Origin of the sequence: Actinomadura sp. 21ATH (assembly GCF_041951345.1) — a bacterium.
Taxonomy (GTDB): Bacteria; Actinomycetota; Actinomycetes; order Streptosporangiales; family Streptosporangiaceae; genus Spirillospora.
In genome coordinates, this window is record NZ_JBGNUR010000030.1 from 1 (window position 1) to 51,734 (window position 51,734).

The window sequence follows — 51,734 nt, forward strand, 5'->3', positions numbered from 1 at the left end:
CGCCAGCACCTCACGATCACCGTGCCGACGCCGGCCGCCACCTTGCGGCCGCGTCGGTGCAGGTGGCACCACCCGCTGGAACAACTCCCACAACTCCTCGGGCACCAACCGCTCGACCATCTCCACGGCCGCAGGCTACAGCTCATCCGCCAAATGAGATGGCGTCTAAGTCCTCACTGATATCGGCCACCTCCCGGCGGACGGGCGCACCGCCATACAGCGGTCCGGTACGGACGTAGCCTCATATTGCCGGAGCCGACGGCCGTCGCAACAGGCTGATCCCGCCACAGACTAGAAGAAGCGGCTTGGAAGACAACTGGAGCCCCTGGGTGTCGCTGAATCTCATCAGCACGGCACTTCGACGGTCACGGTGCTTCTCGAACTAATCGACAAACGTTGCCGCTACACGTGGACACAACCACGGATTGCTATTCCAGGTCGGGGTGACCACCTGCCCGGCTTCGTCGATGCACCACGCGTGCTCGAATGCCTGCGGATCGTCCGCCGGGTCGGCGAAGCCCTCGACATACCGCAGGCCAGGAAACTTCGCCGCGACCTTGGCCGCGGTGGCGTAACACGCCTTGTCGGGGCCGCGCAGCCGCCGAAGCTCCCGAGGCAGCGGCGCGGGCCGGCATCAGATGCCCCGGTCCAACACCAACTCAGCGACCGAGCCGTACCCGCGAACCGTGCTTCTGCCGCGCCAACTCCGCCCATGACAGCAGCCGGCACCCGAGACGTTCCTCGGCCGCGGCCGGCTCCTTCCCGATGATCACAACCACGTCTCACCCGAGATCACCAGTTCGAGAACAGGTGCTCAGTGAAGCGGCGACCGCACTGCGTCGCTTGAAAACGGCCGAGGTGGACCGCGGCATCGGCACCTCGACAGTCCCCGCCCATATGTAAAAGGACTCGCGGGCCAGCCGGGAGCTGGCCCCGTAACAGGGCCAGCGCGCGGATCTCGTCAGGGGGAGCCGTTGGACGCCGCCAGCGGGCGCCCATGGCCCGGGAGCCTCTCAGGATGTCGGCATCGTGACGCGAACCGATGCCCAGATCTCGACTCAGCGGCACATGGAGTCAATGAGATCGGAGAAATGCGGAAACTCCGCTTGCGCCGCCGCCACGATCTGCGCCGCGGGACGGCGCCTCCCCGGCGCGTACCGCTCCGCGATGGCCTGGAAGGCGGCGTTCGGCTCGGTCCTGCGCTCGGGGTTCGCGAACGCCTCTCCGGGGCCGAAGCCGTCGGCGAACAACCAGAGCAGGTCACCCAGATCGCGGGAGATCAGTCCGCGTTCGCCCTCGGAGCCGAGGTAGACGACCGGCTGGTCGGTGATCGGAGCGCCGGGTCGGACCAGCCAGAACCCGGCGTAGTCCCCGGAGCCTGTGGAACCGAAAAAGCGAAATTCACCGCCATCCGCTTCGTCGTTTCCTGTCCAGAGGCGGAACCACCACGCGGTCCTCTCCGGTGCCTCGAAGCTTACGTACGGCTCGAAATCACAGCCGCGAGCCTCGTCGGTCTCTTCGTCCCATTCCCATTCGAAGCCGATCTCGACCACTTCGGCCAGGGCGGGCGGCAGGGCAAGACCTTCAGGTGCCTCCATCATGCCGAGGAGACTAGACCATTCCGCAAAAGGCATCGCGATACGGCCGCCGTTCATCATCTCCACTGCGGCGGGGTGGGCGCCGACCTGAGGATCGCCAGCGCCCACGATCCGCCGTTTCTTCTCGCTGCCTCGTGCCCTCGTGGAACGGACGGCTCAGGCTCGGCCGGGTTTCGTGCAGGGCGAGGAAGCGAACGCTCATTGCGCCGCCGCCCATGCCGCGTGAGAGTGGCGGCGCCGACCGGCTCGACAGGCACTCCAGGTAAGTGGGGGACCTGTCGGCGGGAAAGGGCCGCTCGCCGGTGCCGAGGATCGTGGGGAGGCCAGGAGCCGTGCCGAGCCCTGCGATCGTCCGGCCGCTCGCGGCAGGGGCGGCGACCGCGCCGTTCACGCTCGGGCAACAGCGGCCTGGTCGGTTCCCATGGCTCATCGCTCACCGACCAGGCCGCTCATGTGCTCGACTCACACCACCAGCAGACACACCACAGGACACCCGGCGTCCAACGTCCCTCTCGTGAGAAAGGTCGCCCTATCGTGCGGGGGCGGCGGTGCGGCTCAGTCCGTGGGAGGTGACCAGTTGGGCGCTGCCGTCGGTCAGGCGGTAGGACAGGCCGGCCACCGCCAGGCGGCCGTCGGCGACCCGCTCGGCCATGACCCGGGAGCGCTCCAGCAGCAGGTCGGTGGTGTGAGCGATGTGCTGGTGGAGGATCTCCTGTTCGGTTCGCCGGCCGGCGGCCCGGGCGGTCAGCACGCTGGGCGTCACCCGCTCGACGACGTCCCGGACGAAGCCGGCCGGGACCTGACCCCCGTCGGCGGCGGCCTGGGCGGCCGCGATGGCCCCGCAGGAGTCGTGGCCCAGGACCACGACCAGCGGGCAGTCCAGCACGCTCACCCCGTACTCGATGCTGCCGAGCACCTCGGAGCCGGCCACGTGCCCGGCGGTGCGCACCACGAACAGGTCGCCCAGCCCCTGGTCGAAGATGATCTCGGCGGCCAGCCGGGAGTCCGAGCACCCGAACAGCACCGCGAAGGGCCGCTGTGCCGGAACGGTCTCGGTACGGCGGGCGGCGTCCTGGTTGGGATGCCGGGGCGATCCGGTAACGAACCGCTGGTTACCGGACAGCAGCATCTCCAGAGCGTCATCGGGCGTGTGCGTAGCGATCTCCGTCATGGCCGCAGGGTACGGCCTGGCCGAACAGCAACATGCGGCCGGGGCCACAGGAAGCGGCCTTACGCCGAGCACATCTTGGGGGGCGCTTGCCCTGCCGGCTCCAGCTTCCGGAAATGCCCGGCTAACTCTGGCCGGACCTGCTCGGCTCCGATCCCCGCGCCGCAAGTTCCCCGCTTGGTCATGCGCGCGGTGAGCGCTCCATGGCGGACTGGCCACGCCCGCGTTCACGAGCCGCAGGCACGCTCCGCCGATTCACCGGGGCGATTATGTCCAGTGGCGGGACCCGCGCGCTCGGGCCGTCATCACGGCTTCCATGACCTGGGACGAGTCGATCTGGGAAGGGTCTGCGAGGATCCTTGAACGAGACGGATGAGGCCCGCGCGGAAGGACCGTCCCAGGTCGGCTCTACGGAGTGAAGATCGTCCGCGCCAGGTCGTCGGGAGCCGCGCTCGCCTCGGCGAGAAGCTCGCCTTCGGCCGACCAGATCGCCGAACGGCCGGACGTGCGGTCGAAGCCGCCACCAGTGGGACCTGCGAAGGCCGCCGTGGCGACCCACACGCCGTGTTCGGCGGCGACCCGGCGGGCACGCTCGCTGAGGACTCCGCTCTCGTCGTCGGAATGGACGACTCCGGCGACATATCCGTCGATGCCGAGGGCGGCGGTCTTGGCGGCGTGTTCCGGGACACCGGTATCGCGGCAGACGGCGAGCCCCAGCCGCCAGCCGTCCACCTCGAGCACGGCGGGCTCGCCGGGCACGAAGCGCCCGATCTCGCTGCCGTGCAGATGCACCTTCGCGTAGGCCACGCGCGCGCCGTCACCATCGACTGCCAGGACGCCGATGTGGGGACCCGGTACGGGCGCGCCGACCAGCGCGAGCGCTCCGGTCTCGGCGCACGCCGCGACGATCGGGGCCAGCCGCTCGTCGTCGGGGGCGACCGGCGCAGCGTCCAGTTCGTAGCCCGTCAGCGACATCTCGGGGAACACCACCACTCGCGCGGCCGCCGCTCGCACGGCCTGCGCGTGGGCCACTGCGTTGGCTGCCACATCGTGCGGCGCGCATCTCGGCTGCACCACCGCAACGCTCAATGCCTGCCGCACCCCGGCCTCCCATGGTTCGCCGCCGCCCAAGATCACCTTACTGCGAAACGGCCGGCGAGGCGTCTCACCGCCCACCAGCCCTGAACTTCCGGAGGAGCCGGTTCGAGTGCGGGATGTGGGAGCGCCTCTCCGAGCAGTTCAGCCGCTGACCTCGGCCGACGCGTGACCGGGTCGCCGCGCATCGGGACCGGCAGGCCATGCGGGCCGACGAGATGCAGGGCCCGAGGACGAGATCAGCGAATCCGTCGGCGTCCTCGCCGCCGCGATCGTGCCGTTCGTGGCGCTCGGCTTGCTGTTCGTGACCTCTTGGCTGGACGTCTCTGCGGACGCGCACGGCAGGACCCTGTGGGGGCCGGTCACGCGGGGGCAGGAGCAGGACGCCCGCTCACAAGGAGCGGACTGAGCGTGCCGGCACCTTTGCACTCTGGCATCTACCTGAGCCACAGGATCTACCGCCGAATCCCGTATCGATCCTCCTCGAAGGCCGACCTGCTCGTCCCGGGGAGTGGCAAGATCGTGTGGCCAGAATCGCCGCGACCTTCTGGAACGCGCCGGACGCGAATTTCCCGGCACCGCCTGCCACCCATCGGAGGTGCCCGTGGCGTTCGATTCGCGTGAGTGAACCGACGCAGGAATCCGCGTACGTCGCGTTCGCGGCGGCCGCGTGGAAACGCCACTACGGCCTTGCCATGCTGCTGACCGGCGACCCGCACCGCGCTGAGGAGCTGCTCCAGGACTGCCTGGTGAAGCTCTACGTCCGGTGGCGCCGAGTCTCGGGCGGTGACCCGGACGCCTACCTGAAACGGATGCTGGCCAACGGCAACGTGAGCTGGTGGCGGAGGAGGCGGCGCGAGCTGCTGACCGCCGTCCCCGAACGCCACGACGGCCGCAGCAGCCTTCCGCCCGAAGCCGACGACGAGCTGCGCCGCGCGCTGCTCGCCCTGCCCGGCCGGCAGCGCGCCGTCGTCGTGCTGCGCCACTACGCCGACCTGACGGACACGGCGGTGGCCGACCTCCTCGGCTGTTCCGTCGGCACCGTCAAGAAGGCGCATCACAGGGCGATGCAGCGCCTCCGAACCCAGCTCGCCCCGCCCGACCCCGGCCCGGCCCCGGCCGTCCCCCGCCCGCACTCCCAGGAGATCGCACGATGACCATGAACCGGCTGCCCGAGGCACTGCACGACCTGAGCGAGCGGCACCCCGTCCCGGACGCGCCGACCGACACGCTGGTGCGCCGCGGGCGCCGGGCCCGCCTCCGGCGCCGCGCGACCATCAGCGGGATCGGGACGGGCACGGCCGCCGTGGCCCTGGCCGCCGCCCTCGCCATGGGGAACACGGTCGCGCCCGACGACCCGTCCGTCCCTGCCGGACCGGGCACGGCCGTGACCCTGGCCTCCGCGACCGAGGCGACGGCCCGAACCACCTTCCAGGTGAAGATGACATGGACGCTCGCCCAGAGGGGGCACAAGAGCCATGGGGAGGTGTACGTCGGCGCCTTCGACGCCGCGAACCGGCGCGGCCACCTGCGCGGCCCGCACCCCCGGATGCAGTGGCGCTTCGTCGGCGGCGAGACGTACCTCTCCCGTGGCGAGGACCACTGGCAGAGGCGCGACAGCGGCCTGGCGAGTTTCACCCGGGGGACCACCGGTCCGCAGGAGTTCGCCGCCGACCCCGGACGGGTGCTGCGCATGTTCGGCTCCCTCGGGACGGTCACGTCCGAGGGACGCTCGGGCACCGGCGCGGCGGCGGTCGAGACCTACGCCTTCACCCACGCCGCCCGCCCGGCCGAGGGGTCGCCGGCGGGCACCCGGGTCACCGGGACGATCACCATCGGGCTCGCGTCGAGGAAGGTCGAGAAGATCGTCCAGAGCACGGTGATCCGCAGCCAGGACCCGTCCGTGGAACGCGGGGGCCCGGTGCGCTTCACCTCCGTCATGGAGTTCTCCCGCTTCGGAACGCCCGTCCAGGTCACCCGCCCCGCCGTGGGGAGGTGAGGACGCCCCGAAGCCGCCAGGGGCCGCGGCCACGCGATGCGCGACGTCTCGCGTGGCCGCACGGCCGCCGGACCGGCAGTCCGTCCGGCCCCAGCTGTAGCCGCCGCGGCCGCCAAGGTCTCATCGGCCTGCTGGCGTACGGGCTGAACGCCTGGTTGCCAGAGATCTGCGGCGAGCGGGGCGCGGCCTGCTGCTGCTCTTGCTGTACGCCCGACGCGGTGACCGGCCTGGTCGGCGGAGGGTTCGCCCTGGCGGCGGGCGCAAGGCGTCCGCCCCGCCCGGGCGTTCGTCCCTTCCTCCCACCTAGCGGGGGAGGCCGCCGGTGCGAGTCCTTCCATGCACACCGCCCTGCACAGTGCCGCATCGGTCGCCGACCGCGTGCTGGACGCGTTCAGCCTGCCTCGACCTGTCCCGGCGGCCGACGACCCTTCCCGGTGAGGTAGGCGACGACGGCTTCGCCGGTCATCTGGCGGTGGCGGGTGCGGTGCTGGGGGGCGGTGAGGTCGCGGCCGAACAGGGCGCCGAAGGTGTGCTGGTTGGAGATGCGGAAGACGCACAGGGCGCTGATCATCATGTGCACGTCGACGGCGTCGGCGTCGGTGACGAAGTCGCCGCGGGCGCGGCCGGTGTCCAGGATCTGGGAGATGAGCCCGGTGATCGGCCCGCCGAGGTTGGTCAGGATCTCGGATTTGCGCAGGTGTTCGGCGTGGTGGATGTTCTCGATGCTGACCAGCTTGATGAAGTCGGGGTGGGCGTCGTGGTGGTCGAAGGTCAGCTCGGCCAGCGTGCGGATCGCCTCCACCGGGGCCAGGTGCTCCACGTCGATGGCCGACTCGGCCGCCCTGACCTCGGAGTAGACCTTCTCCAGGACGGCGATGTAGAGCTTCTCCTTGGCACCGAAGTAGTAGTAGATCATCCGCTTGGTGGTGCGCATCAGCGCGGCCATCTCGTCCACCCGCGCACCGGCGTAGCCGTGCCGGGCGAACTCCCGCTGCGCCACCTCCAGGATCTCGGCCCGGGTACGGCCGGCATCGCGGCGGCGCCCGTTGGAGGCGGGAGACGGCGACATGTGACTCCTGGAGGAGGCGGCGGGACGACGTCCCATCCTAGGAGGACCGCGACCTGCCGCCCTCCGCACGACCGCCCCGGTGGTTGTGCTGGACGCCGAGGCGAACGGGGGCGCCACATGGCTTCAGCAGCTCAATCGTCCGCCGCGTGACGGCCGGCGTCTGACCGGGCATGTCCATCTCCTCAGCGACCTGCCGGACCGGCCGTCCGGCCTCGACCAGATCCAGCGATCACCCGGCTGCCCGCGGACTCGGCCGCCGATCCCGCAGTCATCGCGCGGATCGCCAGGTCGCTTCCACGGGGACGGCGTGACGCCTCCGCTGCGGCGGTCAGCCGAAGACGGGCTCGACGATGCCGGCTACTTCGACTGCCGCTTCTGACCTGGGGTGAAGCCGGACTGAAGCCCGGGTGAAGACACCGTTGTGTTCGCTTAGGGCTCCAGCACGTGGCAGAAAGGAACCGACATGCGTACCTGGCAGAAGGCGTCGAAGCTCGCGGCCGTGGTCACGGTGGCCGGAGGGCTCGCGTTGACCGGAACCTCGGCGGCGGTCGCCGGCGAGACCCTGGCCCAGAAGAGGATCGGCCAGTGTGGCACCGGGGTGTTCCTCGACGGCATCCGGGCCATCTCGGTCAGCGAGAGCGGCCGGGACGAGGTGTACATCACGAGCAACGGCACCAAGATCTGGCCGGTGACGGGCGCCTACGTGTCGATGGCCGCGGGCCAGCGGGTCGAGGTCGACAAGTGCGTCCCCAGCAACGCCCAGATTCGCATCTGGGACGAGGACACGGCCGACTGGGACGACGACCTCGGCGGCTTCAAGGTCCAGGGCGAGGTGACCCGCAACTACGAGCCCGTGGGCGCCGGCCACTACCGGATCGGGGCCATCGCCTGATCAGCCCTCCTACACGGCACCGCTTCCGGCCATTCCTCACATCGGCCGGAGGCGGTGCCGTGCACTTCGGAGACGCCCGAGACAGGTCTACGCGCGCGCGTGACGGAACGCGCGCCATGGCTCCCGCGCGAAACCCTGTGCCCTTGGCCATGGCCTGTTCGATCAGGTCCATCGCACGGATATCCGGTCTTCACCGGCGCCGTCAGGTAGCGCGCTGCCCAGCGGCCGCAGTCCGACCGCGGCCAGGACGTGGCCTTCGACAGGCCGTCGTGGGAGCGGTTCAGCTCCTCCAACGTCTGTTCGACGATGCCGTTCCAGGTCGGCAGTTCGTGCTCTTGAACGGCGTCCTCCGTGCTGTGCGCCTGTCTCGGTTTTCGTCCGCCCGGAGAGCGACGATCAATGCGCGCTTGTGCAAGGATCGTGAAGCCACACTTAACGACGGGGGCGTTCATGCTGGAGCGACACGAGCTGGAGGCGTTCCTCACGCTGGCCGAGGAGCTGCACTTCGGGCGTACGGCCGAGCGGCTGCACGTGTCCACCGCCCGCATCAGCCAGACCATCGCCAAGCTGGAACGCCGGGCGAACGTGCCGCTGTTCGACCGCACCAGCAGGCGGGTGGAGCTGACGGCGGTGGGGCAGCGGCTGTACGAGGAGGTCCGCCCGGCGTGGAACCAGATCACCGCCGCGTTCGAGCAGGCGATCGACACCGGCCGCGGCATGACCGGGACGCTCCGCATCGCCTTCGTCGCCGCGGCCAGCGGGCAGCTGCTCGTCCGGGCCGCCGACCTGTTCCGCGAGCGCCACCCTCACTGCGACGTCCAGCTCCGCGAGGCACAGATCATCGACCTCATGCCGTGGCTGCGCGGCGGCGAGATCGACATCGTCCTCGGCGCGCTTCCGGTCGATGAGCCCGGCATCGCCACCGGCCCGGTGCTGCTGTCCGAGCCGCGCCTGCTCGCCGTCTCCACCACCCACCCCTTCGCCCGCCGCGAGTCGGTGAGCATGGAGGACCTGGCGAGGGTCAGGCTCATCCAGCTGCCGGACAACCTTCCCGTCACCATGCTCGAGGACCGCACCCCGCGCACCACCCCCGCCGGACGCCCGATCGAACCCGGCCCGATGGCCGCCACGATCAACGAGGTGCTCACGCTCGTCGGTGCCGGGCGCGGCGCCTTCACCATCGGCGCGCAGGCCACGCGCTACTACACGCGCCCGGACGTCGTCTACGTGCCGTTCAGCGACGCGCCGCCGCTGCGCTGGAGCCTGCACTGGCGGACGGACAACGCCACGGCCAGCGTGCGCGCCTTCGTCCAGGCCGCCCACACCGTCACCGGCCAGCGGCCGGATCCCCGGCCACCAGGTTCGAGAACGGGCATACCCCCGGTCCGTGAGGCCCCGGAACCAGTCCGGGACGAGTGGTCGCGGCGGCCCGCTTCGGACTCAACGTAAAGCCGTTTCCGTCGGCTCGGCGGGTGGGTGTGGGAAACGGCTGGGCGTTAGAGGCTGCGTTCGATCCCCCTGCGGGATTGAAGACGGCCTGTGAGCTTGAAATTCAACCCCCGCCGCCGGCACCGCCCGGCCCGGGGCGGCGGGCTCGGGCGGTGCCGGCTGTCGCGGCCGGGCGAGTGCCGGCAACGGCGTATCAGTTGTTTCCCCTCGGGCAGAAGCCGTTCCGGGTGGCGCTGGCGCGCCGGCCGGCGGCGTCGGTGACGGTGGCCGTGACCGAGGTGATCTGGTACGGGAAGCACGAACCGGTGACGCGGGCGTAGTTCTGGCCAGGGTAGGTGGTCACCGGGCCCTGCCCGCCGTTGGTGCTGACCGTGACCTGTTCGGGGTCGGTGCCTCCGCTCCAGTGGAAGTCGCAGCGGAAGGGGGCGGTGACGGTGCCGTACGCGGAACAGTTGAACGCGGTGACCGTCGGCGGTGGGCTGGGGCACGTGATTCGCGTGTCTCCCACGCTGGGATTGAGGTCGTCGGCGAGGCGGAGCGTCAACCCGATCACCAACGTCTGGCCGGGTTCGCAGCTCACCAGGATCTGCCGGATGTCGTCGAACCGAGGAAGGGGGTCGTCATCCTTCGTCCATTCGATGGACTCGACCGGCCGATTGTCGAATTCCGCGGGGACGGCGCACACGACATCGGGCGTGCCGGTCGATGCCGGTCTACACACGGGGGCGGACGCGTGGGCGGCGCCTGCTCCGGCCAGCAGAACTCCGAGCACCGCGGTCAGCAGCACGAAGACGGCGCCCAATCGTGGTCGCATCTGATCTCCTTCTCAGGTAGACGCTGATCGGTGAGTGGCCCGCGCGGACTACTCAGGTAATTCGCGCACGGAGGTCCTGCAGATGACCGGTTCCGTGACGAAGGCCCGATCCAAGGGAGGCGACCCGCTGCCCGCGGTTGAGGCGGCTCAGCGCGTCCGCCGGATCCCGCCGGATCCCCTGGGCGGCCACCCGGCCCGCCACTGCCTCATCGGACGAACCCGCCGCGGAGTGGTGGCTTCGGCGGATTTGCGGGTCTCTGAGGCGACCGCCTCGACCGCGGGTGAAGGAAACCTTTCGGACCGGCTTTGGGTGCGGTGGGCTAGTCCCAGGCGAGCCGCTGGTGTAGCAGGTTCTGCTGGGCGGGGTTGGTGGTGAGGGCCAGGGCGCGCTGGTCGGCGGCGCGGGCGGTGCCGGGCCGGCCGAGGGCGCGCAGGAGTTCGGCGCGGGTGGCGTGGAACAGCGGGTAGTGCTCCAGGGCCTTGCGGTCGGTGCCGGGGAGGTTGTCCAGGTCGTTCAGGGCGTTGCGGGGGCCGCCGCGTTCGCCGGGGTGGTGGTGCAGGGCGATGGCGCGGTGCAGCCGGTGTACCGGGGACGGGGCCAGAGCCAGCAGCATGTCGTACAGGACGACGATCTGGGGCCAGTCGGTGTCGGCCCAGGTGGGGGCCTCTGCGTGGCAGGCGACGATGGCGGCCTGGAGCTGGTACGGGCCGGGCCGGCGCGACTTCGCGGCGCGTTCGATCAGGCGGGTCGCCTCGGTGATGGCCGCATGATCCCAGCGGCCGCGGTCCTGGTCACGGAGGAGGATCAGGCCGCCGGCGGGGTCGAAGCGGGCGGTGGTGCGGGCCTGGTGCAGGCGGATGAGGGCGAGGAGGCCGAGGACCTCGGGTTGCTTGGGCATCAGCCAGGCCAGCTGGGCGGCCAGCCATTCGGCGTCGTCGGCCAGGTGGGCGGCGTGGGGGCGGTCGCCGGTGGTGGTGAGGTAGCCCTCGTTGAACAGCAGGTAGATGACCGCGAGGGCCTGGGCGAGCCGGTCGGGCAGTTCGGTGTCGGAGGGGATGCGGTACGGGATCCCGGCTTGGGTGATCTTTCGTTTGGCGCGGGTGATGCGCCGGCTCACGGTGGCCTCGGGGACCAGGAACGCCGCGGCGATCTGGGCGGTGGTCAGCCCGCACACGGTCCGCAGCGTCAGCGCGATCTGCGCGGTGCGGGGCAGGGCGGGGTGGCAGCAGGTGAAGACGAGTTTCAGCCGGTCGTCGGGCTCGGCCGGTACGGGGCCGGTGAGCTGGGCGAGTTTGTCGCGGTAGACGGCCTGGCGGCGGAGCAGGTCGATGCCGCGGCGGCGGGCGGTGGTCAGCAGCCAGGCGTCGGGATGGTCCGGGACGCCCTCGTCCGGCCAGCGCCGCAGCGCGGTCTCGATGGCGTCCTGGACGAGGTCCTCGGCGGCGGCGAAGTCGCCCAGCACCCGTACCAGGCATGCGGTGAGCCGGCCCGCGTGCTCGCGCACCACGCGGGCCAGCTCGGCGTCCACCTGTTCGCGCAGGGGGTCGTGCGGCGGGGGCATCGGTCCGGTCAGGTGATCGGGCGGATCTCGACGATCGGGCAGGCCGGCCAGGTGCGGGCGATGGCCATCGCCTCGTCCAGGTCGGCGACCTCGATCTCGGCGTAGCCGGAGACCACCTCCTTGCCTTCCACGAACGGCCCGTCGGTGACGATGGCGTCCCCGCCGGTCAGCCGCAACGTGGTGGCGGTCTCGGCCGGCCGCAGGTGGGCGTGGTGGGTGATCTGGGCGGCGTGTTCGGTGAACCAGCGGCCGACCGCCTCGAACGCCTCCTGCCGCTGCGTCTCGTTCATCGCCTCCAGCTCGCGCGCGAACTCCTCGGTCTCGACGAACATCAGCACGTACTTCATGCTTCCTTCCCTTCCCAGGTGATCGGTGTGTTTCTCGCGGGCGGTCACTGGTCGGTGGACGGTTCGGGCAGCGGGCAGTACAGGTCGATGCCGTTGCCGTCGGGGTCGGTCACGGTGGCGTACCGCATCCCCCAGAAGGCGTCCCAGGGCTGCTGGACGCCGGTGTGCCCGGCGGCGGTGAGCTCGGCGTACTTGGCGTCGACGTCGGCGGGGGCGGCGAACTGGAAGGCCAGGAAGTTGCGCGGGTCCCCGGTGGGGCGGGTCCAGCCGGCGGTGTGGGCGGAGGCGCGGAACTTCTCGGTGTCCAGCATCAGGTGCAGCCCGTTCGGCAGGTCGCAGCCGGCGTGGTCGGGGTAGGCGGGGTCGACGGTGAAGTCCAGGCCGAGCCGGGCGTAGAAGTCGATGGCGGCCCGCAGGTCGGCGACCACGATGTCGATGCTGTTCAGGTTCGGGTTCACGGAGATCGGCTCCTTCTGGTTCGTCGGGGTGGGCCTTCACTCCCCAGACGAACGGGACGGCCCCCGATCCGACATCGCCCCGCACCTATCGTGTGAGCGTTGCGGAGACCGGGCGCTCAGTGGTCCAGCGGGCGGCCGGCAGGCCGGCATCCTCGTCCAGGCCGCCCGATCCTCCTCGCCCTCGCGCTTTGGAGTGGCCGCTGCTGGCGGGCGTCCTGCCCGCGATCGCGCTGGGATCGGCACCGGTGTTCTCCTCCATCATCGCCTTCGGCCTCACCAAGGCGCTGACGAACGTCGTTGTACGGGCCGTCCGGAGCCCGGTCGGCGCGGGGGCCTGGCCGCGGTCCAGGTGGGCATGCCGTCACCACCGATCTGGCTTCCGAGGGCTTCGCTCCGGTGATGGACGGGTGGAACGGCGCGGCGACGGCGGACTCGTCACCCTGACGGCGCGGTCGCCATCTCCGGTGACCACCGTGGGGCGGGATCTGCTGAGTTTCGAGCTCGCCGGCCCGCCCAAAAGCCGAGGGACAACTGGGCTCATGGCCCAAATCGGTGGCTCTCCTCCAGTCCTTTACTGATGAGGCGATCTCGGGAGCCTGCTCTCGATCCGGGACGGAGGGGATCAGGATCATGCTGAGCGATGATGCGGGGACCGACGCCGACGTCGTGGTCGTCGGGTGCGGTCCGGTCGGGCAACTGACCGCCGTCCTGCTCGGGTCGCGGGGGTGGCGTGTCGTCGTCGTGGAGCGGTGGCCCGAGCCGTACCCGCTCCCGCGTGCCGTGACGTTCGATCACGAGGCCGCCCGGCTGCTGGCCGCCGCGGGCCTGGGACATCGGCTCGCAGAGATCAGCGAGGCGGCCCGCGAGTACGAGTGGCGCAACGCCGCGGGGCAGGTGCTGCTGCGGTTCGAGTGGGAACGGCCGGGAATCTCCGGATGGCCCCGGTCGAGCATGTTCTCCCAGCCGCGGTTGGAGGCGCTGCTGTCGGAGCGGATGGCCCAGGTCGACGGGACGTCATCAGCGCCTCGTACGTGGTCGGCTGCGACGGAGCCAACAGCACGGTACGGCGGCACATGGCGACGGCGGTCACCGACCTGGGCTTCCGCTACGACTGGCTGATCGTCGATGTCGTCCCGGACCCTGGAAGGACGTGGACGCCGTCGAATCTCCAGATCTGCGACCCGCTGCGCCCGACCACGGTGGTCTCCGGGGGACCGGGGCGGCGCCGGTTCGAGTTCATGCGGCTGCCGCACGAGACCACGGAGTGGCTCGATCGGGCCGAGACGGCCTGGTCCCTGATCGAGCCGTGGGGGCTGACGCCGTCCAACGCGGTCCTGGAACGGCACGCGGTCTACACCTTCCAGGCCCGGTGGGCCCAACCTGGCCTGGAAACTCGACCTCGTCCTCGCCCGCAGGGCCGTGCCCGAACTCCTGGACTCCTACACGGTCGAACGCTCCGCGCACGTCCAGCAGGCGATCCGCACCTCCGTCGAACTGGGCAAGGTGATCTGCGTCCTGGACCGTGCGGCGGCGGCCGAGCGCGATCAGGCGATGGGAGCCGCGGCGGGCGGGACCGTCGTGGACACCGTTCCCGACGCCGCGCTGACCGCGGGTGTCCTGCGGCGCGGCCCCGGCGGGACGCCCGTCCCTGCGGCAGGGGAGCTCAGCCCGCAGGGGCATGTCACATGGAACGGGGCCGCCGGACCGTTCGACCAGGTGGTCGGGACCGGCTTCGTGATCGCCGCGCTGTTCGACCCGGCGGAGGCGCTCACGGAGGATCACCTCGCGTTCGGTGCGGCGATCGGTGCCCGGCTGGTCCGGCTGGCCGCCCCCGGAGAGCCGGTTCCGGGCGCGGTGACCGACTCCGACGGGGTCTACCACGCGCTGCTGAACGGAACCGGCCGGACCGCCGTCATCATCCGGCCCGACTTCGACACCGATCGCGCGTTCACCGAGGACACCGAGCACATCCGCGTCCTGCTGTGCGGCACCGGCTCGCCGGAGACCAGCGCCGCCCGCGCCCAGGCGTGCACCCTCGTCGCCGCGGGCGGCAGGATGTTCCTGTTCGACGCCGGCGAGGGCACCACCAGGTCGCTCGCCGAGTCCAAGGTCCCCGTCGCCCGGCTGGAGCGGGTGTTCCTCACCCACTTCCATTCCGACCACTTCAACGGGCTCGCCACCCTCGTCAACGCGACCTGGATCTGGGGCCGCACGACTCCGCTGCCCGTCTGGGGCCCGGCCGGCCTCGACAAGGTCGTCGGCGGCCTCAACTCCGCCTACGCGCTCGATCACGAATACCGCAAGGCGAACATGCGCGGCCTGGAGGCCACCGGCGCGGCGGCCGACGCCGTTCCCACCGAGATCGAGTTCCCCGGCGGCGCGCGGTCCGCCCGCGTCTACGACGAGGGGGGCGTCACCATCGACGCCCGTCTCGTCGCCCACGACCCTGTCGCCCCCGCCGTCGGCTACGTGCTCACCTACCAGGGCAAGAAGGTCTTCATCAGCGGCGATACCGAGGTCAGCTCAGTCGACCTCCCCGCCATGCAGGACGCCGATCTCGTCGTCCACGAGGCTTACGCCACCCACCTCGTCCGCCGCGCCATCCCGCACATGCGGGACCTCGGCCGAACGCACGACGCCGAGGTCGCCGAACGCACCATCCGCTACCACGCCGACACCGTGGGGTGCAGAGCCTGCTTGAGCGGGCAGGCATCCGCCATGAGAGCAACGCTGCTGCGCACCGGCCTGGCGGTCACCGCCACCGCCGTCGTCGGGGCTCTGGCCGTCGACACCGATTCGGACTGGTACCGGGGACTCCGCAAGCCGTCCTGGCAACCGCCGCCGGCGTCGTTCGGCCTGGTGTGGACGCCGCTGTACGCGCTGGTGGCCTACGCCGGCGCGCGAGCGCTCACCCGCTGCGATGACGATCAGCGCGCGGCGATGCGCCGAGCCCTGGCGGGCGACCTCGTCCTCAACGCCGCCTGGCCGGTGCTGTTCTTCCGTGGCCACTCTCCCCGCCTGGCCCTGGCCGACATCCTCGCTCTCAACACCGCCAACGCGCTGGTCATCCGCCGGGCTCTGGCGGCGGACCGCAGGGCGGCCCTGCTGCTGGCGCCGTACGCGGGCTGGACGGTCTTCGCCACCGCGCTCACGGCCTCCATCGCCCGGCACGACCGTGACGCCTGAGCGCCCGATCCGGTGACCTCGCTCTCCAGCGGTGGACGGCGACTTGGTCACCGCACCGCCCGCCATTCGACCTCGTTGATCGCGACGGCCGCGCTCTCAGCGACCCGGCCACGGTGCCCGCATCGTTGATTTCGACGGCGCTGCTGCTGTCGTCGAACGAGGCGGCGAGATCGGTGAGTTCGCGGTTGCGGTACCCGATCGCGCCGGCTTATCCCATGAGCAATAGTCATTCTCGGGTGGGAAGGGAAGTGAAGAAATATCGCATCAGACTCGAAGTTCGCTCACGATTTTTTATCGAAATCGCAGAATATCGAGTAGGATGGAACCATCCGGCAACGACGACATCCCCGTCCCGAGGTTGACCCGCCACACCGGCTCACCCCGACAAGGGGGATGTTCATGCCGATCCTCGTTCATGTTCTTCGGTCCGACCGGCCCGGAGTCGCTCAGAGCGACTCGGATTCCTGGACGGACCAGATCTGGCCCGCTGTGATCGCGGTGACCACGCTGGCGGTGTTCGCCGTCTTCCTGATCCAGACCGGCCCGATGCTGGCGCTGCTCATGGCGCTGGCCACGCTGGTGGCCGCTACGGTTTTGGTCACGCTGGTGACCGGCACCGTCTGGCTCACCCGGCTCCGCCGTCTCGTCCGGCGTCTTCTGGGACACCGCTGATCCGGCCTCCCTGTCCTTATCGCGTTCGTCCCCGCGCCGCCGAACGGCGACCCTGGGGAAGGGGACCTGCCCCATGCGCGCCATCACCGAACGCGGAACGACGATCAGCCTCACGCCGCCCTCGGTTCCCCAGCTGCGCTGCGGAGGCCCGCGCCGGCCCGTCATGCCCCGCCCCCCGAGTCCGCGACCGCCGGGACCGCCCACAGCGATCGGAGATCGCCATGACCCCCATCACCGCTCCCTCGCTCCGGTATGCCGGACACGACGGGTTCACCGCCGTTCGCCGTGCCGGGGCCCACTCCAAGAACGGCAGGGCCGCGCGGCAGCGCTCCGGCCATACCGTCGTGGCTCTGCGCGGCGACCTCGACATCGCCTCGGCTCCCGCGCTACGCCGCCGACTGCTCGGCACGCTGCGGCACAGTGGCGGGTTGCTGATCCTCGACCTGAGCGGGGTCACCTTCTGCGACGTCGCCGGCCTGGCCGTCCTGGTCGGCACCCAACGCCGTGCCACCGGACTCGGCATCTCCCTGCACCTGTCCGATCCGCCGCCGCAGCTGGAGAAGCTCCTGCGTATCAGCGGCCTGGAGGGCTTTCTCACCGTTCGCCACTCCGCCCCCGAACCTCGGCCCGCCGGCCTGGCCACATGAGCGCCTGAACGCCGGGCACACCACCGGTAAGGCGAATACCCGTGTCCGGTCGGGCCCGCCGAGCGAGCCGTCCGGGCCTGACTCGTACTGGAGAAGCCGTGACAGCCGTGTCCTCCCACGACCACGCTGACGGCGCCGCGCCCGCTGCGCTGCGCACCGGCCGGTGGCGGCTGCCGCCGCCGGCGGGGGCTCGGCGGGCCGCCCATGCCCGCCGAACCGTTCATGCCGCGCTGCGACGATGGGGACTGGGGCCGGCGGCGGACACCCTCGCCCAGCGGGTGGTCGCACTGGTCCAGGAGATGACCGCCCGGCCCGCCGCCCGCAGGTACGGCCCGATCGACCTGCACCTGGAACTGCGCCCGACGGACCGCCTGCTGCTCGCGGAGATCCGTGGCGCCGCCCCCGCCCTGCCTGAATCCGCCGACCGCCCGCCCGCCATCGGAGACGGCCGGAGCATCATCGCCCTCACCTACGGGCACCGTCCCGCACGGAACGGCATCGCCACCTGGTACACCCACGCCTTCACCTGGCAACGGCCGGGCGCCGACACCGCCGACCACTGACCCCGTTCCAGGCGCCCCCGGGCCCGCCGGACTGCATCACCGCGGCTGAGCGCTTGCCCGCCGCCGGCCGGGTCGCCCCTGGTGGACGCGGCACCGGCCGGACGGCTACTGGCACGTGCTGGTGGCCGCTCCACACCTGGCGCTGAGCCGGGTCTGCCGGTCGTCCCCGGCGGCTTCCCGTCCCTGTCCCGGATGCTGCGGGGAGACCTTCAGCGGTACGTCGGCGAGCACGCCTTGGGCGACGCTCTCACCGCCAAATAGTGGAAAATCAGCGGGTTCCGTTAATGAATTCGCCTATTTTATAAAAAACAGGTAGGCTTACGGTATTCCGGCAATGGCGATTCGCTCATTTGAGGCTGTCTCGTCGCACCGGCTCACCCCCGGAAAGGGGGACGCCATGCCGACCTCGCATCGCGCGCGACAGCCCGTCCGCCCCGGCACGGACCACACCGTTCAGGTGTCCGGCATGTCTCGACTGTTTCCGGCCTCGATCGCTGCGGCGGCGTTCATCGTGTTCGCCCTGTCCGCGGCGGTGGCCTCACCGATCCTCGCGTTGATCATGGCTCTGGCCACGGCCGCGGTCGGCGGGCTCGGAGGTGCCTGGTTCTTCCGAACCGGCCGGAGCCCCCGCTCGCCCGAAGATCGGACGTCTTCATGACCACCATGCACACCCGTCGACCGAGCGGTCACGCCGCGACGCCCACCGCCGTGGTCCTCCGCCACACCGACCACACGCTGGTCGAGGTACGAGGGGAACTCGACACGGCCACCGCGCCGGCGCTGCGGGAGGCGTTGTTCCGCGCGCTCCGTCCCGGTACGGGGCCGCTGATCCTGGACCTGTCCGGACTGTCGTTCTGTGACGCCGCCGGGCTGTCGGTGCTGGTCGATGCCCGGCTCCGTGCCGACGCCCGCGGCATCGTCATGCTGCTGGCCGCTCCGGGCCCCCGGCTCCGTGCCCTGCTCCGCGTCACCGGCCTGGACCGCGGCCTGCCGCTCCACCGGACGGTGGCCGACGCGCGCGCCCAGTCCCCGGCTCCCGGCGCGACCCGCGGACGGCCCCGTGCGGCGTTCTCCGCGCTCGTCACCTGTTGAGCCCGCCATCGGCGCACAACCGCCGCGGGCACGCGGTACGTAAGCGCCCGGACTCCGCCCCTCCGCCCGGCGGGACGCCCAGCCGGGCGGGCGCGGGATCCCCTGCGGATCGGCGGCCTGCATGTCCTCGCTGAAGCTCGGCGTCCTGGGACGATCGGGCAAGGAGAACGAACGCCGACTCCCGATCCACCCGCGGCATCTGGAGCGGATCGCCCCCGCCCTGCGCTCGCGCATCCATCTCGAACGCGGGTACGGCGAGGGCTTCGGCGTCCCGGACGAGCGGCTGGCGCCCCAGGTCGCCGGGATGCTCTCCCGCGACGAGATCATCGCTCACTGCGACGTCGTCCTGCTGCTCAAACCACAGCCGGAAGATCTCAAGGGACTGCGCCCGGGCCAGACCCTGTGGGGCTGGCCGCACTGCGTGCAGGACCGGGAGATCACTCAGCACGCCGTCGATCAGCGGCTGACGCTGATCGCGTTCGAGGCGATGCACCACTGGTCGTCCAAGGGCGGATTCGTCCTGCACGTCTTCCACAAGAACAACGAGCTCGCCGGCTACTGCTCGGTGCTGCACGCGCTGTCCCTGACAGGCGCGACCGGCGTCTACGGCCGCCGCCGCCGCGCCGCCGTCATCAGTTTCGGGGCGACCGCGCGCGGCGCGGTCACGGCCCTCAACGCGCACGGTGTCCACGACGTGCACGTCCTGACCCATCGGAGGGTCGGTGCGGTCGCCGCGCCGATCCACTCGGCCCGCATCGTCCATTTCGACCATGACACCGAAGACCCGACCCGCACCCGGACGCTCACCGAGGGCGGTCCGGTGCCGACGGCCGCCTTCCTCGCCGAGCACGACATCATCGTCAACTGCGTACTGCAGGACACCGGCGCCCCGTTGACGTTCGCCGGCACCGCGGACCTGCCGGCGTTCGCGCCCGGCACGCTGATCGTCGACGTCTCCTGCGACGCGGGGATGGGCTTCGGCTGGGCACGGCCGACCTCCTTCACCGACCCCATGTTCACGGTGGGCGACCAGGTCCACTACTACGGCGTCGACCACAGTCCGTCCTACCTGTGGGAATCGGCCACCTGGGAGATCAGCGAGGCGCTGCTCCCGCACCTGGGCACCGTCCTCGCCGGAGCACGGGCATGGGACGCCGACCCGACGATCCGCCGGGCCATCGAGATCCGCGACGGTGTCATCCAGAACCCGGCCGTCCTCTCCTTCCAGAACCGCTCGCCGCACTACCCGCACACCGGCCGGACCGGGCCGGCTCGCGGACCCGACGGCGATCCACCTGCCGGAGTCGCTCAGCGAGGCTGACGCCCGGACGGGGACCTCCGGCAGCGATCAAGCCTTCCGCGGGACGGCTCACCGGCCGACCCGAAGGTCACCCCGTACGTACGGCCGCGTCGCATCCCCCGGACACCGCGCCCCCGATCCGTATCCCGCCGGCGGCCGAGGACGGCGGGACGCCGCAGGTCAGGCGGAGGGGCGGTGGTCCCGCTGCAACTCGTCGGCGACCAGCGCCACGTGCAGCGACACTCGTACGTCCGGATCGTCGAGTCGTACGCCGAGCACTGATTCGATCTTCGCCAGCCGCGCGTAGAAGGTCGGGCGGGAGAGGTGGAGGGCGGCCGCGGCGTCGGACTTGCTCCCGGGGTGGTTCATCAGTGCGCGCAGGACGCGGACGAGGTCTTCGCCGTGTTCCTCGTCGTGCGCGTACAGGGCGTCGAGTTCGCGGGACACGAACAGGCACAGCCGGTCGTCGCCGGCGAGCAGCGCGAGGAGTCCGCGCAGGTGGACGTCAGCGAGCCGGTGGACGATGGGGCCGTCGTCCTCCTCCCGCACCGCGTCGACGACCTGGCGGGCCTCGCGCAGGGTCCGGTCGATGCGGGCGGTGGCGTCGACCGGGCGGCCGGCGCCGATCACGACGCGGTGCCGGGCGGCGATCCGCTCGGCCAGCCGGTCGACGATCGTGTCCGCCGGGGCGTCCGGCGGGAGGGACAGCACCGCGCGCACGTCCTGGTTCATCTCGCTGACCAGCGCGGCGACGTCCTGTTCGTGGAGGGCGTGGACGGTGGCGGCGAGGACGTCCTCCAGCCCGGAGCGAACGGTGGGCTTCTGCACGCCGGTCCCGTGCAGGTCCGCCGTGCGCGGCCGTACGGAGAGCCCGACGAAGCGCCGCCTGGTGAGGGGAAGGCCGGCGAGCTCGCAGCGGCGAAGGATGTCGGGGACGGTCGGATCGGTCAGCAAGCCGGTCAGCAGCTCGTGATGCGCGCGCCGCACCAGGCTGTCGCGGACGCGGTCGTGCAGGAGGTGCATGGCGAGCGTGGCGGCGGCCCGCTCGGCGATGGTCATCAGCGTGGGTGTCGCCGGTTCGGGGGAGTGGACGACCAGCCGGCCCCAGTCCCGGCCGGGCGCGCCGAGCCTGGTGATCAGCCAGCCGTTGGCGGCGTCCCAGTGCGTGCGGCCGGAAGGGCGTGCGCGGCGCGATCGGGCGGTCCAGTCCCTGAGGAAGTCGGTCATGTTCCCGGGGCCCGGTACGTAGTCGAGGACCTGGTGCCGCTCGCTTTCCAGCACCACGGCCGCGCCGGAGAGCCGCTGTACGGCGGCGAGCACCTCGCGCGGGCCGGCCTCGCTGAGACCGAGGGCGGTGAACGTCTCGTGCACCCGTTCGGCGTCGCGCAGCTCGGCCATCCGCTCGTCGACGATGCGTTCGCCCACCGCCTGGATGATCGTGGCGAAGCTCGCCTCCCGGTGCAGGATCAGCAGCGGAAGCCCGAGCGTGCCGCAGGCGCCGGTCAGTTCGGCGGGCACGGTGTCGTTCCACCGGCGGCCGAGTTCGATCATCAGTCCGGCCGCGTCGGCCGCGGCCAGGCTGCGGGCGAAGTCGGCCAGCGCCCGGGTGCCGTCCGGCAGGGCGATGCCGGTGGTGAGGAGGAGGTCGCCGCTTCGCAGCAGCGGCGCGATGTCGGGAAGTTCGGTGGCGTGCACCCAGCGCACGCCGCGGTCGAGGTGGTCGCCGGCGGCGACGACTTCGGGCGCGGCGGCGCGGACGGCGGGCACGGCCAGGACGTCCCGCAGGGTCAGTTCGGCCATGGCGGCCATGAGTTTACGGATTGTCGTGCTCCAGCCGAATCTGAGACGTTCTGTCGGCCTTGATGGCCGGTGGAGGGCGGCACGCTTGGGCTCTCAGCCGAAGGAGGGCGATGACCAGCGTGATCACCCATTGGGCCGACGGCGCGCCGTACGCGGGCACTTCCACCCGCGTCGCCGACGTCACCGACCCCGCCACCGGACGTGTCAGCGGCGCCGTGGCCCTGGCCTCGGAGCAGGACGCCGGCCACGTGATCGCCTCCGCCGCGAGCGCGGCGGAGGGATGGCGGTCGGCGACACTGGCGAAGCGGACCCGGATCGTCTTCCGCTTCCGTGAACTGCTCAACGCCCGCAAGGACGAACTCGCCTCGATCATCACCGCCGAGCACGGCAAGGTGCACTCCGACGCCGTCGGCGAGGTGTCCCGCGGGCAGGAGGTCGTCGAGTTCGCCTGCGGTATCGCCCACCTGCTCAAGGGGGCGGAATCGCGGAACGTCTCCACGGGCGTCGACGTGCACGGCGTCCGCCAGCCGCTGGGCGTGGCAGGGATCGTCAGCCCGTTCAACTTCCCGGCGATGGTGCCCATGTGGTTCTTCCCCATCGCCATTGCCGCGGGCAACACGGTGGTGCTCAAGCCGAGCGAGAAGGATCCGTCGGCGGCGCTGTGGCTGGCGCGCCTGTGGAAAGAGGCCGGCCTGCCCGACGGCGTCTTCAACGTGCTGCAAGGCGACAAGGTGGCCGTCGATGCCTTGCTGGCCCACCCGGACGTGGCCGCGATCAGCTTCGTCGGCTCGACACCCGTCGCCGAACACGTCTACGCGGAGGCGTCGCGCCGGGGCAAGCGCGTGCAGGCCCTGGGCGGTGCCAAGAACCACATGCTCGTGCTGCCCGACGCCGACCTCGACCTCGCGGCCGACGCCGCGGTGAGCGCCGGGTACGGCAGTGCCGGCGAACGGTGCATGGCCATCAGCGTCCTGGTCGCCGTGGAGCCCGTCGCCGACGAGCTGGTGGCCAGGGTCGCCGAGCGGACCCGCTCGCTCCTCGTCGGCGACGGCGCCGCCGGCCAGGACCGGGAAGCCGACATGGGGCCGCTCATCACCGAGGCGCACCGGGACCGGGTCGCCTCGTTCATCGCCTCCGGCCAGGCCGCCGGCGCGAGACTGGTGGTCGACGGACGTGATGCCGCGGTCCGCGGCGAGGACGGCGGGTTCTGGCTCGGGCCGACGCTCTTCGACCACGTGACGCCCGACATGGAGATCTACCGCGAGGAGATCTTCGGGCCGGTGCTGTGCGTCGTGCGCGCCGCGTCGTACGAGGAGGCGCTGCGGCTCGTCAACGCCAACCCCTACGGCAACGGCACGGCGATCTTCACCAACGACGGCGGGGCGGCGCGCCGCTTCGAGCAGGACGTCCAGGTGGGCATGGTCGGCGTCAACGTCGCGGTCCCGGTGCCCGTGGCGTACCACTCGTTCGGCGGCTGGAAGCGCTCCCTGTTCGGAGACACCCACGCCCACGGCGTCGAAGGCGTCCACTTCTTCACCCGGAGCAAGGTCGTCACCACCCGGTGGATCGATCCGGCCGACCGGCCGGCCGGCGGCCTCGACCTCGGTTTTCCGCGCAACGACTGACAAGGACGTGACTCCCGTGATCGGTGATCCTCTTCTCGCGACGGATGAGCAGTTCTCCGGCCGGGCCGACCGCTGGCAGGCGGCGGCCCGCGACCACCTGTGGCTGCATTTCAGCCGGATGGGCGCCTACGAGGCGGCCGAGATACCGGTGATCGTCCGGGGCGAGGGGCCCTACCTGTACGACGCGCGGGGCAGGCGGTACCTCGACGGCCTGTCCGGCCTGTTCGTCTCGCAACTCGGCCACGGCCGCGCCGAGCTGGCCGAGGCGGCCATGAGGCAGGCGCGGGACCTGGCGTACATGCCGCTGTGGTCCTACGCCCATCCGGCCGCCATCGAACTCGCCGAGCGGGTGGCCTCGTACGCGCCCGGGGACCTGAACCGGGTGTTCTTCACCTCCGGCGGTTCGGAGGCGGTGGAGTCGGCGTGGAAGCTGGCCAAGAACTACTTCAAGATCGTCGGCAGGCCCCTCAAGCACAAAGTGATCAGCCGCCGGATCGCCTATCACGGCACCACCCAAGGCGCGCTGTCGGTCACCGGCCTGCCCGCCCTCAAGCAGCAGTTCGAGCCGCTGGTGCCGGCCGCCTTCCGGGTGCCGAACACCAACATCTACCGTGCCGGCGAGATCACCGGTGGGCTGCTGGACGGCTCGGACCCGGAGGCGTTCGGCCGCTGGGCCGCCGGCCAGATCGCCGTGGCGATCGAGAACGAGGGCCCGGACACGGTCGCCGCGGTCTTCCTCGAACCGGTGCAGAACTCCGGCGGCTGCTTCCCGCCGCCTCCGGGCTACTTCCGGCGGGTGCGCGAGATCTGCGACGAGTACGAGGTCCTGCTGGTCTCCGACGAGGTCATCTGCGCCTTCGGGCGCCTCGGCCACATGTTCGCCGCCGAACGGTACGGCTACCAGCCCGACATCATCACCTGCGCCAAGGGCATCACCTCCGGCTACGCCCCGCTGGGCGCCATGATCGCGAGCGACCGGATCGCCGAGCCGTTCCAGCACGGCACCGAGTCCTTCGCCCACGGCTACACCTTCGGCGGCCACCCGGTCGCCGCCGCCGTCGCGCTGCGCAACCTGCAGATCTTCGAGGACGAGCAGGTCCTCGCGCACGTGCGCCGCACCGAGGGCGCGTTCCGCTCGACCCTGGAACGGCTGCTCGACCTGCCCATCGTCGGCGACGTGCGCGGCGACGGCTACTTCTACGGCATCGAACTGGTCAAGGACAAGGCCACCAGGGAGACGTTCACCGCGCCCGAGTCCGAACGGCTCCTGCGCGGGTTCCTCTCGGCAGCCCTGCTCGACGCCGGTCTGTACTGCCGCGCCGACGACCGGGGCGACCCGGTCGTCCAGCTCGCGCCGCCGCTCGTCTGCGGCCAGGCGCACTTCGACGAGATGGAACAGACCTTGCGTTCCGCGCTCACCCAGGCCGCCGAGCGTCTCTGAACCAGCGAAAGGCCGACCACCGTGAACATCGGTGTTCCGAAGGAAGTCAAGAACCACGAGCACCGGGTGGCGATCACGCCGGCCGGGGTCCGGGAACTCACGGCGAACGGGCACGCGGTCCACGTCGAGCGCGGTGCGGGCGCCGGGTCCTCGATCGGCGACGAGGAGTACGCGGCGGCGGGCGCCACGCTGCTGGACGACCCCGACGACGTATGGGGCACCGCCGACCTCGTCCTCAAGGTGAAGGAGCCGATCGCCGAGGAGTACCACCGCCTCCGCGAAGGGCTGACGCTGTTCACCTACCTGCACCTGGCCGCCGACAGGCCCCTCACCGAGGAACTGCTGGCCAGGAAGGTCACCGCCATCGCCTACGAGACCGTGCGGCTGCCTTCGGGCGGGCTGCCGCTCCTCTACCCGATGTCGGAGGTCGCCGGCTGCCTCGCGCCCCAAGTGGGCGCCCATGCGCTGTTCAAGGCACAGCGCGGCCGCGGCGTGCTGCTGGGCGGCGTCGGCGGGGTGGCCAACGCCAAGGTCGTCGTGATCGGCGCGGGCGTGGCCGGGCAGAACGCCGCCAACATCGCGCTGGGCATGGGCGCCGACGTCACGCTGCTCGACACCGACCTCGACAAGCTGCGCATGTCGTTCTGGCGCTACGGCAACCGGGTCCGCGGCCTCGCCTCGTCCACGCTGGCGATCGAGGAGCGGGTACGGCAGGCCGACCTGGTCATCGGAGCGGTCCTCATCCCGGGCGCCGCGGCACCGAAGCTGGTCGGCAACGACCTGGTGGCGCAGATGAAGCCCGGCTCGGTGCTCGTCGACATCGCCGTCGACCAGGGCGGCTGCTTCGCCGACACGCGGCCGACGACGCACGCCGATCCCACATACCAGGTGCACGACTCGACCTTCTACTGCGTCGCCAACATGCCGGGGGCCGTACCGAACACCTCCACCTACGCTCTGACCAACGCCACCCTGCCGTACGTGGTGAGGCTGGCCGCCAGAGGCTGGCGGCGGGCCCTGGCCGAAGACCCCGGCTTCGCCTCGGGGCTCAACACCCACGATGGCCGCCTCACCAGCGCGCCGGTCGGGCGAGCGGTGGGCATCGAGGCCACCGCGCCCGAAACGGTGCTCCGGGAGAAGTGACGGGATCTCGTGGAGCCGATGGCCGGCGCGGTCGCGGTCGGCCATCGGCTTCCCGAGAGGATCGCTAGAGAAGTCTCCCTGCACTGGTGAGCGCGTCACGCAGGATCTGCTCCATCTCGTCGAAGTGCGCCTGGTCGCAGATGAGCGGCGGGGACAGTTGGACGACCGGCTCGGCGCGGTCGTCGGCCCGGCAGTACAGTCCCGACTCGAAGAGCCGCGCGGACACGTGGCCGCGCAGGATCCGCTCGGATTCCTCGGCGGTGAAGGTCCGCTTGGTGGTCTTGTCCTTGACCAGTTCGATGCCGTAGAAGAAGCCGCCGCCGCGGACGTCCCCGACGATGGGCAGGTCGGTGAGCCTGTCCAGGGTGGCGCGGAAGGCGTCCTCGGTGTCGCGGACGTGCTCGTAGAGGCCCTCGCGTTCGATGACGTCCAGGTTGGCCAGTGCCACGGCGCAGGAGACCGGGTGGCCGCCGTAGGTGGAGCCGTGCATGAACGTCGCGCCGTCGCGGCGGAACGGTTCCATCAGCCGGTCGCCGGCCAGTACCGCGCCGAGTGGGGCGTAGCCGGAGGTCAGGCCCTTGGCGGTGGTGATGATGTCGGGCCGGTAGCCGTAGCGGTCGGCGCCGAAGGCGTGCCCGAGCCGGCCGAACGCGCAGATCACCTCGTCGGAGACCAGCAGCACGTCGTGCCGGTCGCAGATCTCGCGGACCCGCTGGAAGTAGCCGGGCGGCGGCGGGAAGCAGCCGCCGGTGTTCTGCATCGGCTCCAGGAACACCGCGGCGACGGTGCCGGGACCTTCGAACTCGATGGCCTCCTCGATCCGGTCGGCCGCCCACCGGCCGAAGGCCACGGGATCGTCGCCGTGCTCGGGGGCGCGGTAGAAGTTGGTGTTCGGGACGCGGACGGTGCTGGGGACGAGCGGCTCGAAGTCCTGCTTGGCGCCGGGGATGCCGGTGATCGACAGCGCTCCCTGGGAGGTGCCGTGGTAGGCCAGCGACCGGCTGATCACCTTGTGCTTGCCGGGCCGGCCGGTCAGCCGGAAGTACTGCTTGGCCAGCTTCCAGGCGGTCTCGACCGACTCGCCTCCGCTGACGGTGAAGAACACCCGGTTCAGGTCGCCGGGCGCCGCGGCGGCGAGCCGGTCGGCCAGCTCGATCGCGGCGGGATGGGCGTGCGACCACAGCGGGAAGTAGGCCAGCCGCCGGGTCTGCTCGGCCGCGGCCGCGGCCAGCTCCTCCCTGCCGTGCCCGACCTGGACGGCGAAGAGCCCGGCCAGCCCGTCGAGGTAGCGCTTGCCCCGGGCGTCCCACACGTAGGCGCCCTCGCCGCGCACGATCACCGGGATCCCGGGGTCGTCGGCGGCGGAGTGGCGGGTGAAGTGCAGCCACAGGTGCTCGATCGAGGGGGCGGCGGCGTCGGTGGGCACGTTGTCGGGCATGGGGCGTCATCACTTTCTCGCGGGTGACCGGAGCGGTCGGTGTCGGCGGGCTGCTTGCGGCTGTCGGTGGTGTCCGAACGTCAGCTGTCGAAGCCGAGTCCGAGGGTGTCCATCGTTCGCAGCCACAGGTTCCGCTTCCCGCCGTTGCGGTCGGCGTGGGCCATCGAGCGGCGGGTGAGCTCGATGCCGAGCCAGCGCAGAGGCTCGGGCGGGAACGGGACGGGCTTGCTGCGCACCATCGCGAGCCGGGTCCGCGGGGAGTGCAGGCCGTCGAGCCGGTCGAGCATGACCTGCGCTCCGAACCGTGTCGCGGCCACCCCGAGCCCGGTGAAGCCGAGGGCGTAGGCGACCCTGCCGTGCGCGGCGGTGCCGAAGAAGGCCGAGAAGCGGGTGCAGGTGTCGACCACGCCGCCCCACGTATGGGTGAAACGGACGCCCTCCAGTTGGGGGAAGGTCTGGAAGAAGTTGGAGGCCAGGACCTGGAAGGTGGCCGGACGCTGGTCCAGGTCGGCCGACAGCCGGGATCCGTAGTGGTAGACGGCGTCGTAGCCGCCCCACAGGATCCGGTCGTCGGCGGTGAGCCGGTAGTAGTGGAACCGGCTCCCGGAGTCGGACATGCCGTGGCGGTGCCGCCAGCCGATCGAGGCCAGCCGCGCTTCGGTCAGCGGCTCGGTGACCATCGCGTAGTCGTACACGGGCACCACGAACGGGCGGATCCGGCGTACCAGCGGCGGGAAGGCGTTGGTGGCCAGCGCGACCCGCCGCGCCACCACCCGGCCGTAGCCGGTGGTGACCACCATGCCGGTGCCGCGGGTGGCCAGCCCGGTCGCGGGGGTGCGCTCGAAGATCCGCACGCCGAGCCGGACGCAGGCGTCGCGGAGTCCCCAGGCGAGCCTGGCCGGATTGACCAGCGCCGTACCGCGCCGGTCGAGGACCCCGGCCAGGTAGGTCGGCGAGTCGACCTCGGCTCTGACCTGCTCGGTGCCGAGGAACTCGCAGGAGAGGCCGTACCTTCGCGCCGTCTCGGCGTGCTCGCGCAGCTCGCCGACCTGGTGCGGCCGGGTGGCGACGTCGATCGAGCCGGTGCGCTCCCAGTCGCAGTCGATCCCGTACCGCCGCAGCGTGTCCTCGATGGCGTCCAGGTTCTCCAGGCCGAGTCGCTCCAGCTCCGCCAGCTCGTCCGGCCATCGGGCCAGGCCGTTGCCGAAACCGTGGGTGAGCGAGGACGCGCAGAAGCCGCCGTTGCGTCCGGAGGCCGCCCAGCCCACCTCGCGCGCCTCGATCAGAACGACGTCGCGGTCCGGGTCGCGCTCCTTGGCCAGCAGGGCCGTCCACAGCCCGCAGTACCCGCCGCCGACCACCACCAGGTCGCAGTGCTCTTCTCCGGCCAGCGCCGGGAAGGGGGACGGCCGCGCCGGGTCGTCGAGCCAGAACGGGACGGGCTCGGCATGGACGAGCGCACGTACCGGATCAGTAGCGGTCACGCGAAGCATGACACTAATGTAGTGCGTAAATCTCCACTTCGTCCACTATTTCAGCAGGCATCTCTCGATGGTTGCTACTGAAGTAGTCGTCATCGGGCCCGCCACTGGTAGCTTTCCTTGCACAGTTGGAGGTAGACGAAGGACTCCGTGCTCACCACGCCGGGGATCGACCGGATGCGGGTCGACAGCACCTCGGTCAGATGGGCGTCGTCATCGCACACGACCTCGCACAGGAAGTCATAGGTGCCGGCGCACATCACCACGTAGACCGTCTCCTCCATCTCCGTCAGCGCGGCGGCGACCGGCGGCAGCGGCCCCTCGACCTTCACGCCCACCATCACCTGCCGGTGGCCGCCGACGCGCAACGGGTCGGCGACGGCGACGATCTGCATCACGCCCGACTCGATCATGCGCTGCACCCGCTGCCGCACCGCCGCCTCGGACAGCCCGACCACCTTGGCGATCGCCCCGTACGAGCGCCGCCCGTCCTCCTGCAACTGCTCGATGATCTGCCACGAGATGTCGTCGAGGTCCGCCACGGCCCCACTCTTCCTGCCCATGACCGCATCATCGCAGGCGCCGGCGGCTCCGGCCGCACTCGCCGACCGCGACCGACGGGCGACTATTTTAGTAGTCATTGACAGTACTAGCCTGCTCCTTCCATAGTCTATTGCAACCACTGGCGACTGATATAGCATTCAGAGCTGCGGTTTCGGTAGGTCCTCGGAACCGTGGTCCACGCCTCCAGACCCCATGACACCCACGAAGGGAAGCCGGTGACGACCTTCACCAACCTCGTCGACGGAAAGCGGCGCGGTGCCGCCGACGAACGAGTCCTCGACGTCATCGACCCGGTGACCGGCGAGGTCTACGCGACCTCGCCGCTGTCCGGGCAGGCCGACGTCGACACCGCCATGGACGCCGCGGCCCGCGCGTTCGAGACCTGGCGCTGGACCACCCCCGCCGAACGCCAGCGCGCCCTGCTGAGGATCGCCGACGCGATCGACGCGCGGCTGGACGAGCTGATCGACGTCGAATGCGCCGACACCGGCAAGCCCCGCGCCCTCACCGCCACCGAAGAGGTCCCGCTGTGCGCCGACCAGTTCCGGTTCTTCGCCGGGGCCGCGCGGATCCTGGAGGGGCGCTCGGCCGGCGAGTACATGGAAGGGCACACCTCGTTCGTCCGGCGCGAGCCGGTCGGGGTCTGCGCCCAGGTCACCCCGTGGAACTACCCGCTGATGATGGCCGTGTGGAAGATCGCGCCCGCGCTGGCCGCGGGCAACACCGTGGTGCTCAAGCCGTCCGACACCACCCCGGCCTCCACCACGCTGCTCGCCGAGATCTGCGCCGAGTTCCTGCCGCCCGGCGTGCTGAACGTCATCTGCGGCGACCGCGACACCGGCCGCGCGCTGGTCTCCCACCCCCGGCCCGACATGGTCTCGATCACCGGCTCCGTCCGGGCCGGCACGCAGGTCGCCGAGGCGGCCGCCGCCGACCTCAAGCGCACCCACCTCGAACTCGGCGGCAAGGCACCGGTCGTGGTGTTCGCCGACGCCGACATCGCCGCCGCGGCCGAGGGCATCGCCGGCGCCGCCTACTTCAACGCCGGCCAGGACTGCACCGCCGCCAGCCGCGTCCTCGTCGCCGCCGACGTCCACGATGAACTGGTCGCCGCGCTCACCGAGCAGGCCCGCGCGACCCGTACCGCGGGGCCCTCCGACCCCGGCGCCGCCTACGGCCCCCTCAACAACGCCGACCAGCTCGCCCGCGTCGCCGGCATGGTCGACCGGCTGCCCGGCCACGCCACCGTCCACCACGGCGGCACCCGGGTCGGCGACCGCGGCTACTTCTACGCCCCCACCGTCGTGTCCGGCCTGCGCCAGCGGGACGAGGCCAGCCAGCACGAGATCTTCGGCCCGGTCATCACCGTCCAGTCCTTCACCGGCGAGGACGAGGCCGTACGGTTCTCCAACGACGTCCGGTACGGCCTCGCCTCCTCGGTGTGGACCCGCGACCACGCCCGGGCGATGCGCGTGTCGGCCAAGCTCGACTTCGGCTGCGTCTGGATCAACACCCACATCCCGTTCGTCGCCGAGATGCCGCACGGCGGCTTCAAGCACTCCGGCCACGGCAAGGACCTGTCGATGTACGGGTTCGAGGACTACACCCGCATCAAGCACGTCATGAGCGCCACCTCCTGATCCGGCCCGCCTCGCCGGTCGACAGGGCGTGTCATCCCGATGGGCCGCCTCCCCGCCCTCGCAGGCGGGGAGGCGGCCCATCACGGCTCCGCCGCGGATGGTCAGAGCAGGGCGTACATGCGGATGGCGACGGCGTGCTCGTCCACGCCGGCCGGCCGGGCGAGGCCGACGAAGACGGTCTGCGCGAGCCAGCGGTGGTCCGGCGCGTCGGTACGGAAGGTGGGGGATGTGCGGTAGTAGATGCCCGCCTTCGCCACCTGGAGGTCTCCGTCGTACTGGTCGGGGCCGGCGGACTCCTCCTCGTGGTAGTAGCCCCGGTTCACGATGTCGATGACCGCGCCGTCGTCGGCCTGCAGCAGGTAGCGGGCGTCGAGCTGGCAGATCCGGCCGCGGGTGCTGGACCAGTCGCCGCCTCCGGGGAGGACCTTCCCGCGCAGCATGGGTCCCTCGACGGTGCCGCCGATGATGGGGGTGAAATCGGTGCTCTCCCCGTCGCCGTGCCCGATGTGCAGGGACGGGGAGAGGTCGGCGCGGATCTCGAAGGCGAAGGTCAGCGCCGGAGTGAAGGGGTCGGTCATGGTCGGCTCCTCAGGGGTCGGTGGGCGGAGGGACGGGGGTCGCGGAGTCGGTCGGGCTGCCACCTGCCGATCCGCAGGCACGCGGGACGGCCGCCGCCTACGGTCAGTTCCCGCGGGCTGGGGCCGCCCGGCACGGCCGCCCACGGGTCGGTGCCCGCGGGGGCCTCGGCGAGGTAGTCGGGGAACTCGCTGCTCATGAGATCGAGGGCGAGGCGGTGCCCCGGAAGGAGCCGGTAGGCGACCTCGAGAAGGTCCAGCACGGCCACCCCGGGTCCCGGTTCCTCGGGCAGGCGGACCTGCCCCTTGGCGATCAGGTAGGCCGCCCCGCCGGGTTCCACGTCCAGCAGCCGCGCGTGCACGTGGGCCGCGGCCGGTGCGCGCAGACTCAGCTGCAAGGTCACGGTGCCGATGAGATCGAGTCGCTCGTCCAGTGCCGGCCCCAGGAAGCGGAGCACGTCCTCGCGCTGCCCGACCGGGCCCAGATCCGACCGGTCGAAGAGGGCCGCGAACGGGTTCGCCCCCGCCGCGGGCACCAGGTCGCCGGGATCGTGCGTCCACCGCAGCGACGCTTCGCGCACGGGCGCCCGCACGGCCAGGTTCGGCGCCGGGTCCGCCGCCAGATGGAGGGTGAGTTCGGACGACTCCGCGGGCGGCCACCTGTCGCTCGTCCGCCACCCGCCGTGGCACACCTCGTACCGCACCCGAGGATGGTCCGCCAGATCACCACGGCGGCCCAGCACGGCGTCGAAGAAGTCCAGGGCCGGATCGAGGTAGCGCGGCAGCAGCCGCTCCAGGGCCTCGGGAGCGGCGGCGTGGTCGTTCCACGGGTCGACGGGCGCGTCGCCGAGCCGGTAGTTCTCGTGGTCGATCGCCTCCAGGCGCAGGTAGAGGTGCTCGGACCAGGTGGGGTGCCGCGCCAGCGCCCGCACGTCATGCCAGGACCAGACCGCGCAGTTGTCGAACCATCCGATCGTGTACAGCGCCGGTACGGGCGGGCTCGCCAGCAGCGCCTCCAGCGGCCGGGGGACGAACGGGGACCGGTCCGCGAACTCGCCGTCGAAGTTGACCGAGCGCTCGCCGATCTCGGTGAAGAAGTCCTCGAACGCCGCCCGCAGCGGCCGCCGGCTCCAGTCGGGTTCCCACTCGTACCGGCCGGCGTCCACGTAGTGGGAGGCGAAGTACATCTTGCGGGAGGTCTGCTCGACATCGCGCGACCCGTCGCCGTACTCCAGGACCGTGGACAGCTGCGAGCCGGTCAGCCTGGGCGAGATGGCCCGCAGGGCGGGATGCCCGCCGATGGCGGCGGCGATGGCGGTGTGGCCGTAGTACGAGTCGCCCCACATCACGACGTCGCCGTCGCACCACGGCTGCTCGGTGATCCACTGGATCGTGTCGTGCCCGTCGTCCACCTCGTGGACGGCGAACTCGGTCGCTCCTTCGGACCGGTACTTCCCGCGGACGTCCTGGACGACCACGTGGTAGCCGCGGGCGAGGAGGTACCGGCTGATCTTCGGCATGAAGCAGTAGACGCCGTCCTTGTCGTACGGCAGCCGGACCAGGACGACGGCCCCGGGGCGCCCGGCGGCGGCGAGATACAGATCGGCCGCGAGCCGGACGCCGTCCCTCATGGGAACGCTGAGCTCCGTGGCGTCGGCGGGCACTGCGGCCGGTCCGACCTTCTTCACTATGGGCATGCGATGTCTCCGTGATGGGCGGGGCGGTCAGGCGAGGTCGAGCGCGCGGCGGTCCCGGGCCACGCGGTCGAGATCCCAGCCGGGGGAGGGGATCGAGTCGAGCAGCAGCCGCGTGTAGGGGTGTTGCGGGTCGTGCAGGATCTGCTCCGTCACGCCGCGTTCGACGATGCGGCCGCGCCGCATCACGATGGCCGTGTCGGTGATGTAGCGCACCACCGCCAGGTCATGGCTGACGAAGACGTACGAGATGCCCGACTCCTTCCGCAGCCGGTCCAGCAGGGTGAGGATCTGCGCCTGGATCGAGACGTCGAGCGCGGCGACCGCCTCGTCCAGGACCAGGACCCGCGGGGCGATGCCGAGCGCGCGGGCGATGGCCGCGCGCTGCCGCTGGCCGCCGGAGAGGTCGCGGGGCAGCGAGCCGGCGACGCGGGCGCTGAGCCCGACCTGCTCCAGCAGTTCCGCGACGCGGGCGCGGTGCTGCCCGGCCGAGCCGGGGGCGTGCAGCCTGAGCGGCTCGGCGATCGACTGTGCGATGGTCTGGCGGGGGTCGAACGAGCCGTACGGATCCTGGAAGATCATCTGGAGCCGCTTGGCCTGCCGGCGGCGGGCGCGGCGGGAGTCCCACTCGACGGGCCGGCCGTCGAGGAGCACGGTCCCGGACGTGGGGCGTTCCAGCCCGGCCAGGATGCGCGCGGTCGTGGTCTTGCCGGATCCGGACTCGCCGACGATCCCCAGCGATTCGCCGGGCATGAGGTCGAAGCCGACGTCGTCGACCGCGGCGACGCCGCCGAAGGTCTTCACCAGCGAGGAGACGCTCAGGACGGGACCGCTCACGGCGTACCGCCTCCTTCCGGATGGTGGCACGCGACGAGCGACATGCCGTGCGGGCGGGCGGCGGGGACCTCGGTGGCGCAGACGTCGTCGGAGATCGGGCACCGGTCGCGGAACGAGCACCCGGCGGGCGCCTGCGCCAGTTCCTTCGGGCTGCCCTTGATCGCCCTGATCGCGGCGCGGTCGCCGTGAACGGAGGGGCTCGCCTCGAGCAGTGCCCGGGTGTACGGGTGGGCGGGCGCCTCGAACAGCGCCGTCCCGGCCGACTCCTCGGCGATGCGGCCGGCGTACATCACGTAGACGCGGTCGCAGATCGCCGCGGCGAGGTCCAGGTCGTGGGTCACGAAGAGCATGCCGGTGCCGTGCGCCCGTTGCAGGCCCTTCAGCAGGGTGACGACCTCGGCCTGGGTGGTCACGTCGAGCGCGGTGGTGGGTTCGTCGGCCAGCAGCAGCGCCGGCTCGGTGGACAGCGCTCCGGCGATCATGACGCGTTGCAGCATGCCGCCCGAGAACTCGTGCGGGTACTGCCGCACCGCGCGGCGGGGGTTTTGGATGCCGACCTGCCCGAGCAGCTCCTGCGCGCGTGCCGCGGCCGCCTTGGCGGGCATGCCGCGTGCCCGCATCCCCTCGGTGAGGTAGTCGCCGATCCGGCGCACCGGATTGATCGACGCCCGCGGATCCTGGAAGATCATGGCCGCCCGGGCGCGACGCAGCTCGCGCAGCTCCCGCCGCCCGGCGGCGAGCACGTCGAGACCCCCGGCGACGACCGTGCCGGTGGCCCGGGACCCGCGCGGGAACATGCCCAGAGCGGCCCGCGCCGTGAGCGACTTGCCGGATCCGGACTCGCCGACCAGTCCCACCGTCTCGCCGCGTTCCACCGTGACGGTGACGTCGGCCAGCAGCGGTACGGCGCGCTCGCCGGTTCCGACGGCCAGGCTCAGTCCCGCGACGGTGAGGACGGCGCGGTCGGGTGCGGGCCGTTCGTTCGTGAGCGTCGTCATCTCCGCTTCCTGCCGATCGAGGCGCCGATGTGCTCGCCGATGAGGTTGACGCAGATGACGGTCAGCAGCACCGCCAGCCCGGGCAGCAGGCCGCTCCAGACCTCGCCCTGCAGGATGGCGCCGCGCTCCTGGCTGATCATCGAGCCCCAGTCCGCCTCGGGCGGCCGGACGCCGAGCCCGAGGTAGGACAGCGCCGCCAGGTCCATCAGCGCGTAGCCGAACGAGAGCGCGCCCTGGGCGAGGAGCACGGGAAGGATGTTGGGCAGCAGGTGGCGAAGCGTCACCCACCATTCGCCGAAGCCCATCACGCGGTAGCTCTCCACGTAGGGACGGGCGCCTTCCTGCACGGCCACGCTGCGGACGACCCGGCCGATGAACGGCGTGTAGCTGACGGCCAGCGCGCAGATGGGCGCGGTGAGACCCGGCCCGGACACCGCCACCACGAGCATCGCCAGCAGCAGGCTGGGGAACGAGAAGACGATGTCCATGGCGCGGGACAGGACGGCGTCGCCCCATCCGCCCGCGCGAGCCGCGAGCAGCCCGATCGCGGTGCCGAGCAGTCCCGACAGCAGGACGACCGCGAGCGGTGCCAGCAGCGACAGCCGCGCTCCGTACATCAGCCGCGACAGCAGGTCCCGGCCGACCGAGTCCGTGCCCAGCCAGTGGTCCGCGGTGCCGGGCGGCGCCAGGGAGTCCAGCAGGCTCGTGGTCTCGGGGGAGTGCGGTGCCAGGACCGGTGCCAGCACCGCCGTGCCGATGATGACCAGCAGGGTCGCGACCGCGAACGTGAGGCTGAGAGGGCGGCGGCGCCGCCGCTTGGCGCTCCTCGCCCGCAGTGCGGGGATCGTCAGTGTCATCGGCTCAGGCCCCGGCCTTCACGCGCGGATCGATCAGCGGCATCACCAGGTCGACCAGCGTGTTGAGCACCACGAACAGCGCCACGGCGAACAGGGCGATGCCCTGGACGACGGGGAAGTCCCGCCGGGACACCGAGCTGACCAGCAGTGCACCGACGCCGTCCAGGCCGAACGCGGTCTCCACGACGGCGGTGCCCACGAAGAGGCTGGCCACCAGCACCGCCATGATGGTGAGCATCGGCGCCAGGGCGTTGCGGACCACGTGCCGGCGGATCACCGCCGCGCCGCTCACCCCCCGGCTGCGCGCGACCTCCACATGCTCGCGGCCCAGCTCGTCGGTGAACGCGGCGTGACCGACCCGGGCCAGCACCCCGAACGCGGCGATCGCCATCGCGGTCGCGGGCAGGGTCAGGTGCCACAGCCGGTCGGTGAAGCCGCTTCCGGCGCCCGTGGCGGGGAACCAGTCCAGGCCGACCGCGAAGACGCCCAGCAGGAGGATGGCCGCCACGAACGGCGGCGTGGCCATGGCGATGGCCGCGGCGGCACCCGCCAGCCGGTTGGCGACGCCCCCTTTGACTGCGGAGACCAGCGCCACCGTCGCCCCGAACGCGATCGCCAGGACGGCCGAGTACAGGATCAGCAGCCCGGAGACCCCGAGCCGGCCGGTGAGGAGGGAGGTGACGCCGGTCTGGTAGTTCATCGACGTGCCGAGGTCGAGCCGGAGCACATCGCCGAACCAGCCGAGGTACCCCTCCACGAACCCCCGGTCGAGGCCGTGCTCGTGCCGGAGTGCCTCGATCTGGTCGGGGGTGAGCCGCCGTCCCGCGCTCAGGGCCAGGACCGGGTCACCGGGAACGAGGCGAAGCGCGCCGTAGATGACGACGGACGCGGACAGGACGGTGAGCATCGCGCCGATGGCGCGTCCGCCCAGCCGGGCGGCCAGTGTCCGGGGCATCTCACGCGCCGCCCAGCGTGGTCGCCCAGGGCGTGTTCAGGTAGCTCTGCCGCGGGACGAGGCCGGTCAGCCGGGAAGCGTGGTACACGCTGACGTGCTGCGTCGCGATGGGGATGTTGACCAGGTCCCTGGCCATGATCGCCTGGGCGCCGGTCACCAGCCGGGCCCGCGCCGCGGGGTCCTCCTGGCCCATGGCGGCGAAGATGGCCCGGTCGTACTCCTTGTTGGCGTAGCCGCCGAAGTTGTAGAAGCTCCCGATGGTGAAGAACTGGTAGTACGACAGCGGCTCGGGAAAGTCGAGGTACCCGCCGGCCAGCAGCAGGTCGATGCCGGCGCGGGCGGCCGGCGAGCTGAAGACCGCGCCGAACTGCTCGGCGGTCATCGGCTTGAGCTGGATGTTCAGGCCCACCTGCTTGGCGGTGTCGGCGATCGCCGTCGCCGCCCGGGCGTTCTCCTCGATGGCGCTCGTGTACCCGAGAACGATCTTCCCCTTGGCCCGGGGAGAGCGCTTGACGAGGTCACGGGCCTTGCCGAGGTCCTGGGCCGGCTCGGGCAGCCTGTCGTACTCGGCGCGGTAGACGTCCTGCGCGTACCCCCATGCCGCGGGCGGGACGAGTGCGCGCAGCGGCTGCGCGGTGCCCTGGTAGACCGACTTCAGGATCCCCCTGTAGTCGATCAGAGCCTGGAGCGCCTGCCTGACGGCGAGGTCGCCCAGCGCGCCGTTCCTGTTGAGCACCGACAGGAAGGTGGGGGCCATGCTCTGCCCGTACAGCAGGCGGCCCTTGCCCGAGAGCTGGTCGATCCCGGTGAGGGGGACGTTGAACTGGCCGTCCACGTCGCCGCCGGCCAGCGCCGCGACCTGCGCCGAGGGGTCGCTGATGAAGGTGAAGCGCAGATTCTCGACCCTGGGCCTGGCCGCGGTGTTCCACCAGGAGTCGTTGCGGGTGAGCGTGATGTTCTGGCCCTGCGTCCAGGCGACGGTCTTGTACGGGCCGGTGCACATGACACCGGACCTGGCGGTGCCGAACGCCTTGCCCGCCGCCTCGGCGGTCGCCTTCTCCACGACGAAGAAGGCCGGCATGGCGAAGAAGTTCGGGACCAGCGCGTCCGGCCTCTTCAGCTTGACGGTGACCGTGTTGCGGCCGGTGGCCTCGATGCCGCGCAGGTTGACGGCCCAGCCGATCCACGACGAGCCCAGCTTGGGGTCGAGGATGCGCTCGGCGCTGTAGACGACGTCTTCAGGGGTGACCGGTCTGCCGTTCCAGAACCTGGCGCCGTCGCGGAGGTGGATGACGAACGTGAGCGGGTCGGGATGGTCGACCCTGGTGGCCAGGGCCGGCCGGGGGCGGTAGTCGGGGCCGAGGGTGAACAGGCCCTCGCACATGTTCGCGGTGATGGTGCTGACCGACTCGATGGAGGACTGCGCGGGGTCGAGCGTGGGCGGTTCCCCGGCGGGGACGTTCCAGGTGACGGTGTCGACGTCCTTGGTCGGGGCGGAAACGGCGGTGGTGATAGCCTTGGGCCTGGCTTGATCGTCGGCTTTGCCGCCGTTGGAGCATGCCGCCAGCGTGCAGCAACCGATGAGCACCGGCGTCAGCGCGGTGCGAAGGGGACGTGGCATGGATTGGACCCTTCGTGGTGCTGGGTACGGGTCTGGTGGGAAGGCGTCGCGCGGCTGAAATGCGACGCGGAACGGTCCGGAACGCGCCCGACCCGGCGTTTCGTGGACGGCGGGTCCTGGACGGCCCGGATCGGGCAGGGCGCGTCCGCACGCTCGGCCGATGGACGCAGCGCATGGCTGATCGGCGCGGCGGGATGCGCGATCGATCCGGTGAAGCCCGAGTCCCGGCGGTGACCGCCGGGCGGGAAAGGCCGGCTTCGCGGCCGCTGATGAAGACCGGTGAGCCGGGTGAGTGGGAACGGCCTGGGCTCTAGGAGCCGGCCGGCGCGCCTGCCGGCGGTCCGCGGGTGCGCGTCGGACGGCCGTGCGCCGCCTCGCCGGGGGATGTCACCGTTGGCCTTCCTCTACGAGTCGGTGGTCAGGAGGCGTACGAGCCGGTCGATGAGCGGCGTGACGCTCTCGCTGTTCCAGCGCTCGGGGTCTTCCAGGCTGGACACGTAGAAGCCGCGCAGGACCAGGTGCATGATGTCGGCGGCGAACTCGGCGTCGGCCGCGCCCGCGAGGGCGGCGGCGTCCGCCAGCTGCGTCCGTCCCCGCCGCGCGTCCGTGGTGAGGACCTGCAGCGCCTCCGACTCCCGGCCGCTGCGACCGAGGATCTCCATGAAGAGGCGGCGCAGCACCTCGTCGTTGCCGGTGGTCGTGCAGGCCCAGCGCGCCGTCGCGGCCAGGCGCTCCTTCTCGGGCAGCGCGTCGGCGACCTGTTCCATCTCCTCTCCCCAGGTCTCGATCGCGTGCTCGACCGCGTTGCGCAGGAGCGCCTCCCTGGTCGGCAGGTAGTTGGTGACCAGGGTGGTGGACCCGCCGATCCGCTTCGCCACGGCGCGGATGCTCACTCCGTCGATTCCGCTGGTCGCCACGATGTCCAGAGTGGCGTCGGCGATGGTGGCCAGGCGTTGCGTGATATCGACCTCGATCGGCATGGACGGGAGCGTAACCCCGCCGGACAAGAAATACAACACCGTTGTACATCGGTGTCGCATCACGTACTCTCCTCGCCATGCGATCCGGCTTCCAGCTCGGCGGCGGGTCGTTAGCGCAGTTCGCACGGGCTTTCCGTGCCTGTAATGGCGAGGAGTGACATGGAGCTGTGGCAACTGCCGGCGACCGAGCTCGCGGCGGAGATCCGGAATCGGCGCGTCTCGGCGGTCGAGGCCGTCCAGTCGGCTCTGGACAGGATCGAGGCCGTGAACCCCGCGCTGAACGCACTGCTCGACGTGCGTCCCGACGAGGCGCTCACCGACGCCCGCCGGGCCGACGAAGCCGTGGCCGCCGGGCGGGCCCTCGGCCCGCTGCACGGCGTGCCCGTGTCCACCAAGATCAACACTGCCCAGCGCGGAAGCCTGACCAGCCACGGCCTGGCCCCGCTCGCCGATGTGCGCGCCGCGGAGGACGACGCGGTCATCGCGGCGCTGCGCTCCGCCGGGGCGATCCTCGTCGGCCGCAGCAACGTGCCCGCCTTCTCGATGCGGTGGTTCACCTCGAACGACCCGCACGGCAGGACGCTCAACCCGTGGAGCGCCGCGCACACTCCGGGCGGCTCCAGCGGCGGCGCGGCCAGCGCCGTGGCCGCCGGCATGACCCCCATCTCCCAGGGCAACGACATCGCCGGCTCGGTGCGCTACCCCGCCGCCTGCTGCGGGGTGGTGGGCATCCGCCCGACGGTCGGGCTGGTCTCCAACTGGGCCGCGCCGGCGCCGGTGGAACTCGAGGGCCCGCTCACCTTCCAGCTGTGGTCCGTGCAGGGACCGCTCGCCGGCACCGTGGCCGACGCGCGTCTCGCCATGGCGGCGATGGCGTCCCCGGACCCGCGCGACCCGTTCGGCGTCCCGGCGCTGCCGGCACGCCCACCGGCCGGCGGGCCGTTGCACGTCAAGGTCGTGCGCGACGTGGGCCTGGCCAAGCCGCACCCGTCCGTGAGCGCCGCCCTGGACACCGCGGCCGGATGGCTGGCCGAGGCGGGCCACGCCGTGGAAGAGATCGAACTGCCACTGCTCGCCGAGGCCGCGCGGCTGTGGCTGCTGCTCCTGTCGGAGGATCTGCGGTCGCTGCTGCCGGGCATGCGCGAGATGGGCGACGAGGCGACCCGCCGCAACATGACCCACTTGTACGAGGCGGCCGCCGAGCTCTGGGGCGACAGGCCCGACACCGCGGCCTACATCCAGGGATGGGCCCGCCGTGCCACGCTCGTCACCAGGCTGCAGGAAATGCTCGGCGCGAACACGGTCCTGCTGACCCCGGTCTCGGCCGAGCCGCCGTTCGAGAACGACGCCGACATCCTGGACCCGGCCCGCGGCCGCGGCCTGTTCGCCGCGCAGTGGCCGATGACGTCCGTACCCGTCCTCGGGTTCCCCGCCGTCTCCGTGCCCACCGCCGTCGCCGACGGCCTCCCGGTCGGCGTCCAGATCATCGGTGGCCGGTTCACCGAGGAGCTCATCCTCGATGTCGCCCAGACCATCGAGACCCGCGCGCCCCGCATGACCCCGCCCCTGCACCGTTGAGCGCGGGGACGCGTGTCCAGGCGCAGGGCCTTGTGCCGCGGGTGTGACCGTGGCCGGCGGACACCGGGCCCCGCCCCGCCCGGTGGCCGGCAGGACGGGGCGCCGGGGGCCGTCGGGTCAGGCGTCGGCCGTCGCGGTCCGGGTGTCGCGCAGCGCGGCCAGGGCGGAGGCGTACATGGTGGTCTTGATCGCGCCCAGGGTGGTGCGGTCCTTGCCGGCCAGGGGCCGGACGCGGGCGTCGGCGACGGCGACGAGCTGCTCCAGGTCCGCGACGTCGTCGACCAGGCCCAGCTCCCGCGCCTGGGGAGCCCCGAACCGGTGTCCGGTGGTCATGGAGGCGGTCGCGGCGGCCGGGGTGAGCTTGCCTTGGACGAGGGCGGCCATGCCGGGGGTGAAGGGGATGTTGATGTCGACCTCGGGCAGGCAGAAGTAGCCGCGGTCGGCGCGCATGGCGCGGAAGTCGTGGGCCAGGGCGAGCATGGTCCCCGCGCCGAACGCGTGGCCGTTGACCGCGGCGATCGTGGGAACGGGCAGCGACAGCACGCGGGCCAGAAGGTCCTGCACCCGCTCGACGTAGGGCATCAGTTCCTCGGGATGGGCTCCCAGCCACTCCAGGTCCAGGCCGTTGGAGAAGAACTTGCCGTGGCCGGTGGTGATGAGCGCGGCGGGACCGGAGTGGTCCACGACGCTGTCCAGGTGGCCGTGGACGGCAATGATCCAGTCCGGGGAGAACCGGTTCTCGTCCCGGCCCAGGTCCAGGACGAACACCGGGCCGTCGTTGCGAAGTTCGGGCATGGTCAATCCTTGGTCGTCGAAGTGGCAGGCCGGCGGCCGGAACGGCCGGCCGGCGGGATGGTCACCACGGCGCGGACGGCCGCCTCCAGCCGCCGCCGGGTGTCGGTGTCGATGGGCGTGACGGCGGTGGCCCCCTCGTCGGTGACCGGGGCGGTGAGGGGGCGCCGGAACGCGGCGGTGGGCAGGTCGACCACGCACAGGGTGATGACCGCGACGGCGGCCGCGTCCGCCCGGCCCCACAGGCCGCGGGCCAGCCGCTTCAGCAGGTCCAGCAGCCGCCGGTCGAGCGCGAGCAGGTCGGCGGCCAGCTGATCGGGCAGGCCGGGGCCCAGCAGCCGCTCGCGGTTCACGCTCATCAGCATCCGGGCCGCCGCGGGGCGCCGCAGCGCGAACACCGCCGGCGCGTCGGCCGCCGCCACCACCGCGTCCACCGCCGCCCCTGCCGGCGGCCCCCCGGACTCCGCGGCCTCCCGGACCGCGGTTTCCTGCAGGTCCAGGAAGTCGCCGGCGGCTCGCAGCCACACCCGCCCCAGCAGGACGGGCAGGGACCCGAACGCGTGGTAGATCGCCCCGTTCGACACCCCCGCCGCGGCGGCCAGGCCACGGATGGTGACGCCATCGGGTCCCGAGCCGGCCACCAGCCGCTCGGCGGCGTCCATGATCAGCTCAGGGTCGTACATCCGAGGTCGCGCCATACCCACACAGTAACAGAGCAGGTGCTCTGTTACTGTCGGGCGGGCGGTCCCTCATCCCGTCACCGGTAAGCCCGATCCCGCTCAGAAGGGGTGTACATGGAGACCGCAGCCGATCAGGACCCGCAGGGAACCGCCCAGCCGGCCCAGGATGCCTGGGCCCGTCGGTGCTCGCGCTGAGGTCGGTGTGCCGCTGGCCGGTCGGGGCCCGGAGGGGAGAGCCCGCGTTCTACGCGTCGGTGGCGGAGTCGGCGGGACGGTCGTAGGTGAGGAAGGCGGCGCCGCTGTCGAGCACGGTGTGGTCGGTGAGTTTCCAGGTACGGGGGTCGAAGGCGGCTGTGCGGGAGAACAGCGGGATGCCGGTGCCGAGGGTCAGCGTGCCGACCTTGAGGATCAGCCGGTCGATCTGCTGGTAGAGCGCGCCGGCCAGTTCGGCGCCGCCGAGCAGCCAGATGTCCTTGCCGTCCTGGCGCTTGAGGTCGCGCACCGTCTGGGCGGGGTCGCTGGCGACCAGTTCGACGGCGGGGTCGGGGCTCTGGGTGAGGGTCCGGGAGAAGACCACGTGGCGCAGGTGCGGGAAGGCGTCGGTGATCCCGGCCTTCAAACCGATCTCGTAGCTGCGGCGGCCTTCCAGGACGGTGTCGAAGCGGGTGCCCTCGGCGGTGACCGACAGGGCGGCGCGGGCCGGGCCGGGCAGCGTCTCAGGGTAGTCGGCCACGATGTGCTGGATGTAGTCGGCGGGAAGGGGCCAGAAGCCGTCCGGGCCGGTGGGGTCGGCGCCGTCCGGGCCGGCGATGAAACCGTCGAGAGTGGTGGCGATGAAGTACACCAGCTTGCGCAAGAGGAGGCTCGTTTCGTGAAGTCGGTGGCCGGGCCGCCGGCCTGGGTGATCGCTGGGGAGATGTCAGGCGGTGTCGGGAGTGGTCCATTCCACGAACTGGACGATCACTCCGTTGGGGTCGGTGACCTGGAACAGGCGCTCGCCCCAGGGCTCCTGACGTAGCGGCATGGTGATCTCGACGCCGGTGTCGCGCAGCAGCTTCTCCTGTTCTCGCAGGCCGTCTGCGAGGGTGAAGGCCAGGATCACACCGGCGGCGTGCTGGTCGCGCTGCTCGGGCGGCAGCACCTGGATGCCGCGGGCGAGCAGGACGAGATCGACCGCGTCGGGGCGGGTCAGGGACGCGAAGCCGTCGGCGGCCTGTTGGAGGGTGTAGCCCAGGTGCGTGGTGAAGAACTCCTGGGAGGCGGTGACGTCGTCCACGGTCAGCGACACGGTGGAAGCGGTGAACTGCACGAATCTCCTTGCCGGGATGAGCGGGGTCAGTAGCTGTGGCGGCGTGGCAGAGCGCGAGGCCCCGCGCTCGGCGCAAACTTGCGACGGACGTAAACTTAGCCCGGTAAGTTCAATAGTGTCAACATAAAGATGCTATGAGGGTAAGATTGCGTCCATGGGCATCCAGACACCCGCCGCGGCCCCCGGGCTGCGCGAGGCCAAGAAGCAGGAGACCCGGCAGCTGATCTCCGACCACGCCACCCGGCTGTTCATCGCCCAGGGCTTCGAGCAGACCACCATCGCCGAGATCGCCGCCGCCGCCCGCGTGGCCAAGAAGACCGTCACCAACTACTTCCCCCGCAAGGAAGACCTGGCGTTGGACCACCAGGAGCAGTTCGCCGCCTCCCTGGCCGGCGCCGTCGCCGCCCGGCGCCCGGGGGAGTCGGCGCTGGCCGCGCTGCGCCGCGCGTTCGCCGGCGCCGTGGCCGCCCAGGACCCCGTCGCCGGCTTCTCCGGCCGGCCGTTCGCCCGCATGATCGCCGACAGCCCGACCCTGACCGCCTGCCTGCGCGGCCTGCACGACCGACGTGAGGACCACCTGGCACGGGCGCTGGCCGAGGCCACCGGTGCCCGGCCCGACGACATCAGCGTCCAGACCGCCGCCGGCCTGCTGAGCAGCGTCTACCGCGTGCTGTTCCACCGCATCCAGACCCTCACCCTCGCCGGCCGCCCCAACGACCAGATCGCTCACACCATCGCCGCCGACGCCACCCGAGCCTTCGACCTGTTGGAGCCCGCTCTGTCCGACTACGCCATCGCCTGACGGGCACGTCCTCATCTCATCCCGGCCGGCCGGACCGGCTCCGCGGACCGGCACGTCTCCAGCCCGCGGGCCACCATGGTCTTCACCGCAGGCCGGACATGGAAGGGCCGCAGGGCACGGCCGGTGGGCCCCGGCCTCAGCGGTGTCGCGCGCAGCGAAGCGTGTTGCTCACTTTCTCGTTCGCGAGGAACGAGAGGCGGGGGCGCCGTTCACCGTTGACCGCTGTTCCGCGGTCCCTCATCAAGGTCGGTGAGTAGTTCGTCGAGGGCCTTGTCGAGGGCTTCGGAGTTGGCCGAGTCGAACCAGGTGGTGCGGATGCGTTCGTTGTTCCCCTTCGGGGTCTCGTGGTCGGCCGCGAGCCGGCGCAGGGAGCGTGTCTGGTCGCTCAGGGCCCGGCCGACGCCCTGGAAGAGGCTGCGCACGTAGCCGTCGGCGTCGCCGGGGGCGATGCCGTGGCCGATGGCCCAGGAGGTGAGCGTGGCGAGGTAGGAGTAGTGGGTCGTCAGCGTTCCCGTCAGCGCGGAGAAGACGTTGAACGCCGTCTCGTCGGCGACCGGGAGCACCCCGCCCAGGCGCTCGAACAGGGCGTCCACCGTCGGGTGCGACGGGTAGGTCACCGTGAGCGAGCGGCGTTCACGGATGGCGGGGAGGGGGATGGCCCGTACCAAGGCGGCGTCGGTGGCGAGTGTCCGGCGCAGGTCGCCGTCGCCGACACCCGACATCACGTTGATCACTACCTTGCCGCCGTCCACCTTCAGCCCGGCCAGTGCTTCGTGCCGGTCCTGGCGGCGGACGGCGATGATCACCACCTCGGAGCGGTCCACCACCTCCTGGTTGTCGGCGCACACCCGCACGCCCTCATAGCGCCCGGACAGCTCCGCGGCCGTGCGGGCCCCCCGAGGGCTGAGGAACACCTCTGGCGACGTGTCGGCCCCGCCGCACAGGCCCGTCACGATGGCCCGGCCGATCTCGCCCACTCCGATGACGCCGATGCGCTTCACTGCTTCTGCCTCCGTTTCGTGTGGTCGTCGTGAACCCTGTCGGTGCGGGTCCGTGAGTGCTGCGGGCGGGGAGCCATCCCGGTCCACCCCAGCGCCGGCGGCAGCCCGGTCACGTGGCGAGGGAGGCTCGGAGGAACCCGAGGATCTCCGCCCGCGCGGCCTCGGCCTGCTGTTCCACGCCCGGCAGGGTGAGGAACGCATGCCGCGCTCCGGGGTACTCGGTGAGCCGTGCCGGTGTCCCGGCCGCCTGCAGCCGCTCGGCGTAGCGGCGGCCGTGATCGGCCACCGCGTCCTGGGTCGGCACGACCACCAGGGCCGGCGCCAGCCGGCTCAGGTCGTCGGCGTACAGCGGCGAGAGCGCACGAGCGTCGGTTCGCGGTGGAACGGAGAGCCGCTGGAACACGCGCAGTTGGGGCACGGCTCGGGTCGGGCTGTAGCCGAACTCGTCGATCGAGGCGTAGTCGAACATCGTCTCGGTCACATCGACCGCGGGGTTGACCAGCACCTGCGCCTTGAGCATCAGGCCGGCCTCTCTGGCCCGGATCGCCGCCAGGGCACTGATCAACGCGCCGCAGCTCTCGCCGAACACGGCCGTGCGCGCCGGGTCGATACCCCACTGCGAGGCGTGCCACACCACGTGCCGGAGCACGTCCCAGCCGTCGTCGACGACATCCGGCAGCGGAGTCTCCGGGCCGAGGAGGCGGTGCTCGACCGAGACGACGAGTGCGGGCAGGCGGGCGGCGAGATGGCTGTTGGCCCAGTCGCACTGCACCGCCGTGCCCACGAAACTGCCTCCGTGCACGTGGAGCACGAGTGGCAGCTCGGCCCGTTCGGTGCCGTGGCCGTCGCGCGCGGCGGCCGGCCGGTAAACCCGGACCGGGATCTCGCGGTCGGTCAGCGCCACCTGCCGCCAATCGATCGTGGCGCCGGGGTCGGGCTCGCCGAGGAGCGCCCGTGCCGCGCTGGACGCCCGGAAGCGGTTCTCCGCCTCGCGGTAGGTGAGCAACTCCTCGTCCGTCATCGCGGGCCAGTCCGGCTCCGGCGGCCGCTCGGTGGTGGCCTCACTCATGCGTTCTCCTCGGCTTGGGAAGTCGTACGTTCTGCGAGGCCGGATGCTCCAGGGGCCGGGCGTCTGGCGGGAGACGGCGCGTTGCGGGCGGGCCGTGTCAGCCGGGCCGCCAGTTCCCGGACCTGTTCAGGACGCGGGTTGGCGCCGGTCAGCACCGTCGCCAACCGGTCGCCGGGGACCGCGCCCTCGGCGATCGCCGCCAGGCCCGCCGCCCCCGCCGGCTCCAGGACGATCCCGAGCGTGCGCGCCGCCAGCTCCATGGCGGCGGCGATGGCCTCGTCGGTCACCAGAACGATCTCGTCCACCAGGGTGCGGGCCCGCCGTACCGAGGCCTCCAGCGGGCTGCGCACCGCGATCCCATCGGCGAAGGTGCGGGCGTGGTCGACGCTGACCGCGCGGCCGGCGCCCAGGCTCTCCCGCATCGAGGGGGCGCCTTCGGCGTTGACCCCCACGATGCGGGTGCCGGGGGCGTGCTCCTTCATCCAGCGCGCCACGCCGTTGACCAGCGCGCCGTCGCCGACCGGCAGCACGACCGCGTCAAAGCCCGTACCGCCCGAAGCGCCGCGGGTCAGCTCGACTCCGATCGTCCCGGCGCCCTCGGCGATCGCCGCCTGCAGGCCGTCCTGGAGGTAGACGCGGTGAGGATGGCGTTCGGCGTGGGCGGCCGCGGCCTCTCGCGCCGACGTGCCGTCCGTCCCTGCCGTGATGACCAGGGCGCCGAAGGTCTCCATCCGCTCCCGCTTGTCGGGATTGACCGTCTCGGGCACGAACACCTTGACCGGCATCCCGCGGGCTCGCCCGGCATAGGCGACGGCCTGCCCGAAGTTGCCCGAACTGGCGCATACCACCGGCGTGCCCGGGGCGAGCGTGCTCAGCATCAGATCGGCGCCCCGGCCCTTGAAACTGCGCACCGGATTGGCCGTCTCCACCTTCACCGTCACCGCGCGGTCGCCCAGCGCCCGGCACAGCTGCTCGTCGAGGTACTGCGGGGTGTCGAGGAACACCGGATCGATCACCTGTACGGCCTTCTCGATCCGCCTCACGTCCAGGTCCATACGCGTCACCTTCCCTCGGGGCATCCGGACCTGGCCGACGCTATTCGAACTCCCGATCGAAGCGATTGAGAATTTTCCCGCCGCGACGCAATAATCTTGCATGCCCGAATCGCCGCCACCGCGCCTGGACGAGATCGACGCCCTCCTTCTGGACCTGCTCCAGCACGACGCCGGACGCACCCTGCACGACCTCGGCGAGCAGGTCGGGCTCTCACCGAGCGCCGTCCAGCGACGGATCGCCCGCTACCGCAAGGACGGCCTCATCAGCAGGCAGGTCGCCGTCCTCGACCCGCACCGCTTCGGCCCCACCGTCCTGGCCGCGGTCCTGGTGACCCTCGACCAGGAGTCGTTCGAGCACCACCGCGCCTTCGCCGAACGGACGCAGTCGGACCCGCAGGTCCAGCAGTGCTACCGGGTCGCGGGGCCGTGGGACTACCTCGTCGTCCTGGCCGCACGAAGCATGCGCGACTGCAGCCGGCTCGGCGACCGCCTGTTCAAGGCCGACGACAACATCAAGCGTTACGAGACCCTGGTCGTCTTCGACACCGTCAAGACCGGCCTGGCCCTCCCGCTTCCCGCACCACAGCCCACTCGACCGCAAGACAGGCAGCCATAAGCGGGGAGACCCGAGTGAAGACCTGACGCGTGACGGGCATCACCGCCACCAGCGACGCTGGCGGCCACAGGAGCATCGTCGCCCTGGTCGGCCGGTCAGACGGCCAGGCCCCGAGCGCGGCGGGAACGGGCATCACGGCCGCTGCCACCCTGTGATCCAGGGTGGCAGGATCACTGATCGGGCCTGTTCATGCGGATCAGGGTCTGCTGGCCGTTGGCCACCAACTTGCGTTCGCCGTCCTTCCAGACGCCGTACACCTCCAGCTGGCAGACGGTCAGGGTGCGCCCGGCTTTCAGGACGGTGCCGATCGCCTCCAGGTGATCGCCGGCGGCGGGGGCGAGCAGGTTGATCTTGTACTCGACGGTGAGGACATCGCTGTCCTCGTCGAACAGCGTGAGCCCGGCGTAGCCGCCGGCGCTGTCGGCGATGGCACTCGTGGCGCCCGCGTGGACGTAGCCGTGCTGCTGGGTGACCTCGGGGCGAGCCGGGAGCACGATGCGGACGCGGCCGGGGCCGATGTGGGTGAGACGCGCACCGAGGTGTGCCATGAGGCCTTGGCGGTCGAAGCTGTCCTGGACGCGCTTCCGCACCGCGGGGCTCGCCTGTTCCTGCTGCGTCTGGTCTTCCACGTACGTGTTCTCCTTCGGTCCGTGATGGTGGAGCGGAGCGGCATCCTCAGCCGGCCGGGCGTTCCACTGGCGGGAAGGCGCGATGGCGATCATCATGGCACCGCTGGTGCGGGTGACGACCCGGGCGGCCGACGGCCAGATCTTCCAGGCCGTACCGGTCAGGACGCCGACCGGCGAGGTGGACGACGGCGCACGCCGTCAGGTGCGACAGCGGGCAATCGGATCAGAGATGCCGTGCCGAGCAGGGCCAGGGCGACGGCGGCGATGATCATCGCGGCGGTGAACCCGGCCTGCTGGACCGCGAAGCCCGTGAGCAACGGGCCGGCGGCAAGGCCCGCGGCGTAGGCCAGGTTGTACAGCGAGTAGGAGCCGCCCAGAGTCGGCGGCGTGGAACGGAGCCCTTGCTCGCCGATCATGGTCGTCGCCGGTGCCAGCAGGAGAGCCGAGGAGACTCCGAGCAGGATCATGCCGATGCTGGTCCGCCATGGCCCGCCTGCGAACCCGATCACGACGAGAGCTGCGGCGACGGCGACGACACCGGCGCCGATCAGGAGCCGAGGCGGCGCGGTGGTCACGTAACGGCCCACGATGGGGTTGGCGATGATCGCCGCCAGGGCGGCGAGACCGAAGAGAAGCCCGATCGCCAGCGAGCCGGCTCCCAGATGCGCCGGCAGGACCGGCTCGATGCCGGAGAGCACGGCCGCACCGACCGCGACAGCGATCACGATCGATATCGATCCCGGAACGCGCAGTACGGCAAGGGGCCCACCGGGGTCGTCGGTGACTCGGGGAGAGCCCTTGACCAGGAAGACGCGCAGGACGCCGTCGATGAGGGCGATGGCAGCGGCGAAGAGGAACGGGGCTGCGGTGCCGAGGCGCTCGGCGAGGAAGCCCGCCAGAGGCGGCCCCAGCAGCACGCCCAGAGTGAGCGAGGAGATGGCGATGCCCATGGCCTGTCCTCGCTTGTCGAGGCCGGTGGTCGCGGCGATCAGCGACAGCGCCGCCACCCAGGACATGCCGCCGGCGATGCCCTGGGCGATCCGGGCCACCAGCAGCAGCCAGTACGGGCCGCCCGCGGCGAACAGCAGTGTCGCCGCGGCCAGACCGACCAGCCCGATGAGCAGCGGGAGCTTGGGGCCGTGCCGGTCGACGATGCGTCCGGCGAACAGGGTGGCGATGATCATGGTCGCCGCGTAGGAGGAGAACAGCACTCCGGTGGCCGCCGGTCCGGCCTCGACGACCGCGGGAAGCAACGGGAGGACGGGAACGGCAAGGCCGTGGACGAGCATGTCGGTGAACACCGCAGCTGATCCGACGATCAGCGCGTGCGAGGGAGTCGTGCCTCGCGCGAGCGAGACAGGGTCGTGTGTCGCCAATTGCGTACGTCTTTCCAGGAGAGCAATCCCCTCACCAGTGCCGCGATCGCGGCGTCGAGGTGTTCGGATTGCGGAAGGTCTTCGGGTCGGGTTGCCGCGGTCACGGTGAACCCTTGGATCAGCACCAGCACCAGGTAGCTGTCGCGGTAGCGCCCCACCTCCTGTCCAGGAATGCCCGTTCCAGGACAGGAGGTGAGGCCGTACCAGACGTTGAGCACTACGCCCCGACCAGGCGGTGGCGCTGTACTGGCGGCAGGGCGGGAAGGCGCCGCGGCGATTCGTCGCCCGCCCGGACGCGCCCGCTGCCGCTCAAGCCATCAGCACCTCGTCAGCGGCGGCCTGGCCGGATCAGGACTCCATCGTCGTTCTGGGCGATCCGCCGGACCGGCGCGCTGAGACGGACGCGGCCGCCGAGCCTGGTGGCCAGGCGCCGCGCCAGCTCGCCGGCGCCCTGGTCCAGCCGGTCCTGCTGGGCGCCGCCCTCGGTCGCCATGACCGCCTGCAGGCTGCCCGCCGACCGGGCGTAGAACAGGGCGTGCAGCAGTGACAGCTCGCTCGGCTCGCAGGCCCACATCAGCCGGGTGGCCAGCGCGAACAACCGGTGCCCGCCTCGGGTGCGCAGGGTGCGGCCGATCCACGTGGCGAGGGTCTGGCCGTCGAGCACCGCGGCGTTCGGGCTGCTCCACGGGGCGGCGGGGTCGATCGTCCGGGCCAGTCGCTCGAACCGCGCCTGCGCCTGAGCGAAGTCCAGCAGTTGCGGCATGCTCAGCCGGGGGACGGTCCCCCGCCAGTGCCGGATGCGGCCGGAGGCGGTCTCGACCAGGTGGTCGCCCGCCACATGGGTGGCGAACACCTCGATCCCGAGCTCCTCGGCCAGGGCATGGACACGATCCTGCCCGGGACCGATGAACTGGCCCCCCAGATCGAGGATCTCGCCGTCGGCCTCAACGAGGCGGGTGCGCCCGCCGACGTGGTCGCGGGCTTCGAGTACGAGCACGTCCACGCCCTGCCGCAGCAGTGTGTCGGCGCAGCTCAACCCGGACATTACGGCGCCGACGACAACGACGTCGGCGGCGGAGTGACGGTGGTCGGTCATGTCTTGCTCCTGGTGCGTCGGGCCGTGCCACGGCATGCGACGCACCTAGATCGTTGATGGGAAATTGTGTGCTGGTCAGTGGTCGTAGGCGGTGAGGGAGCGTTTGACGGGTGCGTCGATGAGCCAGTTGTGCCAGATGGCGGCGTTGAGCGCGAGGATGCGCTGGGCGAT

49 protein-coding genes and 2 pseudogenes are annotated in these 51,734 nt (G+C 71.5%); 20 read left to right on the top strand and 31 right to left on the bottom strand.

Features of this window, described 5'->3' with window-relative positions; translation table 11 throughout:
- The 4 genes and pseudogenes from ACA361_RS40890 to ACA361_RS40905 form a co-directional block, all read right to left on the bottom strand.
- Positions 1-126: pseudogene (locus tag ACA361_RS40890) on the bottom strand (IS5/IS1182 family transposase); the annotation flags it as partial.
- A 932-nt stretch (positions 127-1,058) separates the two neighbouring features.
- Positions 1,059-1,706 (bottom strand): SMI1/KNR4 family protein, encoded by a 648-nt coding sequence (locus ACA361_RS40895; protein ID WP_375020536.1) that lies wholly within the window; start codon positions 1,704-1,706, stop codon positions 1,059-1,061.
- A gap of 421 nt (positions 1,707-2,127) precedes the next feature.
- Positions 2,128-2,769, bottom strand: coding sequence for a carbonic anhydrase (locus ACA361_RS40900; protein ID WP_375020537.1), 642 nt, complete (start codon positions 2,767-2,769; stop codon positions 2,128-2,130).
- 405 nt (positions 2,770-3,174) lie between these two features.
- On the bottom strand, positions 3,175-3,942 hold the full coding sequence (locus ACA361_RS40905) for a carbon-nitrogen hydrolase family protein (RefSeq protein ID WP_375020538.1): 768 nt from the start codon (positions 3,940-3,942) through the stop codon (positions 3,175-3,177).
- A gap of 539 nt (positions 3,943-4,481) precedes the next feature.
- On the opposite strand from ACA361_RS40905, the gene ACA361_RS40910 reads away from it, so the two are divergent.
- Together ACA361_RS40910 and ACA361_RS40915 are read left to right on the top strand one after the other, a co-directional pair.
- On the top strand, positions 4,482-5,018 hold the full coding sequence (locus tag ACA361_RS40910) for a SigE family RNA polymerase sigma factor (protein WP_375020539.1): 537 nt from the start codon (positions 4,482-4,484) through the stop codon (positions 5,016-5,018).
- Entirely contained in the window at positions 5,015-5,860 is an 846-nt protein-coding gene (locus ACA361_RS40915; protein WP_375020540.1) for a hypothetical protein, read from the top strand. The genes ACA361_RS40910 and ACA361_RS40915 overlap by 4 nt, the downstream gene beginning before the upstream one ends.
- A 391-nt stretch (positions 5,861-6,251) precedes the next feature.
- Here ACA361_RS40915 and ACA361_RS40920 read toward each other — a convergent pair whose 3' ends face one another.
- Complete coding sequence (locus ACA361_RS40920) at positions 6,252-6,929, bottom strand: TetR family transcriptional regulator (RefSeq protein WP_375020541.1); 678 nt, start codon at positions 6,927-6,929, stop codon at positions 6,252-6,254.
- Between the two features lie 79 nt (positions 6,930-7,008).
- Here ACA361_RS40920 and ACA361_RS40925 point away from each other — a divergent pair, with 79 nt between their 5' ends.
- The 3 genes from ACA361_RS40925 to ACA361_RS40935 all read left to right on the top strand — a co-directional run bounded on the left by ACA361_RS40925 (position 7,009) and on the right by ACA361_RS40935 (position 9,270).
- Positions 7,009-7,308, top strand: coding sequence for a hypothetical protein (locus tag ACA361_RS40925; protein WP_375020542.1), 300 nt, complete (start codon positions 7,009-7,011; stop codon positions 7,306-7,308).
- An 84-nt stretch (positions 7,309-7,392) separates the two neighbouring features.
- Positions 7,393-7,821, top strand: coding sequence for a hypothetical protein (locus ACA361_RS40930; RefSeq protein WP_375020543.1), 429 nt, complete (start codon positions 7,393-7,395; stop codon positions 7,819-7,821).
- 450 nt (positions 7,822-8,271) lie between these two features.
- The gene (locus ACA361_RS40935) at positions 8,272-9,270 is read left to right on the top strand and encodes a LysR family transcriptional regulator (RefSeq protein ID WP_375020544.1); all 999 of its coding nucleotides are present in this window, start codon (positions 8,272-8,274) and stop codon (positions 9,268-9,270) included.
- Between the two features lie 193 nt (positions 9,271-9,463).
- Here the strand turns inward: ACA361_RS40935 and ACA361_RS40940 are convergent, their stop codons facing one another.
- The 4 genes from ACA361_RS40940 to ACA361_RS40955 all read right to left on the bottom strand — a co-directional run bounded on the left by ACA361_RS40940 (position 9,464) and on the right by ACA361_RS40955 (position 12,451).
- Complete coding sequence (locus ACA361_RS40940; RefSeq protein WP_375020545.1) at positions 9,464-10,057, bottom strand: hypothetical protein; 594 nt, start codon at positions 10,055-10,057, stop codon at positions 9,464-9,466.
- Between the two features lie 347 nt (positions 10,058-10,404).
- The gene (locus tag ACA361_RS40945) at positions 10,405-11,646 is read right to left on the bottom strand and encodes an RNA polymerase sigma factor (RefSeq protein ID WP_375020546.1); all 1,242 of its coding nucleotides are present in this window, start codon (positions 11,644-11,646) and stop codon (positions 10,405-10,407) included.
- A gap of 8 nt (positions 11,647-11,654) precedes the next feature.
- Positions 11,655-11,993 (bottom strand): YciI family protein, encoded by a 339-nt coding sequence (locus ACA361_RS40950; protein ID WP_375020547.1) that lies wholly within the window; start codon positions 11,991-11,993, stop codon positions 11,655-11,657.
- Positions 11,994-12,037: 44 nt separating this feature from the next.
- A complete protein-coding gene (locus ACA361_RS40955) occupies positions 12,038-12,451 on the bottom strand; it encodes a VOC family protein (protein ID WP_375020548.1) in 414 nt (137 codons plus the stop codon).
- A 630-nt stretch (positions 12,452-13,081) separates the two neighbouring features.
- Between ACA361_RS40955 and ACA361_RS40960 the strand changes: the two are divergent.
- The 8 genes and pseudogenes from ACA361_RS40960 to ACA361_RS40995 form a co-directional block, all read left to right on the top strand.
- Positions 13,082-13,533, top strand: a pseudogene (locus tag ACA361_RS40960) (FAD-dependent monooxygenase); the annotation flags it as partial.
- A 298-nt stretch (positions 13,534-13,831) separates the two neighbouring features.
- Positions 13,832-15,637 carry a tryptophan-rich sensory protein gene (locus tag ACA361_RS40965; protein WP_375020584.1) on the top strand — a complete coding sequence of 602 codons (1,806 nt, stop codon included), beginning with the start codon at positions 13,832-13,834 and terminating at the stop codon, positions 15,635-15,637.
- A 399-nt stretch (positions 15,638-16,036) separates the two neighbouring features.
- Complete coding sequence (locus ACA361_RS40970; RefSeq protein ID WP_375020549.1) at positions 16,037-16,309, top strand: hypothetical protein; 273 nt, start codon at positions 16,037-16,039, stop codon at positions 16,307-16,309.
- A gap of 221 nt (positions 16,310-16,530) precedes the next feature.
- A complete protein-coding gene (locus ACA361_RS40975; protein ID WP_375020550.1) occupies positions 16,531-16,956 on the top strand; it encodes an STAS domain-containing protein in 426 nt (141 codons plus the stop codon).
- A gap of 98 nt (positions 16,957-17,054) precedes the next feature.
- Positions 17,055-17,519: a hypothetical protein gene (locus tag ACA361_RS40980; RefSeq protein ID WP_375020551.1), complete on the top strand. Its 465-nt coding sequence runs from the start codon at positions 17,055-17,057 to the stop codon at positions 17,517-17,519.
- A 397-nt stretch (positions 17,520-17,916) separates the two neighbouring features.
- Positions 17,917-18,177 carry a hypothetical protein gene (locus ACA361_RS40985; protein WP_375020552.1) on the top strand — a complete coding sequence of 87 codons (261 nt, stop codon included), beginning with the start codon at positions 17,917-17,919 and terminating at the stop codon, positions 18,175-18,177.
- Positions 18,178-18,182: 5 nt separating this feature from the next.
- On the top strand, positions 18,183-18,611 hold the full coding sequence (locus tag ACA361_RS40990; RefSeq protein WP_375020553.1) for an STAS domain-containing protein: 429 nt from the start codon (positions 18,183-18,185) through the stop codon (positions 18,609-18,611).
- A 121-nt stretch (positions 18,612-18,732) separates the two neighbouring features.
- Positions 18,733-19,932, top strand: a complete 1,200-nt coding sequence (locus ACA361_RS40995) for a N(5)-(carboxyethyl)ornithine synthase (RefSeq protein ID WP_375020554.1) — start codon at positions 18,733-18,735, stop codon at positions 19,930-19,932.
- Between the two features lie 159 nt (positions 19,933-20,091).
- Here the strand turns inward: ACA361_RS40995 and ACA361_RS41000 are convergent, their stop codons facing one another.
- Positions 20,092-21,711, bottom strand: a complete 1,620-nt coding sequence (locus tag ACA361_RS41000; RefSeq protein ID WP_375020555.1) for a PucR family transcriptional regulator — start codon at positions 21,709-21,711, stop codon at positions 20,092-20,094.
- Between the two features lie 110 nt (positions 21,712-21,821).
- Between ACA361_RS41000 and ACA361_RS41005 the strand changes: the two genes are divergently transcribed.
- The 3 genes from ACA361_RS41005 to ald are packed head-to-tail and all read left to right on the top strand — an operon-like array spanning position 21,822 to position 25,920.
- Positions 21,822-23,336 (top strand): CoA-acylating methylmalonate-semialdehyde dehydrogenase, encoded by a 1,515-nt coding sequence (locus tag ACA361_RS41005; RefSeq protein WP_375020556.1) that lies wholly within the window; start codon positions 21,822-21,824, stop codon positions 23,334-23,336.
- A 16-nt stretch (positions 23,337-23,352) separates the two neighbouring features.
- The gene (locus tag ACA361_RS41010; RefSeq protein WP_375020557.1) at positions 23,353-24,777 is read left to right on the top strand and encodes an aspartate aminotransferase family protein; all 1,425 of its coding nucleotides are present in this window, start codon (positions 23,353-23,355) and stop codon (positions 24,775-24,777) included.
- 21 nt (positions 24,778-24,798) lie between these two features.
- The gene (ald, locus tag ACA361_RS41015) at positions 24,799-25,920 is read left to right on the top strand and encodes an alanine dehydrogenase (protein WP_375020558.1); all 1,122 of its coding nucleotides are present in this window, start codon (positions 24,799-24,801) and stop codon (positions 25,918-25,920) included.
- Between the two features lie 64 nt (positions 25,921-25,984).
- Here ald and ACA361_RS41020 read toward each other — a convergent pair whose 3' ends face one another.
- The 3 genes from ACA361_RS41020 to ACA361_RS41030 form a co-directional block, all read right to left on the bottom strand.
- Positions 25,985-27,358, bottom strand: coding sequence for an aspartate aminotransferase family protein (locus tag ACA361_RS41020; RefSeq protein ID WP_375020559.1), 1,374 nt, complete (start codon positions 27,356-27,358; stop codon positions 25,985-25,987).
- A gap of 80 nt (positions 27,359-27,438) precedes the next feature.
- Positions 27,439-28,851, bottom strand: a complete 1,413-nt coding sequence (locus ACA361_RS41025; protein ID WP_375020560.1) for an NAD(P)/FAD-dependent oxidoreductase — start codon at positions 28,849-28,851, stop codon at positions 27,439-27,441.
- A gap of 80 nt (positions 28,852-28,931) precedes the next feature.
- The gene (locus tag ACA361_RS41030) at positions 28,932-29,402 is read right to left on the bottom strand and encodes an Lrp/AsnC family transcriptional regulator (RefSeq protein WP_375020561.1); all 471 of its coding nucleotides are present in this window, start codon (positions 29,400-29,402) and stop codon (positions 28,932-28,934) included.
- A gap of 216 nt (positions 29,403-29,618) precedes the next feature.
- Between ACA361_RS41030 and ACA361_RS41035 the strand changes: the two genes are divergently transcribed.
- On the top strand, positions 29,619-31,043 hold the full coding sequence (locus tag ACA361_RS41035) for a gamma-aminobutyraldehyde dehydrogenase (RefSeq protein WP_375020562.1): 1,425 nt from the start codon (positions 29,619-29,621) through the stop codon (positions 31,041-31,043).
- Between the two features lie 101 nt (positions 31,044-31,144).
- Here the strand turns inward: ACA361_RS41035 and ACA361_RS41040 are convergent, their stop codons facing one another.
- The 8 genes from ACA361_RS41040 to ACA361_RS41075 form a co-directional block, all read right to left on the bottom strand.
- Positions 31,145-31,621: a DUF3237 domain-containing protein gene (locus ACA361_RS41040; protein WP_375020563.1), complete on the bottom strand. Its 477-nt coding sequence runs from the start codon at positions 31,619-31,621 to the stop codon at positions 31,145-31,147.
- Positions 31,618-33,315 carry a CocE/NonD family hydrolase gene (locus ACA361_RS41045; RefSeq protein WP_375020564.1) on the bottom strand — a complete coding sequence of 566 codons (1,698 nt, stop codon included), beginning with the start codon at positions 33,313-33,315 and terminating at the stop codon, positions 31,618-31,620. Before ACA361_RS41045 ends, ACA361_RS41040 begins: the two co-directional genes overlap by 4 nt.
- Positions 33,316-33,342: 27 nt before the next feature.
- Complete coding sequence (locus ACA361_RS41050; RefSeq protein WP_375020565.1) at positions 33,343-34,149, bottom strand: ABC transporter ATP-binding protein; 807 nt, start codon at positions 34,147-34,149, stop codon at positions 33,343-33,345.
- Positions 34,146-35,147: an ABC transporter ATP-binding protein gene (locus tag ACA361_RS41055; protein WP_375020566.1), complete on the bottom strand. Its 1,002-nt coding sequence runs from the start codon at positions 35,145-35,147 to the stop codon at positions 34,146-34,148. Before ACA361_RS41055 ends, ACA361_RS41050 begins: the two co-directional genes overlap by 4 nt.
- A complete protein-coding gene (locus tag ACA361_RS41060) occupies positions 35,144-36,004 on the bottom strand; it encodes an ABC transporter permease (protein ID WP_375020567.1) in 861 nt (286 codons plus the stop codon). Before ACA361_RS41060 ends, ACA361_RS41055 begins: the two co-directional genes overlap by 4 nt.
- Positions 36,005-36,008: 4 nt before the next feature.
- Complete coding sequence (locus ACA361_RS41065; protein WP_375020568.1) at positions 36,009-36,959, bottom strand: ABC transporter permease; 951 nt, start codon at positions 36,957-36,959, stop codon at positions 36,009-36,011.
- A 1-nt stretch (position 36,960) separates the two neighbouring features.
- Positions 36,961-38,580, bottom strand: coding sequence for an ABC transporter substrate-binding protein (locus tag ACA361_RS41070; protein WP_375020569.1), 1,620 nt, complete (start codon positions 38,578-38,580; stop codon positions 36,961-36,963).
- A gap of 404 nt (positions 38,581-38,984) precedes the next feature.
- Complete coding sequence (locus tag ACA361_RS41075) at positions 38,985-39,560, bottom strand: TetR/AcrR family transcriptional regulator (protein ID WP_375020570.1); 576 nt, start codon at positions 39,558-39,560, stop codon at positions 38,985-38,987.
- Between the two features lie 159 nt (positions 39,561-39,719).
- On the opposite strand from ACA361_RS41075, the gene ACA361_RS41080 reads away from it, so the two are divergent.
- Complete coding sequence (locus ACA361_RS41080; RefSeq protein ID WP_375020571.1) at positions 39,720-41,138, top strand: amidase; 1,419 nt, start codon at positions 39,720-39,722, stop codon at positions 41,136-41,138.
- A 117-nt stretch (positions 41,139-41,255) separates the two neighbouring features.
- Here the strand turns inward: ACA361_RS41080 and ACA361_RS41085 are convergent, their stop codons facing one another.
- The 4 genes from ACA361_RS41085 to ACA361_RS41100 all read right to left on the bottom strand — a co-directional run bounded on the left by ACA361_RS41085 (position 41,256) and on the right by ACA361_RS41100 (position 43,919).
- Positions 41,256-41,933: an enoyl-CoA hydratase-related protein gene (locus tag ACA361_RS41085; RefSeq protein WP_375020572.1), complete on the bottom strand. Its 678-nt coding sequence runs from the start codon at positions 41,931-41,933 to the stop codon at positions 41,256-41,258.
- A 2-nt stretch (positions 41,934-41,935) separates the two neighbouring features.
- The gene (locus ACA361_RS41090) at positions 41,936-42,628 is read right to left on the bottom strand and encodes a TetR/AcrR family transcriptional regulator (RefSeq protein WP_375020573.1); all 693 of its coding nucleotides are present in this window, start codon (positions 42,626-42,628) and stop codon (positions 41,936-41,938) included.
- Between the two features lie 226 nt (positions 42,629-42,854).
- The gene (locus ACA361_RS41095) at positions 42,855-43,466 is read right to left on the bottom strand and encodes a dihydrofolate reductase family protein (protein ID WP_375020574.1); all 612 of its coding nucleotides are present in this window, start codon (positions 43,464-43,466) and stop codon (positions 42,855-42,857) included.
- A gap of 63 nt (positions 43,467-43,529) precedes the next feature.
- On the bottom strand, positions 43,530-43,919 hold the full coding sequence (locus tag ACA361_RS41100) for a VOC family protein (RefSeq protein WP_375020575.1): 390 nt from the start codon (positions 43,917-43,919) through the stop codon (positions 43,530-43,532).
- A 154-nt stretch (positions 43,920-44,073) separates the two neighbouring features.
- Between ACA361_RS41100 and ACA361_RS41105 the strand changes: the two genes are divergently transcribed.
- Positions 44,074-44,721 (top strand): TetR/AcrR family transcriptional regulator, encoded by a 648-nt coding sequence (locus ACA361_RS41105; protein WP_375020576.1) that lies wholly within the window; start codon positions 44,074-44,076, stop codon positions 44,719-44,721.
- Between the two features lie 209 nt (positions 44,722-44,930).
- On the opposite strand, the gene ACA361_RS41110 is transcribed toward ACA361_RS41105, so the two are convergent.
- From ACA361_RS41110 to ACA361_RS41120, 3 genes are all read right to left on the bottom strand, one after another.
- Complete coding sequence (locus ACA361_RS41110) at positions 44,931-45,722, bottom strand: NAD(P)-binding domain-containing protein (protein ID WP_375020577.1); 792 nt, start codon at positions 45,720-45,722, stop codon at positions 44,931-44,933.
- A gap of 109 nt (positions 45,723-45,831) precedes the next feature.
- Positions 45,832-46,791 carry an alpha/beta hydrolase gene (locus tag ACA361_RS41115; RefSeq protein WP_375020578.1) on the bottom strand — a complete coding sequence of 320 codons (960 nt, stop codon included), beginning with the start codon at positions 46,789-46,791 and terminating at the stop codon, positions 45,832-45,834.
- Positions 46,788-47,846: a threonine/serine dehydratase gene (locus ACA361_RS41120; RefSeq protein WP_375020579.1), complete on the bottom strand. Its 1,059-nt coding sequence runs from the start codon at positions 47,844-47,846 to the stop codon at positions 46,788-46,790. Before ACA361_RS41120 ends, ACA361_RS41115 begins: the two co-directional genes overlap by 4 nt.
- 100 nt (positions 47,847-47,946) lie before the next feature.
- Here ACA361_RS41120 and ACA361_RS41125 point away from each other — a divergent pair, with 100 nt between their 5' ends.
- Positions 47,947-48,462 (top strand): Lrp/AsnC family transcriptional regulator, encoded by a 516-nt coding sequence (locus ACA361_RS41125; protein WP_375020580.1) that lies wholly within the window; start codon positions 47,947-47,949, stop codon positions 48,460-48,462.
- Positions 48,463-48,632: 170 nt separating this feature from the next.
- Here ACA361_RS41125 and ACA361_RS41130 read toward each other — a convergent pair whose 3' ends face one another.
- From ACA361_RS41130 to ACA361_RS41140, 3 genes are all read right to left on the bottom strand, one after another.
- The gene (locus tag ACA361_RS41130; protein WP_375020581.1) at positions 48,633-49,187 is read right to left on the bottom strand and encodes a PaaI family thioesterase; all 555 of its coding nucleotides are present in this window, start codon (positions 49,185-49,187) and stop codon (positions 48,633-48,635) included.
- Between the two features lie 62 nt (positions 49,188-49,249).
- Positions 49,250-50,392, bottom strand: a complete 1,143-nt coding sequence (locus ACA361_RS41135) for an MFS transporter (RefSeq protein ID WP_375020582.1) — start codon at positions 50,390-50,392, stop codon at positions 49,250-49,252.
- Positions 50,393-50,795: 403 nt separating this feature from the next.
- Entirely contained in the window at positions 50,796-51,563 is a 768-nt protein-coding gene (locus ACA361_RS41140) for a flavin monoamine oxidase family protein (RefSeq protein ID WP_375020583.1), read from the bottom strand.
- Positions 51,564-51,734 lie beyond the last annotated feature (171 nt).

Coding starts and splice junctions, on each gene's coding strand:
- ACA361_RS40900 (WP_375020537.1), bottom strand. CDS start 2,769: ATGACGGAGATCGCTACGCACACGCCCGATGACGCTCTGGAGATGCTG.
- ACA361_RS40915 (WP_375020540.1), top strand. CDS start 5,015: ATGACCATGAACCGGCTGCCCGAGGCACTGCACGACCTGAGCGAGCGG.
- ACA361_RS40920 (WP_375020541.1), bottom strand. CDS start 6,929: ATGTCGCCGTCTCCCGCCTCCAACGGGCGCCGCCGCGATGCCGGCCGT.
- ACA361_RS40930 (WP_375020543.1), top strand. CDS start 7,393: ATGCGTACCTGGCAGAAGGCGTCGAAGCTCGCGGCCGTGGTCACGGTG.
- ACA361_RS40935 (WP_375020544.1), top strand. CDS start 8,272: ATGCTGGAGCGACACGAGCTGGAGGCGTTCCTCACGCTGGCCGAGGAG.
- ACA361_RS40945 (WP_375020546.1), bottom strand. CDS start 11,646: ATGCCCCCGCCGCACGACCCCCTGCGCGAACAGGTGGACGCCGAGCTG.
- ACA361_RS40950 (WP_375020547.1), bottom strand. CDS start 11,993: ATGAAGTACGTGCTGATGTTCGTCGAGACCGAGGAGTTCGCGCGCGAG.
- ACA361_RS40970 (WP_375020549.1), top strand. CDS start 16,037: ATGCCGATCCTCGTTCATGTTCTTCGGTCCGACCGGCCCGGAGTCGCT.
- ACA361_RS40975 (WP_375020550.1), top strand. CDS start 16,531: ATGACCCCCATCACCGCTCCCTCGCTCCGGTATGCCGGACACGACGGG.
- ACA361_RS40985 (WP_375020552.1), top strand. CDS start 17,917: ATGCCGACCTCGCATCGCGCGCGACAGCCCGTCCGCCCCGGCACGGAC.
- ACA361_RS40990 (WP_375020553.1), top strand. CDS start 18,183: ATGCACACCCGTCGACCGAGCGGTCACGCCGCGACGCCCACCGCCGTG.
- ACA361_RS40995 (WP_375020554.1), top strand. CDS start 18,733: ATGTCCTCGCTGAAGCTCGGCGTCCTGGGACGATCGGGCAAGGAGAAC.
- ACA361_RS41000 (WP_375020555.1), bottom strand. CDS start 21,711: ATGGCCGAACTGACCCTGCGGGACGTCCTGGCCGTGCCCGCCGTCCGC.
- ACA361_RS41005 (WP_375020556.1), top strand. CDS start 21,822: ATGACCAGCGTGATCACCCATTGGGCCGACGGCGCGCCGTACGCGGGC.
- ACA361_RS41020 (WP_375020559.1), bottom strand. CDS start 27,358: ATGCCCGACAACGTGCCCACCGACGCCGCCGCCCCCTCGATCGAGCAC.
- ACA361_RS41025 (WP_375020560.1), bottom strand. CDS start 28,851: ATGCTTCGCGTGACCGCTACTGATCCGGTACGTGCGCTCGTCCATGCC.
- ACA361_RS41030 (WP_375020561.1), bottom strand. CDS start 29,402: ATGGGCAGGAAGAGTGGGGCCGTGGCGGACCTCGACGACATCTCGTGG.
- ACA361_RS41040 (WP_375020563.1), bottom strand. CDS start 31,621: ATGACCGACCCCTTCACTCCGGCGCTGACCTTCGCCTTCGAGATCCGC.
- ACA361_RS41045 (WP_375020564.1), bottom strand. CDS start 33,315: ATGCCCATAGTGAAGAAGGTCGGACCGGCCGCAGTGCCCGCCGACGCC.
- ACA361_RS41055 (WP_375020566.1), bottom strand. CDS start 35,147: ATGACGACGCTCACGAACGAACGGCCCGCACCCGACCGCGCCGTCCTC.
- ACA361_RS41060 (WP_375020567.1), bottom strand. CDS start 36,004: ATGACACTGACGATCCCCGCACTGCGGGCGAGGAGCGCCAAGCGGCGG.
- ACA361_RS41065 (WP_375020568.1), bottom strand. CDS start 36,959: ATGCCCCGGACACTGGCCGCCCGGCTGGGCGGACGCGCCATCGGCGCG.
- ACA361_RS41070 (WP_375020569.1), bottom strand. CDS start 38,580: ATGCCACGTCCCCTTCGCACCGCGCTGACGCCGGTGCTCATCGGTTGC.
- ACA361_RS41075 (WP_375020570.1), bottom strand. CDS start 39,560: ATGCCGATCGAGGTCGATATCACGCAACGCCTGGCCACCATCGCCGAC.
- ACA361_RS41080 (WP_375020571.1), top strand. CDS start 39,720: ATGGAGCTGTGGCAACTGCCGGCGACCGAGCTCGCGGCGGAGATCCGG.
- ACA361_RS41085 (WP_375020572.1), bottom strand. CDS start 41,933: ATGCCCGAACTTCGCAACGACGGCCCGGTGTTCGTCCTGGACCTGGGC.
- ACA361_RS41090 (WP_375020573.1), bottom strand. CDS start 42,628: ATGGCGCGACCTCGGATGTACGACCCTGAGCTGATCATGGACGCCGCC.
- ACA361_RS41105 (WP_375020576.1), top strand. CDS start 44,074: ATGGGCATCCAGACACCCGCCGCGGCCCCCGGGCTGCGCGAGGCCAAG.
- ACA361_RS41115 (WP_375020578.1), bottom strand. CDS start 46,791: ATGAGTGAGGCCACCACCGAGCGGCCGCCGGAGCCGGACTGGCCCGCG.
- ACA361_RS41120 (WP_375020579.1), bottom strand. CDS start 47,846: ATGGACCTGGACGTGAGGCGGATCGAGAAGGCCGTACAGGTGATCGAT.
- ACA361_RS41125 (WP_375020580.1), top strand. CDS start 47,947: ATGCCCGAATCGCCGCCACCGCGCCTGGACGAGATCGACGCCCTCCTT.
- ACA361_RS41130 (WP_375020581.1), bottom strand. CDS start 49,187: ATGATGATCGCCATCGCGCCTTCCCGCCAGTGGAACGCCCGGCCGGCT.
- ACA361_RS41140 (WP_375020583.1), bottom strand. CDS start 51,563: ATGACCGACCACCGTCACTCCGCCGCCGACGTCGTTGTCGTCGGCGCC.